Genomic DNA, 54,754 nt, shown 5'->3' with positions numbered 1-54,754 from the left:
ATGGAGCCTTCCTCGAACAGGATCAGGTCGTAGGCGACCCAGGCGAAGTACTGGCCCGGGTTGTTGGGCACCGGGTCCACGCGCCAGGCCTTGGCGCGATAGCTGTCGCAGGCGGTCAGGCGGTCGGTCCAGACCACCGTCCACGTCGCGGTGGACGACTCGCCGGCCACGGCCGCTGCCGCTTCCTCCGGCTCCACGCCTTCCTGCGGCGTGATGCGGAACAGGCAGAGGATGTCGGTGTCCTTGGGCTGGTAGTCGGGCATCCAGTAGCCCATCTGCCGGTACTTGAGGACGCCCGCCCTGTAGCGCTTCTTGGCGTCGGTGATCTGGCCTTCGACCATGGGCTCGCTCCTGGGTGCTCGGGTTCAGGGCACGATACGCAGCGGGTCGGCTCAGGTAAATTCAATCTTTCTTGCCTTGGGCTTCAGGGATTCCTGAATGAAGAACGCCACCTTCCGGCAGTTGCGTGTCTTCACCGAGGTGGCCCGCCACCTCAGCTTTGCCAAGGCCGCACGGGCGCTGCACCTGACGCCGCCCGCCGTGACCATGCAGGTCAAGGAGCTGGAAGCGCAGATCGGCCTGCCCCTTTTCGAGCGCAGCGGCCGCGAGGTGTCGCTGACCACGCCCGGCGAGCTGATGCTGGTCTACGCGCGCAAGCTGCTGGCCACGCTGAAGGACGCGGAGGATGCGGCGGCACGGCTGCAGCGCGCCGAGGTGGGCACGCTCACCATCGGCATGGTGAGCACCGCCATGTACTTCCTGCCGCGGCTGCTGGCCGAATTCCGGCGCGAGCATCCGCACGTGGCGATCAAGCTGGCCGAGGGCAACCGCGAGAAGCTGGTGCAGATGCTGCAGGCCAACGAGGTGGACCTGGCCGTGATGGGCCGGCCGCCGCGCGAGCTGGCCACGCGCGCCGAGCCCTTCGCTGCGCACCCGCACGTGTTCGTCGCCGCGCCTTCGCATCCGCTGGCGCGCGTGGAAGCGCCCATCGACGTCGAATCGCTGCGGCCGCAGGACTTCATCGTGCGCGAGGAAGGCTCAGGCACCCGCGCCGCGATGGAGAAGTTCTTTGCCGACGCCCGCCTGGAGCCGCGCGTGCTGATGGAGATGGGCAGCAACGAGACCATCAAGCAGGCCGTGATGGCCGGCATGGGCGTGAGCTTCCTGTCGCTGCACACGCTGGAGCTGGAGCTGGAGAAGGGGCTGCTGGTGGTGCTGAACGTCCAAGGCGCGCCGGTGCTGCGTACCTGGCACGTGGTGCATACCCTATCGAAGGTGCTGTCCCCGGCGGCGGAGGCTTTCCGCTACTTCGTGCTGGAGAACGGGGAGGCGCATCTGGCGGCGCACTTCGGGGAGTATCTGGAGTTGAGGCAGGGGCAGGAAAGGTAGGGCAACTCACGCAGCCTGTGCGTGGAACTTCAGGCCAAGAGCTCGGGCCACTTTGAGAATCGTTGCAAAGCTGGGGTTGCCGTTCTCGCTGAGCGCCTTGTAGAGGCTTTCCCGGCTGAGGCCCGCGTCCCGTGCGACCTGGCTCATGCCCTTGGCGCGAGCGATGTCTCCAAGGGCTCGTGCAATTCCCGCGGCGTCCTCGGGAGCTTCTTCGAGCCACGCGTCCAGGTACGCCGCCATTTCTTCCGGTGTCCGAAGTTGTTCAGCGACGTCGTATGCGACCGTCTTGGTCCACGGCGCCGCGGGTTCCTTCGCCTTTACTGCCTTGGCCATAGCTACTCCAGCGGTGAACCAGCCTGTCCACTCGCACCTGAATCCGCGCGCGGCCGGCTCGATCCTTCAGAGAGTTGATCCAGTCGCGATAGACCTCGGTCATCTCCACGCGCATGCGCAAATCGTATCCCATGGGATACATGGACGTCAAGCTGGGGCGCTGGGGGAGTTCCGATTGAAGATGAAGACGGCAAGCCGCCTGCCGTCAATGCCCGCTCAACCTCGCCAGGAGCGTCTGCCGCACCTGATCGATGTGATGCTCCATCGCCCTGCGCGCCGCCTCGCCGTCGCCACTCGCCAACGCATCGACGATCGCCCGATGCTCCTCCATCACCACCTTGCGCCGCCCCGGCATGCGGCCGAAGCGGAACATCGCGGTACGCGTGCGCAAGGTCGCAATCATTTCCTCCAGCACCGGGTTGCCGGCAGCCGCCGCGATCACCCTGTGCAAGTCCTCGTCTTCGCCAGCCGCCTCGGGCAGAGGTGCGGTCTCGGGGAGTGACAGCACGGCGTCGATCCGCGAGCGAAGGACATCGAGCTCCTCCCGCGGCACCTTGCCGGCCGCCAGCCGCGCGGCCTCGCCTTCGAGCAGCCGCCGCACATGGAGGATGTGCATGTACTCCTCGATCGGCAGGGCGCGCACGACCAGCGCGCCGCTTTGCTGGCGATGCAGCAGGCGCTGGCCTTCCAGCCGCCGAACCGCCTCGCGCAGCGGCGTGCGCGAGATGCCCAGTTGCAACGCGATCTGACGCTCCGTGACCACCTCGTTGGGCCCGAGCTGGCCGCTCAGGATCATGCCCATGAGGCTGCGGTGGGCGTGTTCCGACAAGGACACGTCCGGGGGCGGCGGTGGAGCGGTTTTGCGGGCACGGGTAGCCATCCGCCCGAGTATCTCACTCCGGATAAGAACAAGGAGAAGACCAGTGGTATACCACTTGCACGCCGAATGCATGTCGTGCCAGAATGCGCCGGCCAAACAGGGGAAACTACATGCCTCCACCCATCACCGGCACGGTCAACGTGCTGGTTCCCACCGGCGCGCTGGGCGCCGGCATCCAGGAAGCCGACGTGCTGGCCGGCCTCGCCGACGCGCACGCCATCGCCTGCGACGCGGGCTCCACCGACAGCGGCCCGGCCTACCTCGCCACCGGCCGCTGCAAGTACTCGCGCGCCGCGGTCAAGACCGACTTCGCCGTGCTGCTGCGGGCGCAGGCCAAGGCCCGCATCCCGCTGCTGATCGGCTCCTGCGGCACCTCGGGCAGCGACGCCGCGCTGGACTGGATGCGCGACGTCGCGCTGGAGGTCTGCGCCGAGCAAGGCCTCAGCCCGCGCATCGCCCTGCTCTATTCGGAGCAGGCGCCGCAACTGGTGGCCCAGCGTGCGCGCCAGGGCCGCGTGAAGCCGCTGCCGCCGATGCGCGACGCCGACCCCGCCCTCTTCGAGCAGTGCGACCACATCGTGGCGCTGATGGGGCCGGAGCCCTATGTCGCGGCGCTGGAAGCCGGCGCCGACATCGTCCTGGGTGGCCGCACCACGGACACCGCGGTGCTCGCGGCCGTGCCGCTGATGCGCGGCATGGGCGCCGGCGCGGCCTGGCATGCCGGCAAGACCGCCGAATGCGGCGGCCTGTGCGCCGTCAGCCCGCGCGAAGGCGGCGTGATGGTGCGCGTGGGCCGCGACGACTTCGTGGTCGAACCGCTGCGCGCCAGCAACCGCTGCACGCCCTACACGATCTCGTCGCATATGCTGTACGAGAACAGCGACCCGTTCCAGCTGCACGAGCCGGGCGGCGTGCTCGATGTGACCCAGGCGCGCTACGAAGCCATCGACGAGCGCCGCGTTCGCGTCACCGGCTCGCGTTTCGAGGCCAAGCCCTACACGATGAAGCTGGAAGGCGCGTCCGCCGGCCAGTACCAGACCGTCATGCTGGTGGGCATCCAGGACCCGAAGGTGCTGGCCAACCTGCCGCGCTTCCTGGGCCAGATGCACGAGGCGTTGATCCGGCGCGTGAACGAAGCGATGGGTGCTTCGGCCGGCGCTTTCGACATCTCGCTGCGCCCCTACGGCTACAACGCGGTGAGCGGCGAAGTCGATCCGCAGCAACCGCCACCGCGTGAAGTGGGCCTGCTGTTCGTCGCCACCGCGGCGACGCAGGAACTGGCCACGCAGATCGCCAAGACCTGCAACCCGTGGTTCTTCCACATGCCGCTGGACCGCGAGGCGGAGCTCCCGAGCTACGCCTTCCCGTTCTCGCCGGCGGAGATCGAGCGCGGCGCCGTGTACGAATTCCACCTGAACCACGTCGTGCAGGTGGAACATCCGCTGGAACTGGTGCGCACGGTGTTCGTGCAGGGAGGAAGCCATGCGTCTCGCTGAGGCCTGCCGCTACGTGCGGTCCAAGAACGCCGGGCCCTTCTGGATCACCGTCGACCTGTTCTTCCCGGACCGCGCGGCCTACGACCGCTATGTCGACGCAGCCGCGCTGCAGCCGGAACGCATCGCGGCGCTGTTCGGCATCGCCGCGGAAGAAGTCAAGCGCTTCCCGGTGCCGGAGCTGCAGGTGCTGAAGATCTCGTACCCGCGCCAGCGGCCGCAGGGCGGCGCGCTGGAACGCGACATGCATGGCGGGCAGCAATACGTGCGCCTGCTGGACCTGGAAGTCTGAAAGCAAGAAGCAAGGAGACAAGCATGAACCCTCCCATCACGCGCCGCGCCCTGCTGTGCGCCGGTGCCGCCCTGCCCTTCGCCGGCGTCGCCCACGCGCAGTCCGCCTGGCCCGACAAGACCATCCGCATCCTGGTCGGCACGCCGCCCGGCGACTCGTCGGACGCCAGCGTCCGACGCCTGGCGGATCGCCTGTCCGCCATCCTCGGCAAGCCCATCATCGTCGACAACCGGCCGGGTGCGCATGGCGCCATCGTCGGTGAACTGGCGAAGAACGCGCCCAAGGACGGCTACACGCTGCTGTATTCCTCGGGCGGGCAGATGGCGATCAACCCCTCGCTTTACAGCAAGCTGCCGTACGATCCGCTGAAGGACTTCACCGGCGTCGCGCAGATCAACACCGGCTTCCTGTACCTGGCCGTCAACAACGACCTGCCGGTGCGCAACGTGAAGGAGCTGGTGGCCTACGTCAAGGAAAAGGGCGGCGCCCTGAGCTACGGCTCCGGCGGCAGCGGCACCACGCAGCACCTCACCATGGAGATGCTGAAGAAGCGCACCGGCATGGACATCAAGCACGTGCCTTACCGCGGCTCGCCCATGGTGCTGCAGGACCTGATCGGCGGCCAGATCGCCTGCGCCTTCGATGCGGGAGCGTCCATCCTGCCGCAGGCGCGCAACGGCAAGGTGCGCCTGCTGGGCGTCACCAGCCCCACGCGGCTGGCGTCCACGCCGGACCTGCCCACCTTCCAGGAGCAGGGCATCCCCGACTTCGAGGCCCGCGTGTGGTCCGGCCTGTTCGCGCCGGCCGGCGTGCCGAAGGAGGTGGTCGCGCGCCTGAACGAAGCCATCAACCAGATCCTGAAGACGCCCGACTACCAGGCCTTCCTGCGCGCCAGCGGCAGCGAGCCGGCCGGCGGCAGCGCGGACGGCTTCAACAAGTTCCTCGCCGCGGAGATCGCCAAGTGGGCGGTCGTGGTGAAGGACTCCGGCGCGCAGATCGATTGAACGCCGCTTCGTACGACGACGGGCTGACGCGCGCGGAGCCTGCGAGCCGTGGCGGCATCGCGGACTTCCTGGGCGATGCGCGCCGGCTGGGCGTGGAGCTGCATGGCTTCATGGCCTGGCAGGGTTCGGCCGTGGTGGCCGAAGGCTGGTGGCACCCGTACGGCCCGCAGCGGCCGCACATGATGCATTCGGCGACCAAGAGCTTCCTCTCCGCGGCGGTGGGGCTGGCCGTGCACGAACGGCGCTTCGCGCTGGAGGACCGCGTCGTCTCCTTCTTTCCAGCGCACCTGCCGCACGGCATCGGCGAGAACCTGGCGCTCATGACGGTGGAAGACCTGCTGACGCAGACCAGCGGCCATGCACAGGGCGCGTCCGGCTCGGTATGGCGCGGCATCCGCAGCAGCTGGATCGCCGAGTTCTTCAAGATCCCCGTGGTCCATGCGCCGGGCAGCTTCTTCCGCTACACCAGCGCGACGAGCTTCCTGCTGTCGGCGATCCTGACGCGGACGACGGGCATGACGGCGCACGACTACTTGCGGCCGCGGCTGCTGGAGCCGCTGGGGATCCATGACCTCGCCTGGGACGTCGGGCCGGAGAACATCAACCCCGGCGGCAACGGCATCAGCTGCAAGCTGGCGGGCCTGTTGAAGCTGGCGGTGCTGCACCTGCAAGGCGGTGCATGGAACGGGGCGCAGCTGCTGCCACGCGACTGGGTGCGCCGCGCCACCACGCCGCAGCGTGGCAACGCGCATGGCTACCACTGGTGGATGGGGCCGCGCGGGAGCTTCTATGCCTACGGCGTGTTCGGGCAGTTCGCCATTGCGTTCCCCGAGCAGGACGCGGTGGTCGCGGTGAATGCCGCTACGCCGCCGGGCGAGGAGACCTTGCGTTCCTTGTTGTGGTCGCATTTCCCGGCAGCCTTGCAGGCGGGCGAAGAACTGTCCACCCTCACGCTCCTGCCGGACTTGCCGGCTGGCAGTTCGCCGCTGGCGCAGTCCCGGCGCTTCGAAGCCGAACCCAACGAGGATGGCATCCGCTCGCTGCACCTGCGCTTCGAGCCGGGGCGCTGCGTGCTGGAAGTGAGCGATGCACGTGGCGACCACGCGATCACGATGGGCCTGGGCGAGTGGATCGAAGGCGACACCACGATGAGCGGGGCGCCGCTGCACCACGGCTACGAGCCGGCGTCGATGCGGGTGCTGGCGCGCGCCGGCTGGCGCGACGAGCGCACGCTGGAGATGCAGTGGCAGTTCGTGGAGACGGCGTTCCGGGATACGGTGGTGTTGCACTTCGAGTCGCCGCAGGAAGTGCGCATGGAGCGCAGCGTGAACGTGAATTCGGGTTCGCTTCGGCGGCCCACCGTCCGCGGCATCGCGCCGCGCTGACAAGCTGGGGGGCGCTCCTCGCGCAACCCAGCCTACGTGCGAGCAGCCCGCGTCGTCTTCTTCGCGGCTATCGCCGCATCCAGCATCACCGCCGCCGTCGCCCGCGCAACCTTCGCCGCCTCGGTGTCGCCATCCATCTGCGCCGCCACCGCCGCGCCGTCGTACAGCAGCACCAGCTGGCGCACCAGCGGCGCCGGATCCGGGACGCCCGCTTCACCCGCGAGCCGCGTGAACAGCCCGCGGACCCAGCCGCGATAGGTGTCGCACACCGGCTGCGTGCGCTCGTTGGCCGGCAGCTCCGCGCTGGCCTTCAGGAAGGCACAACCGCGGAAGCCCGGGGTGGACAGCAGCTCCGCCATCGAGTCGAACACCGCCAGCAGCTTGTCGCGCGCTGACGCGTGCTTCGCCATGCGCGCCTCCACGCGCGTGATCCGCAGCTGGTGGCGGCCCTCGAGATAGGCACGCACCAGTTCGTCCTTGCTGCCGAAGGTGCTGTAAAGCGAAGCCTTGGCCACGCCGGCGTGCTCCAGCACGCGGTCGATTCCGACGTTGTTGATGCCCTCCCGGTAGAAGAGCTCGTCGGCCGAGGCCAGCAGGCGCTCGCGCACGGGCCGGCGCTCGGCCGGCGCGTCGGGCTGGGGCGCCAGGTCGGCGGTGGAGGAAACGGACGAACGGCGGTTCATGGGTTTGACATTAACAGACAGGTCTGTATAGTGCAACACCAGACAGACCAGTCTGTTTGGAGAAAGTTCCCCATGACCTGCGCTTCCGTCCCCCTGCCCGCCGCGGCCCGCCCCAGGAGCTACGAGCTGCCCGCCCGCTGGTGGCTGCCCTTGCTCGGCTCCGTCACCGTCTCCTTCCTCGCCGGCTCCAGCGCCCCGACACCGCTGTACCCGGTCTACCAGGGGCTGTGGCATTTCTCCGCCGCCACCGTGACGGCAGTGTTTGCTTCCTATGTCGTCGTGCTGCTGGCGGCGCTGCTGGTGTTCGGCCGCGTCAGCGACTACGTCGGCCGCAAGCCGGTGATCCTGGCCGCGCTGCTGCTGCAGCTGGTCGCGATGGCGCTGTTCGCCACGGCCGGCGGCGTGGCCATGCTGTTCGCCGGCCGCATCCTGCAAGGGCTGGGCACCGGCGCGGCGCTGGCCGCCATCGGCGCCGCCATGCTGGACGTCGACAAGCAGCGCGGCACCATCGCCAACGCCGTCGCGCCCGGGCTGGGCACCGGCTTCGGCGCGGTCCTGTCCGGCCTGCTGGTGCACTTCCTGCCCGCGCCCACGCTGCTCGTCTACGCCGTGCTGGCGCTGCTCTATGTGCTGCAGATCGCCGGCATCGCGCTGCTGCCCGAACCCGGCCAGCGCCGCCCCGGCGTGTGGTCCGCGCTGCGCCCGCAGCTAGCCCTGCCTGCCAGCGCCCGTGGCGCGCTGCGCGGCGCCAGCCCCATGCTCGTCGCGGGCTGGGCGCTCGCCGGCTTCTTCGCTTCGCTCGGGCCGGCGCTCGTGCATCGCGTGTTCGGCTTCGACGCCTCGCTGGGCGGTGGCCTCACGCTGTTCGTGATGGCGGGCAGCGCCGCGGCCACGGTGCTCGTGCTGCGCAACGCCGAGGCGGACCGCCTGTTGCGCATCGGCGCCATCGCGCTGGCCGCCGGTAGCGCCGGCGTGCTGGTCTCCGTCGAAGCGCACAGCGTCGCCGGCTTCCTGTTCTTCGCCGTGCTGTCCGGCATCGGTTTCGGCGCCGGCTTCCAGGGCGGCATGCGCAGCACGCTCGCCGCAGCCGCTCCCGCCGAACGCGCCGGCCTGCTGGCGGTGGTGTTCCTGATCGCCTATGTTGCCATGGGCCTGCCAGCGCTGCTCGCGGGCTTTGCCGTGGTGCAAACCGGCAACCTCGTCGCCACCGGCCTCGCCTTCGGCGGCGCCGTGCTGGCCCTCTCGCTGCTGGCCCTGCGCCTGCGCGCTCCCGCTTTCCGCCAAGGATGAACATCATGCGTATCGCCGACTCCGTCGTCTTCGTCACCGGCGCCAACCGCGGCCTCGGTCTCGCCTTCGCCCAGGCCGCGCTCGCGCGCGGTGCGCGCAAGGTCTATGCAGCGGTGCGCGACCCGTTGCGACTCGCCGTGCCCGGGCTGGTACCGATCCGGCTGGACGTGACGCGGCCGGACGAAGTGGCCGCCGCCGCGCGGGAAGCGCGCGACGTCACCTTGCTGGTCAACAACGCCGGCGTCGCGCGGTTCGGCGGCTTCCTCGCCGCCGATGCCGAGGCCTCCGTGCGCGACCAGCTCGAGGTCAACTTCTTCGGCATGCTGCGCACCGCGCAGGCCTTCGCACCGGTGCTGGCCGCCAACGGCGGCGGCGCCATGCTCAACGTGCTGTCCATCGCCAGCTGGATCAACCGGCCGCAGCTGGGCGCATATGGCGCGACCAAGAGCGCGGCCTGGGCCTTGACCAACGGCCTGCGGCACGAGCTGCGCGCGCAGGGCACGCAAGTGACCGGCCTGCACATGGGCTTCGTCGATACCGACCTCGCGCGCGACGTGCCGGGGCCGAAGACGCGGCCGGAGGACATCGTGCGGATCGCCTTCGATGGCCTCGAAGCGGGCGCCGACGAAGTGCTCGGCGACGAGCGCACGCAGGCGGTCAAGGCCAGCCTGGCGAGCGCGACGGCCGCGTACCTGCAGGCCTGATCCTCGTTTGGTGCGCAGCGAAGCTGCGCACCCTACAGAAGGCGGGAACGACGAGGGTCAGCCGCCCAGCGCGATGATCGCCGCCGTCAGCACGCAACCGAGCACCACCATCCCCAGCCCCGTTTTCCAGCCGCCGCTGCCGGTGTGGCGGCCCAGCGCGAGGCCGCAGATGAACAGCATGACCATCGTCAGTACGCGCGAGACCAGCAAGGCCGGCGGCGTGGCCTCGATCAGGATGAAGGGCAGCGCCACGGGGAAGGTGCCCAGGACCACCAGGATAAAGATCGCCACCGCGCCGCGATAGTCGCGCCCCGTGAGCGCCGGCTTCTCCGGCAGCTGCTGCACCTGCGCCAGCCGTGCGCGGATGGCCTCGAGTTCCTTGTCGCTCACCAGCCCGCGCAACACGGCGGACAGCTCCGCGCGCAGCAGTTCCACGCCGCGCGCCGGATCGCGCTCGTCCCGCACCGCGCCCGCCAGCGTGATGCGGCGCCCGCGGTTCGTCAGCGTGCGCACCAGGAACATCACCGCATCGGCAAGGCCCCAGGCCAGGTTGCAGCCGAGCGCGGTCCAGAACAGCACCTTGTGCGGGTTCTGGCTGGTCGGCGCGCTGGTCGCGGCGGAAACGGCGCCCACGAAGGTGAGCGCCATGAAGAGGCCGAAGCAGAGTTCGGAGACCCGATCGACGGGATCGAGTACGGGCTCACGCGCGTCTCCGGCCTCGTGTTGCTGGAGTTCCAGGGCGGTCATGCTCGGCATTGTCGGCCGCGCACCCGCCGCGGGCATTGCCCCTTGCCCGGGGACTAGGCCAGCGAGTACCAGGCGATGCCGGCGTCCACGCGCTTCTTCACCTCGCCGCGCTCCATCAGGTAGTTGAGGCAGGCGATGGCCTCGCCCGTGGCCATGCCCAGCACCGCGACGTCCGATTCCTTGATGACCGTGCGGAACAGGGCGGGGAACACGTCCACCACGCGCTTCGGCTCGCGCAGCAGCTCGCGCAGCCGCGCCAGCGCGGCGTCCTGGCCTTCGCGCAGCTGCTCGATGCGGAAGTGCAGGCCGTGGAACACGTCGTTGTGCGCGGGCAGCACCAGCACGTCGTCGGGCACGCGCGACTTGATCGTGTCGAAGGACGCGTACCAGTCGCCCATCGGGTTGGCGTCGGGCTCGATGGCGTGCACCGAGACGTTGGATGAGATCTTTGGCAGCACCTGGTCACCCGAGATGAGCACTTTCAACTCCGGGCAGTACAGGCAGGAATGCTCGGGCGAATGGCCGCTGCCGGCTACCACTTCCCACTCGTGCTCGCCGATGCGGAAGCGGTCGTGGTCGCGGATGCGGTGGTAGCTGTCCGGCAAGGCATGGATGCTCTTGCCGAAGTTGCCGAAGCGCGCGCGGTAGCCGTCCACCGCCGCCGCGCTCCAGCCGGCTTCCTGCAGGAACCGGATCGCGTCCGAGGGCGCTTCGCGCCCGGTGTCGCCGACCAGCACGCGGCAGGCCAGGTATTCCAGGCGCGACATCCACAGCCGCACGCCGAACTTGCGCGCCAGCCAGCCGGCCATGCCGATGTGGTCCGGGTGCATGTGGGTGACGATGATGCGCTTGAGCGGCCGGTCCAGCGGCGGCTTCGCCATCAGCGCTTCCCAGGCAACGACGGTCTCTTCGGTGCGCACGCCGGTATCGACCAGCGTCCAGCCGTCGCCGTCCTCCAGCGCCCAGACGTTGATGTGGTCCAGCCGGAAGGGCATGGGCAGGCGGATCCAGTGGACGCCGGGGGCGACGGTGACGAGATGGCCCTTCTCGGGCGCGGCGAGCGGATAGGAAAGCGATGCATGCAGCATGGCCCAAGTGTGCCGGAAGACGCGGCGGCCCGCCCGCCACTGAGCGACACTCGCTGCCATGGCCGTTCCCGCGTACCCCGATCTCGCCCCCCTGCTCGCCCGCCTGGGCGCCCTGTTCGACGCCGCCACCGCCGCCCTGGCCGGCGCCTGCAGCGAGGGCGGCAAGCTCTCGGCCGCGGCGCTCGACCGGCAGCAGGGTGCGTGCTTTGCGCTGGCCTGGGCCCGCGCCGACCTCGAGGCGGCGCGCGCGCTCGCCGCGCCGGACAGCTGGACGCCCTTGCAGCAGGCCTTGGCCGCTGCCTTCGTGGCCGAAGCGATCCCTGCCGTGCTGGCGCGGCTGGAAACGATCCACCTCGACCTCGGTGTGGAACTGCAAGCCTTGCATGCATTGGCGACCGCGCCCGAGCTGGCCGTGCTGCGCCGTGGCGCCGCTTCGTCGCAGGCGCTGGCCTCCCTGGGCGCGCGCGTGATCGCCGGCCCGGCCGAAGCGCTCGCGCTGCCCAGCGCTGACGAAGGCGTGGCGATGGCGCGCGAAGCCTTCGCGCGCTTCGCCAGCGAGGCCGTGGCGCCGCTCGCGCAGCCGATCCACCGCGAAGACCGCGACATTCCGGAAACGCTGCTGCAGCCGCTGCGCGAAATGGGCGTCTTCGGCCTGTCGATCCCGCAGGAGTACGGCGGCAGCGCCAGCGGCGGCGCGCACGACAACGCGCTGATGCTGGCGGTGACCGAGGTGCTGTCCGAAGCTTCGCTGGGCGCAGCCGGCAGCTTGATCACGCGGCCCGAGATCCTGGCGCGTGCGCTGCTCGCCGGCGGCACGCCGGAGCAGCAGCAGCAATGGCTGCCGCGCATCGCCAGCGGCGAGCAGCTGTGCGCGATCTCCATCACCGAGCCGGACCACGGCTCCGACGTCGCCGGCCTCACCTTGTCCGCGACGCCGGTGCAAGGCGGCTGGCGGCTGCAGGGCGCGAAAACCTGGTGCACCTTCGCCGGCAAGGCGCAGCTGCTGATGGTGGTGGCGCGCACCGACCGCGACCGCCGTCTCGGCCATCGGGGCCTCAGCGTTTTCCTGGTGGAGAAGCCGGCCTTCGACGGCCACGAGTTCCATTGCGAATCGCCCGGCGGCGGCACGCTGACGGGCCGCGCGATCCCGACCCTGGGTTATCGCGGCATGCATTCCTTCGACCTCGCCTTCGACGATTTCTTCGTGCCGGCCGCCAGCCTGGTCGGCGGCGAAGCGGGCCTGGGCAAGGGCTTCTACTTCACGATGGCCGGCATGACCGGCGGCCGGCTGCAGACCGCGGGCCGCGCGTGCGGCGTGATGCGCGCCGCCATCAGCGCCGCCGCCGCGTATGCGCGCGACCGCCGCGTGTTCGGCGCGCCGCTGGCGAGCTATCCGCTCACCGAGATCAAGCTCGCGCACATGGCCGCGCGCTATCTCGCCTGCCGCGAGCTCGCCGAAACCACGGCGCGTGCCGGCGACGGCGCGACGCTGTCGCTCGATGCCAGCCTGGCCAAGCTGCTGGCCTGCCGCTCGGCGGAGCTGCTGACGCGCGAGGCGCAGCAGCTGCACGGTGGCCTCGGCTACGCGGAGGAAGCGCTTGTGAGCCGGCTCTTCGTCGACGCGCGCGTGCTCTCCATCTTCGAAGGCGCGGAAGAGACGCTGGCGCTGAAGGTCATCGCCCGCGGGCTGCTGGAAGGAGCGGCCGCATGACCTACCCGCTGCTGCAAGGGCTGCGCGTCGTCGAAAGCTCCGCCTTCATCGCCGCGCCGCTGGCCGGCCTGACGCTGGCGCAGTACGGCGCCGACGTGGTCCGCATCGACATGATCGGCGGCGGCCTCGACTATGCGCGCCTGCCGCGCATGCCGCAGGGCCGCAGCCTCTACTGGACCGGCCTCAACAAGGGCAAGCGCTCGGTGGCCGTCGACCTGCGCAAGCCCGAAGGCCGCGAGCTGGTGCAGGCGCTCGTCACCGCGCCGGGCCCGGGCGGCGGCGTGCTGCTCACCAACATCGCCACCGCGTGGCTGGACCACGGCCTGCTGGCGCAGCGCCGGCCCGACCTCGTGAGCTGCATCATCCAGGGCAACGCCGACGGCAGCACCGCGCTGGACTACACCGTCAACAGCGCCGCCGGTTATCCCGCGATCACCGGCGACGGCTCGCCGGACGCGCCGGTCAACCACGCGCTGCCGGCCTGGGACCTGGCCTGCGCGTACCAGGCCGCCTTTGCCGTGCTCGCAGCGGTGATGCAGCGCCGGCACACGGGCCAGGGCGCGCTGCTGAAGATCGCGCTGGCGGACGTCGCCTTCAGCACGCTGTCGCACCTGGGCCTGCTGGCCGAGGCCGAAGTGCTGCAGCAGGACCGCAAGGCGATCGGCAACCACATCTACGGCGCCTTCGGTCGCGACTTCGCCTGCGCCGATGGCCGCCGCTTGATGGTGGCCGCGATCTCGCTGGGGCAATGGGACGCGCTGCTGCGCACCTGCGACGCCTTGCCGGCCGTGACCGAACTCGAAGCCAGCCTGGGCCTGGACTTCCGCGACGAGGCGCAGCGTTACCAGGCCCGCGACGCCATCGCCGCGGTGCTGGAGCCCTGGTTCGCGGCGCGCCCGCGGGCGCAGGCCGAGACCTTGCTGGAGCGCCAGGGCGCGTGCTGGGGCCGCTACAGCACGGTGCGTGAACTGCTGCACGCCGATGCGCGCGTGAGTCCGGCCAACCCGATGTTCGAGACGCTGGACACGCCCGGCGTCGGCGCGCACCTGGCCGCGGGCGCGACGGTGCGCATCGCCGGCGAGCCGCGCCAGCCCACACCGCCCGCGCCGTTGCTGGGCGCGCACACGGACGAAGTGCTCCATGAAGTCCTGGGCCTGGACGGCGGCGCCATCGGGCGCTTGCACGACGCGGGCATCGTGGCCGGGCCGGAGCGAGATCCGACGACTCAGGGTTGACGCTATCCCCCTCGCCGCAGGGGGGCTCGCGCCTGCCCGCGGCCGATACGGTCGACCCATCGAGAAACAATTGGAGACAAGTCGATGGGACTCCCCCTCAAGCGCCGCACGCTGCTGGCGGCCGGCTGCGCCGCGGCCTTCCTGCCCCCCGCCCGCGCCGCCGCCACCGTGCGCATCGGCCAGGTGCTGCCACTCACCGGGCCGCTGGCCAGCGTGGTGAAGCCGGTGGCCGAAGGCCAGAAGGCGCTGCTGAATGCGGTGAATGCGCAAGGCGGCGTCAACGGCGCGGCCATCGAACTCGTCACGCTCGACGACACCACGCGCCCGGACCAGACCGTGGACCTCACCCGCAACCTGCTGGCCGACACCAGCGTGGCCGCGCTCTTCGGCTACGCCTTCGTGCCGGGGCTGGTGAAAGCGATCCCGCTGGTGGACGAGAGGCGCATGCCGCTGATCGGCGTCTACAACGGCGCCGACATCCTGCGCGGCCAGGACCACCCCACGCTGTTCACCACCACGGCCAGCCTGCGCGACGAGATCGCCGCGATGGTGCAGAACCTCGCGACCCTGAACATGTGCAAGCTCGCGGTGGCCTACCAGGACAACGAACTGGGCCGCTTCATGCTGCCGCACGTGCAGGCGGTGGCGGAGGAGCGCAAGGCACAGGTCATCGCCACCGTGCCGCTGAAGCCGGACGGCTCCAACGCGAAGGAGGCCGCGGCCGCCGTGAACCAGGCCGACCCGCAAGGCATCCTGCTGCTGGCGGCCGGCGCGGCGGTGCTGGGCTTCATGCGCGCCCGCACCGCCGACGCGCGCGTACCGGTGTACGCGCTGTCGCTGGCGGGGACGACCTCGCTGGTCGAACAACTCGGGAGCGCCGCGCGCGGCATGGCCTTCACGCAGATCGTGCCTTACCCACTGCGGCAGACGACGCCCCTGTCGCGCCACTTCGGCGCCGCCATGCAGGCCGCGAAGCTGGCGCCGACCTACGACCGCATGTGGGGCTACCTCAACGCCAGCATCCTGGTGGAAGTGCTGCGGCGCACCGGCGGCAAGCCTTCGCCGGCTACCATGCTGGCGGCCGTGGAGAAGATGAGCGACGTCGACATCGGCGGCTACCGCGTGAACTACGGGCCGCAGAAGCGGCACGGCTCCAGCTTCGTCGAGATCACGATGGTCGATGGGAGCGGGAAGTTCGTGCGCTGACCGGCTGGCTCAGCGCCCATTGCGAGAACAGCAGCTGGTTGCCTTCGCGATCCAGCAGGCTGAACTCCCAGGCGCCCCAGGGCATCAGCTGCGGCCGGTCTTCCATCAGCGCGCTGCGGGCCACCCGCGCCAGCGCGCCGTAGACCCGGAACACGCAGGCGCTGGGGCCGTCCAGCGGCACGCGGCAGCGCATGGGCTCGCCCTGTGCGCTGCGCTGCCACAGCTGCAGCCGCACGGCGCCATGCTGGATGAGGGCGACCACGCCGCGCACTTCCTGCAGCACGCGAAAGCGCAGCACGTCGCGATAGTGGGGCAGCAGCAGCGACAGGTTCGCTGCCGCCACGACGGGAATGGGAAGGACCGGCACGGCAACAAGCTCCCAGCACGGAGTGGCATCGTTCGCTTGCTGCTGCTCCGGAGGGCCGGCTGCCGTGGCTTGCTGGTGTTCCGATTATATGAGAACGATTCTCATCTAGCCGCAATTCCCCTCTCAGGCGCGCGTCATCGCCCGCGAGAGTTCGGTCTGCGGCAGGTTCGCGCCGGCCCCGCGCAAAGTCTCCACCAACTGGCGCGTATCGAGGTCGTTGGCCGGCTGGCCGGTGGCGATGGACTGCGCCGCCGCTGTGCCCACGGCCTGGCCCATCATGTAGGCCGCCGACTGCGCGCGGATCGAGCCGTGCACCTTGGTGTCGCTCGAATGGCAGCGGCCCGCCACCCACAGGTTCTCGGAGCCGCGCGGCACCAGGATGCTGTAGGGGATGCCCACATACTCGCCGCGGCCCAGGTTGTCCTTGCCGTGGAAGTCCTTCATGAAACGCTCGAATTCGGCCTTGCTGGTGTCGGTGGGATGCACGTCGGTGGGCCGGTTGTAGACCGCCACCTGGTCCGGGAACTGGCGCTTGGCGCGGAAGTCGTCTATCCCAAGCTCGAACTCGCCGACGATGCGGCGCGAGTCGCGCACGCCCATCACGGGTGCCGTCGTCTGCAGCTCCAGGTCGGCGCAACCCGGCACGTACCGGCGATAGAACTCGGTGTACTCCTGCGCCAGCTTGCGCCCCAGCACCATGCCGTCGGACAGGGACCGGATCGACAATGGATTCAGGTTGAACACGTGGCCCGCGTTGAGCGTCGCCGTGCGCGCGCCGACCTTGTTCATGCCGGGGAAGAAGCGGTCCTCCTGCGTGAAGAAGCCATCGTCGATCGCTTTCGGCACCAGTTCGTTCTTGACCCGGTTCTTCACGGCGTCGATGCCGCGCCAATCGTCGCCGTAAGCCGGGTCGTCCCAGTCCATGCCGGCGACCAGCGAGCACAGCGTGCTGGGCGAGACGGTCTCGGTGTCGCGCAGCACCACCTTGCATTCGGCGCCGGCCAGTGCGGCCAGCGCTGCATCGCCCGTCGCATCGACGAAAGCCCTGGCCGGCACGTAGCGCAGGCCCTCGACGTTGCTCAGGACCACGCCGTTGACGCGCTTGCCGGTGACGTCGGCCTCGACGACGCGGGTGAAGAAGCGCACCTCCACGCCGGCCTGCACCACGAAGTCGTCCAGGATGCGCTTCAGGTGCTCCGGCTGGAACGGCACCCAGCGATTGAGCTGCGCATGCAGGAAGTCGGGCACGACGTGCGGGCCGAAGGCCTTCTGCGCCCACATGGTTTCCAGCAACTCCTTCATGAAACCGCCCACCAGCATGCGCGTGCCGTCGGATACCGGGCCGAAGGAGGCCACGAGGCCGCTGGTTCCCATGCCGCCGAGGCAGCCCGTGGCTTCGGCCAGCAGCACTTTCAGGCCAAGGCGCGCCGCGCAGACGGCGGCGGCGGTACCGGCGGGGCCGCCGCCCGCGACCACCAGGTCGTAGGGCGCGTCGGCGGGGATGGTGCGATTGAGCTTGTAGTCGTTCACGATGGTGTTCAGTTCATGCGGTTGCCGAGTGGCTTGGTGACGGCGGCGAAGCGCTTCATCTCGCTCTGGATGAAGGCCTCGAATTCGGCGGGGCCCAGCGGCGCCAGCTCGATGCCCTGGTCGGCCAGCGTCCTGGCCATGTCGGGCGCGCCCAGCACGGCCAGGAGGTCTTCGCTGATCTGCAACACCCGTTCGCGCGGCAAGCCGGCGGGCCCGCAGAAGCCGGCCCAGTTCACGGCTTCGTAGCCAGGCAGCGTCTCGGCGATCGCCGGCCACTGCGGGAACAGCGGGCTGCGCTGAGCGCTGGTCACGCCCAGCACCTTCAGCTGGCCGGCCTTGATGAAGCCCTCGGCCGAACTCACCACCGAGAAGCCCAGCGGCAACTGGCCGCCGATGATGTCGGTGTACATCTTGGCCGCGCCGTTGTAGGGCACGTGCTGCATCTGTATGCCCGCCATGTGGTTCAGCATCTCGCCGGCCAGCTGCGCCGAGGTGCCGATGCCGTTGGAGCCGAAGGCGATCTTGTTGGGCGGCTCCTTCTTCACCAGCGCGATCAGGCTCTTGATGTCGTTGGCCGGAAACTTCGTCGAGGCCACCAGCGCCACCGTGTAGTAGCCGATGCGCGCCAGCGGCTGCAGGTCCTTCACCTCGTAGGGCAGGTCCTTGCGCTGCACGGCGTTGATGCTCAGCGAACTCCCCAGCAGGCCGAAGGTGTAGCCATCGGGCTGCGCATGCACGACGGCCTGCGTGCCAACCACCACGCCGCCGCCAGGACGGTTGTCCATCACCACCGGTTGCTTCCAGCGCGCTTCGAGGCGCTCGCCCAGCATGCGGGCCAGGCGGTCGGCGGCGCCACCGGGTGGCTGCGGCAGCACGATGCGCACGGAACGGGACGGAAAGCCCTGGGCCCGCGCGATGGCGGGGGCCAGCAGCGCCAGCGCCGCGCCCAGCAGCGCGCGGCGGCGGCTGGGTTCCTGGGGGGAATGCATTGCGTGTCTCCTTGCAGGTGATGGGCTTTGGTGAGCCCGTTTTCCCAATGGTGCGGACGGCACGCCGGGCGGTCAAATGAAAAGAATTCGACAGCCCATAACCTCGGGTTAAGCTGCCGCCATGAACCTGCGGCAGATGGAAGTGTTCCGGGCGGTGATGCTCACCGGCGGCGTCGGCGGCGCGGCGGAGTTGCTGCACGTCTCGCAGCCGGCCGTCAGCAAGGTGCTGGCACAGGCGCAGAAGCAGGCGGGCTTCGCGCTGTTCGAACGCGTGAAGGGCCGGCTGGTGCCCACGCCCGAAGGCCAGCACCTGCATGCGGAGATCGAGGCGGTGTGGCGCGGCGTCGAGCGCATCCGCGACGTCTCGCGCCAGCTGGCGGCGCCGCGCACCGGCACGCTGCGCCTGGCCGTGTCGGCCAGCGTGGCGCCGTATCTCGTGCCACGCGCGATCGCGCTGCTGACCGAGGGCTTCCCGGAGCTGAAGAGCCAGACGGAGATCCTGATCGCGCCGATCATGGTCAATGCGCTGCTGGACCACTCGGCCGACCTGGGCGTGGCGATGCAGCCCAACGAGCATCCGAACCTGGTGGCCGTGCAAAGCTACCGCTGCGGCTTCGCCTGCGCAATGCGTGAGGACCATCCGCTGGCGGCGAAACGTGCGCTGAAACCGGCCGACCTGCGCGGCGAGCGGATCATCACCTCGCCGCCGGGCACGCCCTACGGCCAGGCCCTGCGCCGCGCCTACGGGCCCGGCCACGAGTCGCTGCGGCTGGACCTGCAGGTGCGCTCGTCCACGTCGGCCTGCTGGCAGGCGCAAGCCGGCGGCGGCATCGCCGTGGTCGACCGCGCCGCCGTGGCCGGCGAGAGCTTTCGCGGCCTCGCCGTGCGCAGCTTCCAGACCCGCGAGAAGCTGCAGGTGAGCATCCTGCGCAACCGCTACCGGCCGCTGTCGGCCCTGCAGAAGGCCTTCTGCACATCTTTCGACCGGGTGTGGAAAGAGGCGATGGCGGAGTGAGCATCAATCGCGGCCGGTTTTTGCATCAATCGCCGCACCCGTGCCGCCTAGCATGGCAAGCACCATGACCTCCCAGCTTCCCACTCCGCGCCATTGGGGCGCCGTCCTCACTGCCATGGTCACGCCGTTCGCGGCGGATGGCCGCCTCGACCTCGATGCGGCGCGCAAACTGGCGAAATGGCTGGCGGCCCATGGCAGCGACGGGCTGGTCGTGGCGGCGACGACCGGAGAGGCCACGGTGCTCACCGATGACGAGCGGCTGGACCTGGTGCGCGCCGTCTGCGAGGCGGTGACCGTGCCCGTGGTCGCGGGCATGGGCAGCAACGACACGGCGCACAGCATCGAGCTGACCCGGCAGGCGCAAGGCCTGGGCGCGGCCGGCGTGATGGCGGTGAGCCCGTACTACAGCCGGCCGCCGCAGGCCGGCATCGAGGCGCACTATCGCGCCGTCGCGGCGGCGACCCGGCTGCCGGTGATGCTCTACGACGTCCCGCTGCGCACCGGCCGGCGCATCGCGCGCGACGTGCTGCTGCGGCTGTTCCGCGATGTACCCAACATCGTCGCGCTGAAGGACGCCACCGGCGACCCGCCAGCCGCCGCCGCGCTGCTGGCGCAGGCGGACTTCGACCTCTATTCGGGCGACGACGCCTGCACGCTGCCGCTGCTGGCCGTGGGCGCCGTCGGCGTCGTGGGCACGACCACGCATTGGACCGCGTCGCTGTTCGCGCGAATGGTCGAGGCGATGCAGCGCGGCGAGCTCGCGCAGGCGCGCGCGATCAACGCGCAACTGCTGCCGTCGTTCGACTACGTCAACAACGACGATTGCGTCTATCCGATGGCGATCAAGGCCTTGATGCCGGTGCTGAATGTCGACGCGGGTACTTGCCGCCTGCCCTTGCCGGCGGCGCCGGCCGGGACGAAAGAGCGCGCTCGCGTCGTCTGCCGCGAGCTCGGCCTGGTGTAAGGCTCACTCCGTCCAGCGGGTGTGGAACTTCCCCGGCCGATCCACCCGCTGGTAGGTGTGCGCCCCGAAGTAATCCCGCTGCGCCTGCAGCAGGTTCGCCGGCAGCCGCGGCGCGCGGTAGGCGTCGTAGTACGCCAGCGCGCTCATGAAGGCCGGCACCGCCACGCCGTGCAGCGCCGCCGTCGCCACCACCTCGCGCAGGTCCTGCTGGCATTGCGCCATCACGCCCGCGAAGTGCGCATCGACCAGCAGGTTCTGCAAGTCGGGCGCGTGCGCGTAGGCACGGCGGATGTCTTCCAGCAACCGCGCCCGGATGATGCAGCCCGCGCGCCAGACGGCCGCGATGGTGGCGAAAGGCAGGTGCCACTGGTACTCGCGGTCGGCCCCGGCCAGTAGCTGGAAGCCCTGCGCATAGGCGCAGATCTTGGCCGCCAGCAGCGCGTTGTGGATCTTCGCCACGAAGGCTTCGCGCTCCACCGCCGCAAGCTTGCCCGGCCCGCGCAGGATGTCCGCGGCCGCCACGCGCTCGTCCTTCACCGCGCTCACCGTGCGCGCGAACACCGCGTCCGCGATGGTCGGCGCCGTGATGCCCAGCTCCAGCGCGATCTGGCTGGCCCACTTGCCGGTGCCCTTCTGCTCCGCGGTGTCGAGGATCAGGTCCACCAGCGGCTTGCCGCTTTCGCGGTCGGTGTGCGCCAGGATGTCGGCCGTGATGCCGACCAGGTAGCTCGAAAGAGGCCCTTCGTTCCACTGCGCGAACACCGGGCTCATCTCGCCCGGCGTCATGCCCAGCAGCTCCTGCATCAGCCAGAAGGCCTCGCAGATGGTCTGCATGTCGGCGTACTCGATGCCGTTGTGCACGGTCTTGACGAAATGGCCGGCGCCGCCCGGCCCCATCCATTCGCAGCACGGCGCGCCGTCCTCGGCCCGTGCGGCGATCGCCTGCAGCACGGGCTGCACCAGCGGCCAGGCCTGCGGGTCGCCGCCGGGCATGAGGGCCGGGCCATGCAGCGCGCCCTCCTCGCCGCCGCTCACGCCGGTGCCCACGTACAGGATGCCGGTTCCCTGCAGGTCCAGGATGCGCCGCTGCGTGTCGCCGAAGCGCGTGTTGCCGCCATCCATGACGACGTCGCCCGCATAGAGCAGCGGCCGCAGGTCCGCCAGCACGGCGTCGACGGCCGCGCCGGCCGGCACCATCACCAGCAAGCGGCGCGGCAACTTGAGGCAGCCCACCAGTTCGGCCAGCGAACGGGCCGTGAAGGCGCGCTTGCCCGCGGTGCGCTGCGAAAAACTGTCCCGGCGCGTGGCCTCGAGGTCGAAGCCGGCGACGGCGAAGCCGTGGCTCTCCAGGTTGAGGGCAAGGTTCTCGCCCATCACGCCGAGTCCGACGATGCCGATGTCCGCAGTCTGTGAAATGTCCATGGCCGATTGTCCGCCAGCCGCGCCGGCGGCGGGTTGACGCCGGCCAGATATGAAGGTAAACTTCACAGTTCAACTTCGCATGTCGACCAAGTCCAACCACGATCTCGCCGTCGAGCTTCATGACCTCATGAACCGGCTCAAGCGGCGCCTGCGCGAGCATTCCGGCAGCGCCGACCTGCCGCCCTCCCACGTGGCCGTGCTGCGGCGGCTGGAGCGCGAGGGTGCCCAGACCGTGACGGCGCTCGCCCGCGCCGGCGGCGTGCGCTCGCAGAGCATGGGCGCCACCGTGGCCGCGCTGCAGGCGGCGGGCCACATCAGCGGCGCGCCGGACCCGCAGGACGGACGGCAGACGCTGCTGTCCCTGACACCCGCATGCCGCAAGTGGCTGCGCGACACGCGCGCGACGCGCCAGGACTGGCTGCAGCGCGCCATCGAGTCCCAGCTGTCGCCACGCGAACAGCAGGACCTGGCCAAGGCCCTGGCGCTGCTGCAGCGCGTGGTCGAGGCCCAACCGCAGGTGCAGGAGAACTGAATTTGCCCAATGGCACCTTCCGGTCGCTGCGCGGCTTCAACTATCGGGTCTGGTGGGGCGGCGCCCTGGTCTCCAACATCGGCACCTGGATGCAGCGCACGGCGCAGGACTGGATCGTCCTCACCGAGCTGACGCACCACGACGCCGCCGCCGTGGGCATCGTCATGGGCCTGCAGTTCGGCCCGCAGTTCGTGCTGCTGCCCTTCACGGGCTACGTGGCCGACCGCTTCGACAAGCGCAAGCTGCTGATGGCGACGCAATCGGCGCAGGGCCTGCTGGCGCTGGGCCTGGGCCTGCTCACGCTGGCCGGCTGGGTGCACCTGTGGCACGTCTACGTGTTCGCGCTGCTGCTCGGTTGCGTCAGTGCCTTCGATGCGCCGGCGCGCCAGACCTTCGTCAGCCAGCTGGTGGGCGACGAGCACCTGTCCAACGCGGTCGCGCTCAATTCCACGTCCTTCAATGCGGCCCGCATGATCGGGCCGGCCGTGGCCGGGCTGATGATCGCCGGCGTCGGCACCGGCGTGGTGTTCGTCCTCAATGCGCTGTCCTTCGGCGCCGTGCTGTGTTCGCTGCGCATGCTGCGGCCGCACGAGTTCCATGAACGCGCCTCCGGCCCGGCCCGCCGCGGCGGGCTGGTGGACGGCTTCCGCCACGCGTGGGAACAGCCGGACCTGCGCACGGTGCTGGTGATGTTCTTCCTGATCGGCACCTTCGGCATCAATTTCCCGATCTACATCTCCGCCATGTCGGTCTCGGTGTTCCACGTCGGCGCCGGCCAGTTCGGCCTGCTGACGTCGGCGATGGCCATCGGCTCGGTGACGGGCGCGCTGCTGTCCGCGCAGCGCGAGAAACCGCGCATGGCCTGGCTGCTGAGCGGCGCGCTGGCCTTCGGCACGGCGCTGACGGCGGCGGCGGTGATGCCAAGCTACGCTTTGTTCGCCGTGGCGCTGTTCTTCGTCGGCCTGTCCACGCAGACCTTCACCACCACGGCCCACGGCGCAGCCCAGCTCTGGAGCGACCCGTCGCTGCGCGGCCGCGTCATCGCGATCGTGATGGCGGTGTCGGTGGGCGGCACGCCGCTGGGCGCCCCGCTGCTGGGCATGATCGCCAACCACTTCGGCCCGCGCTGGTCGCTGGTGGCGGGCGGAGCGTCGGGCTTCCTGGCGCTGCTGGTGGGCCTGCATGGCCGGGCCCGGTATTCGCGTTTGCAGACGCGTTGAGGCACGCGGCCGTGGCCGGATAATTCCCGGCCATGAGCGCATCGACCCCGGAAATCCTCTGGCAACCGTCCCCTGAGCAGGCCGCCGCCAGCCGCCTGGCTGCCTACCAGCAGTGGCTGCAGCAGAAGCACGGCCTCACCTTCGCCGACTACGAAGCCCTGTGGCAATGGTCGGTGGACCAGCTCGAGGACTTCTGGACCAGCATCTGGAACTTCTTCGACGTGCAGGCCGACGGCAGCCCGCAGCCGGTGCTGGGCGCGCAGCAGATGCCCGGCGCGCAGTGGTTCCCGAACGCGCGGCTGAACTACGCCGAGCACATCTTCCGCAATGCCACGGATACGCGCCCGGCGCTGATCGCCCGCAACGAAGACGGCATCCGTGAAATCTCCTGGGCGCAGCTGCGGCGCGATGTCGGCGCGCTCGCGCACCGGCTGCGCGCACTGGGCGTGCAGGCGGGCGACCGCGTCGCCTCCTACCTGCCGAACCAGGCCGAAACCGTCACGGCCTTCCTCGCCTGCGCCAGCCTCGGCGCCACTTGGTCCAGCTGCGCGCCCGACATGGGACCGACCGTGGTGCTGGACCGCCTGCGCCAGATCGAACCGAAGCTGCTGCTGGCGACCGACAGCTACCGCTACAACGGCAAGGTGCACGACCGCCTCGCCACCGTGCACGAGCTGCTGCGCGAGCTGCCCAGCGTGCGCGCCGTGCTGCACGTGGCCGGCCCGCTGGCGGCGCAGCGCGCGGTCGACTGGCGCGACCGCCTGCCGTGGAGCGAGGCCGTCGCTCAGGAGGCGGAGCTCACGTTCAAGCGGCTGCCCTTCGACCATCCGCTGTGGATCGTCTATTCGTCCGGCACCACCGGCCTGCCCAAGGCCATGGTGCATGGGCACGGCGGCATCGTGATCACGCACCTGAAGACGATGGCGCTGCAGCACGACCTGCGGCCCGGCGACCGCATGCTGTTCCTGGGCGGCACCGGCTGGATCGTGTGGAACCTGCTGGTGGGCGGCCTGCTGGTGGGCGGCACCATCGTGCTGTACGACGGCAACCCGGCCTGGCCCGATGCGCAGGCGATCTGGCGCTTCCTGGACCAGCAGGAGGTGACCTTGTTCGGCTGCGGCGCGGCCTTCCTGATCAACTGCATGAAGGACGGCGTGCGGCCGCGCGACTTCGCGCCCCTGCCCAGGCTACGCGCGATCAACGCCACCGGCTCGCCGCTGCCGGTGGAAGCGTTCAAGTGGGTCTACGACGCAGTGAAGACTGACGTCTGGCTCGCCTCCATCAGCGGCGGCACCGACATCGCTTCCGGCTTCGTCGCCTGCGCGCCGACCTTGCCGACGACCGCCGGCGAGATCCAGTGCCGCGAGCTGGGGGTGGCCGCCTATGCCTACAACGAAGCCGGGCAGCCGGTGATCGATGAAGTGGGCGAGCTGGTGGTGACGAAGCCGATGCCGTCGATGCCGCTGTACTTCTGGAACGATGCCGGCGGCCAGCGCTACCTGGAAAGCTACTTCGACACCTTCCCGGGCCTGTGGCGGCACGGCGACTGGATCCGCTTCACGCCGCGCGGCACGGCCATCATCTACGGCCGCTCGGACAGCACCATCAACCGGTTCGGCATCCGCATGGGCACGGCGGAAATCTACCGCGTGGTGGAGGAACTGCCCGAAGTACGCGACAGCCTGGTGGTGGACCTCGAGTACCTCGGCCGGCCGTCCTACATGGCGCTGTTCGTGGTGTTGCATTCGGGGCTGGTGCTGGACGACGCGCTGAAAAGTCGCATCGCCAACGCCATCCGCACCAAGGCTTCGGCGCGCCACGTGCCGAACGAGGTCTATCGGGTCGCCGAGGTGCCGCGCACGCTGACCGGCAAGAAGATGGAGGTGCCGGTCCGCAAGCTGCTGCTGGGCGCATCGCCGGAGAAGGTGGCGAGCCCGGATGCGATGGCCAATCCGGGCAGCCTGGCCTTCTTCGTCGATCTGGCGAAACAGCTGAATCCATGAACAAAATTCTGCTGGGCAAGGAATATTCGCAACAAAATCCGGCCGCCATTGCCAACAATGGCGGATATGGACAGCAGTGCGCCGCCGCCATTTGCGGCCTTCGACGAACCCAGCCCTTACGCCGCCACACCCCTGCGGCGCGCCATCACCGCCGCGACGCGGCCGCCTGAGCAGCAGGCGCTTGCCGGCTTGCTGGAGCAGGCGCGGCTGCCGCCGGAACTGGCGCAAGCCACGCATGCGCTCGCCGTGCGACTTGCGCAGAACGTGCGCGATCGCAAGGCTTCGGCCGGCCGCGCGGGCCTGGTGCAGAACCTGTTGCAGGAATACGCGCTGTCTTCGCAGGAAGGCATCGCGCTCATGTGCCTGGCCGAGGCGCTGCTGCGCATCCCCGACCCCGCCACGCGCGACGCGCTGATCCGCGACAAGATCGCGCAAGGCCAGTGGCAGGCGCACCTGGGGCGCAGTCCCTCGCTGTTCGTCAATGCCGCCACCTGGGGCCTGCTGCTCACGGGCAAGCTGGTCGCCACGCACAGTGAAAGCGGGCTCACCGCCGCCATGGCGCGCCTGGTCGGCCGCGGCGGCGAACCGCTGATCCGCAAGGGCGTGGACATGGCGATGCGCATGATGGGCGAGCAGTTCGTCACCGGCGAGACGATCCACCAGGCGCTGGAGAACGGGCGCGAACGCGAAGCCCAGGGCTTCCGCTACTCCTTCGACATGCTGGGCGAGGCGGCGCTGACCGCGCGCGACGCCGAGCGCTACCTGCATGCCTACGAAGAGGCGATCCACGCGATCGGGAAGGCGTCCGCGGGGCGCGGCATCATCGACGGCCCGGGCATCTCGATCAAGCTGTCGGCGCTGCACCCGCGCTATTCGCGCTCGCAGTACGACCGCGTGATGGGCGAGCTGTACCCGCTGCTGGTGCGGCTGGCGGCGCTGGCCAAGCGCTACGACATCGGCCTGAACATCGACGCCGAGGAGGCCGACCGGCTGGAGCTGTCACTGGACCTGCTGGAGCGGCTGGCCTTCGAGCCGCAGCTGCAAGGCTGGAACGGCCTGGGCTTCGTGGTGCAGGCGTACCAGAAGCGTTGTCCCTTCGTGATCGACTACCTGATCGATCTCGCCCGCCGCAGCGGGCGGCGGCTGATGGTGCGGCTGGTGAAGGGCGCGTACTGGGATTCGGAAATCAAGCGGGCGCAAATCGACGGCCTGGACGGCTACCCGGTCTACACGCGCAAGCCGTACACGGACGTCGCCTACATCGCCTGCGCGCGCAAGCTGCTGGCGGCGACCGATGCCGTGTATCCGCAGTTCGCCACGCACAACGCGCACACGCTGGCCGCGATCTACCAGCTGGCGGGGCCGGACCGCTGGCAGCCGGGGCAGTACGAGTTCCAGTGCCTGCACGGCATGGGCGAGCCGCTGTACGAGCAGGTGGTGGGCGAAGGCAAGCTCGCCAGGCCTTGCCGCATCTATGCGCCGGTGGGGACGCACGAGACCTTGCTGGCCTACCTGGTGCGCAGGTTGCTGGAGAACGGGGCGAATACTTCGTTCGTGAATCGCATCGCGGATACCTCGCTGGCGATCGACGAACTGGTGCGGGATCCGGTGGAGCAGGTGGCGCAGTTGGGGGGATTGCCGCATCCGGCGATTCCGTTGCCGCGCGATCTGTATGGGGAGCGCAGGAAGAATTCGCGGGGGATGGACCTGGCGAGCGAGGCGCAACTGGCGGAGCTGGGGACGGTGTTGCTGGAGTCACTGCGCGAACCCAGCCTGCGGAAGACCGGCGAAGTAATCCGGAATCCGGCCGACCATGGGGACATCGTGGGCCGGGTGGAAGAAGCCACGCCGGAAGACGTGCAACTCGCGCTCACCGCGGCCAGCGAGCATGCGCACGATTGGGCTGCAGTGGCGCCAGCAGAGCGCGCCCGCCTGCTGCGCGGCGCCGCCGACCGGCTGGAACAGGCGATGCCGCGCCTGATGAACCTCATCATCCGCGAAGCCGGCAAGACCGCATCCAACGCCATTGCCGAAGTGCGCGAGGCCGTCGACTTCCTGCGCTACTACGCCGCACAGGTGGAGGCCGAGTTCGACAACGCCACGCACCAGGCTCTCGGCCCCGTGGTGTGCATCAGTCCCTGGAACTTCCCGCTGGCCATCTTCACCGGCCAGGTGGCGGCGGCGCTGGCCGCCGGCAACACCGTGCTGGCCAAGCCGGCGGAGCAGACGCCCCTGATCGCGGCCGAAGCGGTGCGCGCCCTGTGGGAGGCCGGCGTGCCGCGCCATGCGCTGCAACTGCTGCCCGGCGGCGGCGAGACCGTCGGCGCGCCTCTCGTTGCCGATGCGCGCGTGCAGGGCGTGCTCTTCACCGGTTCCACCGAAGTCGCGCGCCTGCTCCAGCGCAGCGTGGCGGGCCGCACCGACGCGCGCGGCCGCCCCATCCCGCTGGTCGCCGAGACCGGCGGCCAGAACGCGATGATCGTCGACTCCTCCGCGCTGCCCGAGCAAGTGGTGGCCGACGTGCTGGTGTCCGCCTTCGACAGCGCCGGCCAGCGCTGCTCCGCCTTGCGCGTGCTGTGCGTGCAGGAGGACGCGGCCGACCGCCTGCTGGAGATGCTGCTTGGCGCGATGGCCGAACTGCGCGTCGGCCGGCCGGACCGGCTGGCCGTCGACGTCGGCCCGGTCATCGACGCCGAGGCGCAGGCCAACATCCGCCGCCACATCGAGCAGATGCGCGCGCGCGGGCGGCGCGTGCACCAGGTCGCCGGCCGCGCGCTGCATCCGCTGGATGGCGGCACCTATGTGCTGCCCACGCTGATCGAGCTGGAAAGCCTCGCCGAACTGGAACGCGAAGTGTTCGGCCCGGTGCTGCACTTCGTGCGCTACCGGCGCGAAGACCTCGACGGCCTCATCGCGCAGATCAACGCCACGGGCTACGGCCTGACCCTGGGCCTGCACACGCGCATCGACGAGACCATCGCCCGCGTGCTGGCCGGTGCGCATGCGGGCAATGTCTACGTGAACCGCAACATCGTCGGTGCGGTGGTCGGCGTGCAGCCCTTCGGCGGCGAAGGCCTGTCGGGCACCGGGCCCAAGGCGGGCGGTCCCCTCTACCTGTACCGGCTGCTCGCGCGGCACCCGCGTGGCGTGGCCGAGCGCTGGCTGGACGAGCCCCAGACACTGTCCGGCCCCACGGGAGAGCGCAACACCTGGCGGCTGGTGCCGCGTTCGGCCGTCCTCTGCCTCGCGGTGAACGACGACGACCGGCTCGCGCAACTCGACGCAGTGCGCGCCGCCGGCAGCCACGCCATCTGGCCGGCCGAGGCGCGGCTGCTGCTGCAGCGCCTGCCGGCCGACGCCCAGGCCAGCGTCTCGCTGGCCCAGGACTGGCGGCGGCCCGAAGTCGCCTTCGATGCGGTCCTGCTGCATGGCGGTGTTGGCGAACTCGCCGAAGTGCAGCGCGAACTCGCGCAGCGCCCGGGCCCCATCGTGGCGGTGGAACGCCTGGAGCCCGGCACGCGCGAGGTGCCGCTGGAGCGCCTGGTGGTGGAACGCTCGCTGAGCGTCAACACCGCCGCGGCCGGCGGCAATGCGTCGCTGATGACGATAGGCTGAAACGCCGGGCCTACGCCCAAGGGGCAGGAACTTTGGTGCGCTGGCAGAATCGCACTCGCCAAAGCCGCCACGGCTGTGGCTGCAGGAGGAACCGGCGATGGCATTCAGTGTCGAGGCGCGCGCCCGGGTGATCTTCGGCGTCCTGCTGCTGGCAGTGGCCGCGGCCGCCCTCGCCTGGTACCTGCTGGCCGCAGCGCGCTATCGCACCTACGAGATCCGCTCGCCGGATTCCGTCTCCGGCCTCATCACCGGCGCGCCGGTCGAATTCCATGGCGTCGAGGTCGGCCAGGTGCGCTCGGTGCGGCTGCTCGGCCCGCGCCAGGTGCGCATCCTCGCGGACATCCGCGACGACGCGCCCGTCAGCTCCGCCACCGTCGCCACCATCACGGGCCGCGGCCTCGCCGCGCGCGGCTTCACCGGCTACGTCTATATCAGCCTGGAAGACCGCGGCGCGGCCGGCCAGCCGCTGCAGCCCGCCAGCGGCAGCAGCTGGCCGCAGATCGCGGCGTTGCCTTCGCAGACCACCAGCCTGGATACGGCCATGCAGCAGCTGAACCAGAGCGTGCAGTCCGCCTCGGCGCTGCTGCAGGGCGTGCTGGACCCGGGCACCGTCGCTTCGCTCAAGCAATCGCTGGCCAGCCTGGATGAAGTGAGCCGCACGCTGTCGGCCCACAGCGCCCGCCTCGGGACCATCCTCGCCAATGCGGAGAAGGCCAGCGGCCAGGTGGGCCCGCTGCTGCAATCGAGCCAGGAGAGCGTGGTGCTGCTGCGCCAGCAGCTGCTGCCGCAGGCGCAGTCCACGCTGCGCGACCTCGACGCGCTCTCGGCTTCGATGGGCACCATCCTCGTCACCACGCAGCAGGCCAGCACGCGCGTCGAGCCGCTGCTGCAATCGAGCAACGACGCCGTGCGCGCCTTGCAGAACCAGGTGTTGCCGCAGGCGCAGCGCGCGCTGGTGCGGCTGGACCACTTGTCCACTTCGCTCGACGACGCCACCACGCGCATCAAGCGCGATCCGTCCGTGCTGCTGCGCGGCGGCGCCGAAGCGCCCGGCCCCGGCGAGGGGCCATGACGCCGCGGCGCGCGCTGCTCCTGGCCTGCCTCGCCGTCCCGGGCTGCGCCATCGTCGCGCCGCCCGAGCGCGCGACGGCGACCTCGCTGCTGGACGAACAGCCCACCGACCTGCCCCAGGGACGGCGACGCGCGCAGCCCTTGCTGGTGTACGAGCCGCAGACGCGGCCCATGTACGACACGACGCAGATGGCCTACACGGTGCGCGCGCACCAGGTCGCCTACTTCAGCCGAAACCTGTGGGGCGAGACGCCTTCGCAGATGCTGCATCCGTTGCTGCTGCGCTCGCTGGAGCGGACGCAGGCCTTTGCAGCGGTGCTCGCGCCGCCCTACACGGGCGGTGGCGCGCTGGCGCTGCACACGGAGGTGGCGGAGCTGGTGCAGGACTTCACGGACGATGCCGTGCCGGTGCTGCGCCTCGCGCTGCGCGTTCGATTGGTCGACGAGACGAGCGGCAAGATCCTGGGCACGCGCGACATCGCGCAGCAAGTGCGCATGCAGCAGAAGGCGCCGTCGGCCGGTGTGCTTGCGGCGAACCAGGCCGTGGCGTTGGCGTTGCGGGAGGTGGCGGCGTTCGTGCTCGAGACGGCGCCGTGATTGCGGTCACGGCAACATGCGGCGCAGGCTCGCATCCCTGATCACGAAGTGATGCCGCAAGGCGGCCACCACATGCACGGCAACCAGCGCTACGAGCGTCCACGCCAGCCACGCATGCAGCTCGATGAAAAACGGAAACAACGCCTCGTTCTCCGCCACGACGTCCGGCACCTCGAACCAGCCGAAGAAGGACAGCGGATAGCCGCCCATCGAGGACATGATCCATCCGGTCAGCGGCACCGCGAGCATCAGCGCATACAGCAGCAGGTGCATCACGTGCGCGGCGACTTGCTGCCAGATCGGCGCACCCTCCACGCCACGCGGCAACATGTCGACCAGCCGCCACGCCAGCCGCAGCGCCACCAGCGCAAGCGCCAGCATGCCGAAGGCCTTGTGCACGACGATCAAGGTGATCTTCTCGCGGTCGTAGCCGGCATCGGGCAGCGACACCATGTACAGGCCGAGCGCGGCCAGGCCGATGATCAACAGCGCCATGCCCCAGTGCAGCAGCATCGGCAGCACGCCATAGCGCGATTCGCTATTCCGCAGGGAGGTCAGGGCTTCCACGCAAACGATGATACGCGCGGCCCTCATTCCCAACTAAGTGAGCGCTAAGGGCCAGCTAAAGACGGCTTTCTACATTACATCCACGGACGACGAAACGCCGCCCGATAGACCCAAAAAGGAAACCGTCATGAATGCCAAGATCGCTGTCAGCACCCTCGTCCTCGCCTCCGCTTTCGCCGGTGCGGCGTTCGCCGAGTCGCCCCTGATCCCGAACGACCCGTTCGTGTCCACCAAGTCGCGCGCCGATGTCAACGCCGACCTGTCCGCGTACAAGAAGACGGGCGTGAACCCCTGGTCCACCTCGTACAACCCGCTGGCCAAGTTCCAGAGCGAGAAGACCCGCTCCGACGTGACCGCCGATTACCTGGCGTCGCGCGGTGAAGTCAAGGCGCTGACGGGCGAGGACAGCGGCTCGCAATACCTGGCGCAGCATCGCGTGCCGGGCCGCCAGGCGAGCACCAACCTCGCTGCGAAGTAAGCGGAGTGTGGCGCCCGCACGACTGCGGGCGCCCGCGTCCTGCCGCAACTCCCGACATGAGCCAGGGGCCACCCCCTTAACGCCGCGCCTGCGCTGCTGTACAAGAACGGCAGCCATCGCGGCGTTTGCCCGTGGCAGCAAGGGGGTTGCGATGACCCAAGCGGAACGCGAAAGGCGCCACCACGCCAGCCTGGAGCACATCAACCACGTGCGCCTCGTCGTCGGCCGGGGCGACCGGCTGCGCATCGACCACGAAGGCACGCTGCTCGAACGCGCGCGCCTGCTCTCCGAAGAAATGGCCTCCCACCTGGCCACCGAGCGCGGGCTCGCGGCCTTCGACCGGCTGCTGCGCATCGCGGAGGAAGCCGGCGCGCCGCAGGCGGCCGACATCGTCGCCTTCGTCGCCGCCGTCACCGAGGGCGAGCCCTTGCAGATGGCGACCTTGCGCGGCGTGGATGCGGCCGTAGGCGAAGACATGCTGGCCGTGCTCGACGCCTTCCGCTACGCGCGCGTCAGCCTCGCCTCACAAGTGGAAGGCGGCGCGGCACGCGTGTGCCGCCTGCTGCGCCAGCGTTGAATCAGGCCTTGTTGAAGCGCTTCCTGGCGTCAGCCAGGCAGTTGTCGCGCTCCAGGCCCAGCAACTCGCAGCGGGCCTTTTCGGCGGCGAAGCGCGCCGCCGGCGTTTCCGGCGCCTTGGGCTTCTTCGCCTCCTGCACGCGGACTTTCAGCTCCTTGCTGCTTTCCACCCGCTCGATCTTCGCCTGCCGCACCGCGGCGTCCCGCTGGACCTTGGCGTGTTCCAGGCAGGCGGTGCGCGCGGTGTCGCTCCTGGCGTCCTTGCAGCGCGCCTTGGCCACGTCGTAGTCGGCCGCGGCCTTGTCTTCCTTCGCTTCCCGCTCGGCGACGATGCGCCGCTGCGCGGCCTTCAGCGCGTCCTTGCCCACGCCGACGCCGGCGCCCGTGGCAAAAGCGCCTCCCGTCAGGGCCAGGCTCAGGGCCAGGCCCCAGCCCAGCCAGCGACGATTCCTTTTCCGATGCTGCATGAGCTCCATGGTGCAGCGCACACACGGCACCGGGCCGCCAGCCCAACTTGTCATTTGCTGTCGGAAGACGACGACAAAGGATCAGCCATGCGGCCTTTTCCGCAGCGGCGCCAGCAGGTCCTTCAGGCCGTTGTGGTCGATCTCGTGCATCAGCGCCAGCAGCCGCCCCAGCTCGCCCGGCGGGAAGCCTTCGCGCGCGAACCAGTTCAGGTAGTTGCCCGGCAGGTCGGCGATGAGCCGGCCCTTGTACTTGCCATAGGGCATTTCCACTTCGACCAGGCGTTGCAGGGGCTCCGTCATTCCGGCATTTTCGATCACTGCGCACGGCCCGAAATCTCCGCCCCCTGCGTGGGTTCCCCCTGCCATGTTAAGGTGCACAACCTCGGGTTTTCCCTAGCCCGTCTTTTTCTCCCCCGCCTCCATGCCCGAGACCCAGGAACTCCGTCCCTTCGCCTCCGAAGGCGCCTTCTTCCGCGCCGTGCTGGCGCTCGCCATCGGCGGCTTCTCCATCGGCACGGGCGAGTTCGTGATCATGGGCCTGCTGCCCGAGGTGGCGCGCGACATCGGCGCCACCATCCCGCAGGCCGGCCACGTGATCAGCGCCTATGCGCTGGGCGTGGTGCTGGGCGCGCCCGCACTGGCCGTGCTGTGCGCGGGCTGGCCGCGGCGGGCACTGCTGATCACCTTGATGGGCATCTATGCGCTGGGCAACTTCGCCTCCGCGATGGCGCCCGGCTATCTCACGCTGAACCTGCTGCGCTTCTTCACCGGGCTGCCGCACGGCACCTATTTCGGCGTCGCGGCACTGGTGGCGGCAGCGCTGGCGCCGCCTGGGCGCCGCGCCCGTGCCGTCGGCCTGGTGATGCTGGGCCTGACCGGCGCGACGCTCGTTGGCGTGCCGATCGCAGCCACGCTGGGCCAGGTCTTCGGCTGGCGTGCGGCTTTCGTGTTCGTCGGCCTGATCGCGGTGGCGGCCATGGTTGCGGTGCACCGCTGGGTGCCGCACATGGACGCGCCGGCCGGCGCCAGTCCGCTGCGCGAACTGCAAGCCCTGCGCAACCGGCAGGTCTGGCTGACGCTGGGCATTGCCGCCATCGGCTTCGGCGGCATGTTCTCGGTCTTCAGCTACATCAAGCCGACGCTGACGGAAGTGGCGGGCGTGCCCTTGTCTGGCGTGCCCTTCGTGCTGGCGCTGTTCGGCCTGGGCATGGTCAGCGGCAACCTGGTCGGCTCGCGTCTCGCGGACAAGGCGCTGATGCCCACCATCGGCAAGGTGCTGGTGTGGGCCATGATCGTGCTGGGCGGCTTCACGCTGGCCGCGCACCACTGGATCACCGCCTCGATCGCGACCTTCCTGATCGGCACCATCGTCGCCATCGGGCCGGCGCTGCAGATCCGGCTGATGGACGTGGCCGGCGAAGCGCAGACGCTCGCCGCCGCGCTGAACCACTCGGCCTTCAACTGCGCCAATGCGCTCGGCGCCTGGCTGGGTGGCGTCGCCATCGATGCGGGCCTGGGCTGGACTTCGACCGGCTGGGTCGGCGCGCTGCTGGGCGTGGCGGGCATGGGCATCTACTGGCTGGCGCTGCAGGACCAGCGGCGCGAAGCCGCGCGGCCCGTGCAAGCGCTCCAGTAAGACGCGCTACGCTCCGGCGGCGAGCGAAGCTTTCACTTCGGCCGTGTGCTCGCCCAGCAGGGGCGGCGCCCGGCGGATGCTGGCCGGGTTGGCCGACAGCCGGATCGGGTTGCGCAGCACTTCCACGCTGCCCGCGGTCGGATGCGCCACGCGTTCGACCATCTGCTGCACCACCGGATCGGCGAACACTTCCTCGAAATCGCGCACCGGCGCGAACAGCACACCCGCTGCTTCCAGGCGCTCGCTCCAGGCGGCGAGCGGCGCGCCCGCGAAAGCCGCGGCCAACCTTTGATCCAGCACGTCGCGATGCCGCATGCGCTCGCCGTTGCTGGCGAAGCGCTCATCCGCCAGCATGTCCTCGCAGCCCGTGGCCTGCGCCAGCGCGCGCCAGAACTTCTCCGTGTGGGCCACCACCATCACGTGGCGGCCGTCGGCCGTGGCATAGGTGTTCCAGGGCGAGAGCTGGTAGTGCGCGTTGCCCAGGCGTTCCGGCGTCTTGCCGGTGGAGAAGAAGTAGCCTTCGCGCGGCACCATCGAGAACACCGTCGCGTCGAGCATCGACACGTCCACGCGCTGGCCTTGCCCGCTGTCGCGGCGCGCATAGAGCGCGCCCAGGATGCCGATGGCGCCGAACAGCGGCGGGACGAAATCCGAGATGAGCATGCCGGTCTTCAGCGGGCCGCTGGCCGGCGTGCCGGTCAGCTGCATCACGCCCGACATCGCCTGGATCACCGGGTCCAGCGCCGGCCGGTCGCGGTAGGGGCCGTCCTGGCCGAAGCCGCTGAGCGCGCAGTAGACCAGCCCCGGGTTCGCGGCGTGCAAGGCTTCGTAGCCGATGCCGAGCCGCTCCATGGTGCCGGGCCGGAAGTTCTCCACTAGCACGTCGCTGTGCGCGGCCAGCGCCTGCAAGGTGGCGCGGCCCTGCTCCTTCTTCAGGTCCAGCACGACGCTGCGCTTGTTGCGGTTGACGCTGAGGAAGTAGTCGCTCTCGCCGGAAGGCCGGTTCCGGCCGATCTGCCGGCTGGAGTCGCCCTCGGGCGGTTCCACCTTGAGCACTTCCGCCCCCAGGTCGCCCAGCATCATCGTGCAAAGCGGCCCGGCCACCATCTGCGTCAGGTCCAGCACGCGGATGCCGTGGAGGACGCCGCGCGCCGGCTCCGCCGGCCAGTTCGCGACGAGCTCGCGCTTGACCACCTTGCCGCTCGCATTGGTGGGCAGCGCATCGCGCCGCAGCCACCAGCGCGTGGGCACCTCGAAGCGCGCCAGGTGCTTCCGTGCATGTTCGGTGAGCTCCTGCACGGTTGCGGCCGCGCCCTCGCGCAGCACGATCGCTGCGCCCACCTCTTCGCCGAGGTCCGCATGCGGCAGCGGCACGACGGCCGCCTCCAGCACCGCGGGATGCGTACGCAGGCAGCGCTCCACGTGCTGGCTGGCGATGTTCTCGCCGCCGCGGATGATGGTGTCCTTGCTGCGGCCGACGACGTAGAGGAAACCTTCGCCGTCGAAGCGGCCCAGGTCGCCGGAGGCGATCCAGCCTTCCGCGTCGCACACAGTCTCCGACTCGCCCAGGTAGCCGAGCGTGGCGGTCGGCGTGCGGGCAATGATCTCGCCCACGCCTTCCGCGTTGGCGCCGCGGATGCGCACCTCCACCGAGGCCAGCGGCCTGCCCACGCAGTTGGGCCGGCCCTCGAGGTCCGCGCCCGAGCCCGCGGCCAGCACGCCGCCGGCTTCGGTCAGGCCGTACATGCTGCCGACGCGCTTCGCAGTCTTCGGGAAAGCGGCCGCGATCTCCGCGCGCAGTTCGTGCGGAATCGCGGCGCCCCCCATGGGAATGCTGGAAAGGCTGCCGGTGTCGTAGCGGCCGAAGTCCTCGTGCCGGATCACCCGCGCCACCATCGTCGGCACCGCGCCCCAGGCGCGCACCTGCTCCGCTTCGATGAGGCGCAGCACCTGCACGGGCTCGAAGCGGCCTTCGGTGACCACCAGCTTGCCGCCCGAAAGCAGGGTCATGAAGGAGATCTGCACGCCGGCCAGGTGGAACAGCGGCATCGTCATCAGGCTGACCGTGCCCGGATGCCCGGGCGACAGCTCCGAAGGCAGCCGCCCCTGCAGCGCCAGCAGGTTCTGGATGTTGGCGATCACGCCGCGGTGCGACATCAGCACGCCCTTGGCCTGGCCGGTGGTGCCGGAGCTGAAGACGACCAGGGCGGGCGCATCCTCGTCCACCGGATCGACCTGCAGCGGCAGGGACTCGCCGGCTTCCACCAGCGGCCGCAATTCGGCGAAAGCAAGCCTGGCGAGGCCCGCGGGCAGCGCGCGCTCGGCACCGCGGTCGGTGATCACCAGCACCGGCGCGGACTGCGCGAGCGCATGCGCGGTCTCCTCATCGCTCCACCAAGCGTTGCCGAGGACCGCGGTCGCCCCGCAGCATTGCAGGGCCCAGAAGGCCACCAGCCACTCGACCTGGTTGTAGCCCAGCAGCATGACGCGATCGCCGGGCCGGATGCCCCGCCTGCGCAACACATCGGCGACACGCGCGACCGCCCGGGCGTGGTCGTCTCCGCTCAGGCGGCGCTCCCCCTGCACGAGGAAAGGCCGCGCGGCCCAGCGCTGCGCGTCCAGCAGCAGCTCGCCCAGCGAGCGCGGACGTTGCGCATACACGCGGCAGGGATGGCCGTTCACCACGCCGTCGACCACCTCGCGCGACCAGCGCGCGCTCATTGCCCAGCCTCCCGGCCGCCTGCCAGTGCGGCAAAGCGCGGTAGCCGCTGCTCCCGCTGCGCCGCCACGCCTTCGCGGAAATCCGGCGACTGCATGAACTCGCCGATCAGGCGCTTGGAATCCTCGACGCAGGCGCCCACGTCGGCGGCCATCAGCTCGCCGTAGACCTGGCGCTTCGTGCGCTCCATGGCGCGCGGCGAACCGTTGCGAGCGATGTTGCGGGCGATCTCGGCGATACGCGCCGCGAACTCGTCCTGCGCGAACACCGCGTTCAGGAAACCCATCGCGCGCGCTTCTTCCGCCAGGAACACGCGCCCGGTCAGCAGGACATCCATGGCATGCGTCACCCCCATCAGCCGCGGCAGCAACCAGGCCATGCCGTATTCCGCCGGCAGCCCGATGCGCGGAGCGACCGTGGTGAACTTGGCGCCTGCCACTGCATAGCGCAGGTCGCAGAAGCCGGCGATGGCGACGGCGATGCCGGCGCAGGCGCCGTTGATCGCGGCGAGCACCGGCTTGCGCAAGCCCCATTGCCAGACCAGGTCGTGGTCGAACTCCGGGCGCACGCCGTAGCCGGGCTGCGCGAAGCGTTCGCCGCGCACCGTGGCCAGGTAGTCCTTGTCGCCTTCCGCATAGAAATCGAGCGCGCCGAAATCGGCGCCCACGCAGAACTGGCGGCCGCCGCCCGTGAGGACGATGACGCGCACCTGCGGGTCGGCGTCGGCCTGCGCCATGAGGAAGCGGAATTCCTCGTTCATGCGCGCGGTCCACGAATTGCCGCGGCCCGGGCGGTTGAACTGCACGGTGGCGACGCCATCGGCATCGACCCCATAGGTGGTGACCTTGAGTTCCATGGCGCTCACTTCTCCGCCTTCACGCCCAGCGACGCCAGCAGCTTGCGCGAGGCCTCGGCGTCACGCTGGATCTGCTGCGCGAACTCGCGCGGCGCGGCCGGGGCGGCCTCTGCGCCTACCTTGTCCATCAGCTCCTTCATGCGCGGGCCGGCCTCGGCCTTGGCGATCTCGGCATGCAGGCGTTCGACGATCTCGGGCGGCGTGCCCTTGGGCGCGAGGAAGCCGTACCAGACGATCGCTTCCAGGTTGGGTTGCTTCAACAGCTCCGCCAGCGTGGGGATGTCGGGCATGACGGGCGAACGCTTCGCCGAGCCGATCGCCAGCCCGCGCACCTGCCCGGCCTTCATCTGCGGCAGCGCCGCGGGGAAAGAGGGCATGTACAGCGGCAACTGCCCGCCGATCACGTCCGTCATCGCCTGCCCCGTGCTCTTGTACGGAACGGCGGCGATGTCGACGCCCAGCTCGCGCTTGATCACCTCCATGTGCAGGTGGCTGGGCGTGCCGATGCCGGACGACGCGTAATCGAGCTTGCCCGGGTTCGCCTTGGCATAGGCCGCCACGTCCGCCAGGCTGCGGAAGCGCGAGTTCGCCCCCGTGATCAGCACCATGGGGATCTGGGCGACCTTGGCCACCGGCGCAAAGTCGTTGACCGGGTCGTAGCCCGCGCCGGACTGCAGGTAGGGCGCGACGGCGAAGGGCGCGTGCGCCGTGAACATCAGCGTGTAGCCGTCCGCCGGCGCGTGAGCCACGGCCAGGGCGCCGACCGTGCCGCCCGCGCCTTCGCGGTTCTCCACGACGACCGCGGTCTTCAGCTGCTCGGCCAGGCGCTCGGCGAAGCCTCGGGCCATGACGTCCAGGCCGGTGCCGGCGCCGAAGGGCACGATCACCCTCACGGTCTTGCCGGCCGGCCAGCCGCCCTGCGCCAGCGCCGCGCCTGCCAGGCCCAGGGCGGCGGTGGCCACCGCCAGGGCGCGAATGATCTTTCTCACGGGTGTCTCCTGCGTTGCGGGCCCGAGCTCGGGCCGATGCGCGGAATTCTAGGAAGCGTTTTGAAAAGCGTATAGCATTCGCATATGGAAACGGAATCGACCGGACGCGAACCGCCCCGCGCACCCACCCGGGCCATGCAGGCCATCGAGGCGCTGGCCCAGGCGCGCGCCCCCGTGTCGCTGGCCACCTTGAGCACGCAGCTGGAGTTGCCCAAGACCAGCCTGATGCACCTGCTGCGGGCCCTGGAGGCCGCGGGCTACGTGCGCCGCTTCGGCAATGGCTACAAGCTGGGCTCCGCCAGCTTCCGGCTGGCGGCGGCCATCGGCAGCGCCAACAGCTTCGAGGACCTGGCGGCCGACGTGCTGCAGGCCTTGCGGGACAGCACGCAGGAGACGGCGCTGCTGGGCACCTTCACCGAAGACCGCCAGTGCGCGCTCTACACGGACCGCCGGCCCAGCCCGCAAGCAGTGCGCTTCGCGCCGGAGGTCGGCGAGCAGCGGCCGCTGTATTCCACCGGCGTCGGCAAGCTGTTGCTGGCCTATTCGGAACCGGCCTTCCTGAACCAGTACCTGCGTGGCGTGAAGCTGCAGGCCCATGCCGCGCGCACCTTGCGGACCAAGGCCGCCCTGCGCGAGAACCTGGAGCGCATCCGCGCCGAGGGCGTGTCCGTGTCCATCGACGAGATGGCCGACGGCGGCTCCGCCCTGGCCGCGCCGGTGTTCGGGGCCGATGGCAAGCTGCGCGCGGCGCTGGTGCTGGCCGTGCCGACAGCGCGCTTCCTCGTGCATCGCGCGCACCTGGAGGCGCAGCTGCGCGCCGGCGCCCGCGACCTCTCGGGGACTGTGGTGGCCAGCCAAGCCTAGGTCCTTTAGCATGGCGGCCGGACCTGCCAACAGGAGTCCGCCATGCAGCAAGCCGGGGGCGTGCGCTACGCCCAGGTCGATCCCGCCTACTTCGCCCGCCGCGGCCTGCGCCGCTATGCCGGCATCTGGTCGCTGTGGGCGCTGGGCGTCGGCGCGGTGATCTCGGGCCATTTCTCCGGCTGGAACCTGGGGCTCGCCAACGGCTGGGGCAGCATGCTGCTGGCCACCATCGCCATCGCGGTGATGTACCTGGGCCTGACTTTCTCGCTGGCTGAACTCTCGCCGGCCTTGCCGCACACCGGCGCCGCCTATTCCTTCGCCCGCACCGCGATGGGCCCCTGGGGCGGCTTCCTCACGGGACTCGCCGAGAACGTGGAGTACGTGCTGACGCCGGCGGTCATCGTGTACTTCATCGGCAGCTACATGGGCGGCATCTTCGAGACGCCGGTCGCCTGGCAGCCGCTGTGGTGGCTGGCCTTCTACGTCGTGTTCGTCGGCCTCAACATCGCGGGCGTCGAACTGTCGTTCAAGGTGACGCTGGTGGTGACCCTGCTCGCGCTGGCCTGCCTCGCCGTCTTCTGGGCGAGCGCCCTGCCCCGCATAGCCTTCGCGCGCTGGGCGCTGGACGTCGGGCCGGGCGGCGTGAAGCTGGATGCGGGACACGGCCCTTTCCTGCCGCAAGGCTTGGGCGGCGTGCTGGCGGCGTTGCCCTTTGCCGTCTGGTTGTTCCTGGCCATCGAGCAACTGCCGCTAGCCGCCGAGGAGTCGGTGGATCCGCGGCGCGACATGGCGCCCGGCATCCTGTCCGGCATCGCCACATTGATCGCCTCGGCCTCGCTGATCCTCTGGTTGAATCCCTCGGTGCCGGGCGTCGGCGCGCACGCGCTGGCGAAATCGGGCGAGCCACTGCTCGATGGCTTCAAGGCGCTGTACGGCGCGGGCATCGCGAAAGGGCTGGCGCTGGTCGCCGTGCTGGGCCTGGTGGCGAGCTTCCACACCATCATCTTCGCCAAGGGCCGGCAGATCTATTCGCTGAGCCGCGCGGGCTACTTCCCCTCGGTGCTATCGCTCACGCACGGCCGCTGGCAGACGCCGCACCTGGCGATGATCGTGGGCTCGGTGGTGGCGCTGGCCGTGATGTACGCGCTGTGGTTGTCGCTGGGCGCCGAGCGTGGCGCGGCGGTGATCGGCGGGACCCTGCTGAACATGGCGGTGTTCGGCGCCATGTTCTCGTACATCATGCAGGCCGTGTCGTTCATCCTGCTGCGGAAGAACCGGCCGGAGATCGAGCGGCCCTTCCGCAGCCCGCTGGGCGTGCCGGGGGCCGTGGTGACGGTGGTGATCGCGGTCGTGACCTTGTATTACCAGTTGAGTGATGCCACGTATCGCGCTGGCGTGTTGTGGGTCGCGCTCTGGTATGCGGTGGCAGTGGCGTACTTCGCGGTGCATGGGCGCAAGAGATTGATCTTGTCGCCCGAGGAGGAGTTCGCGTTGCGGCGCGCGGCGTGATGGCGTGATGGCGTGATGGCGTAGGGTGCGCAGCTTGCTGCGCACCGCCTGACCATGAACCTCGCGCGGTGCGCAGCGGAGCTGCGCACCCTACGTGTTGGGTACGAGGATGCCGTGGAAGCCGAGCGGCATCGGGCGGTCCATGACCGCTTGCGCGACCGGTCCGTCAGCCAGGCGACGCGCATCGAACACGGACAACAGCATCGAGCGATGCTTCAGATCCAAAGCCGTGCCGATCACCCACGCCTCGCCTGCGCGCGTTCCGGGCACGAACACGTGCTCCTCCACCATCACATCCGCCCCATAGCGATAGCGATCCGCCTTGCCGCTGGTGACGTCCAGCCGCAGCACGCTGTCGAAGCCCGGGCGGCCGGCGCGCGCATCGACGCGCTCCGCCAGCAGCACCTGCGAGTAGCGGCGCCCGACCACGCGCGGATCCACCCGCGGGAACTCCGAGACGTGCGGCAGCAGTTCCTGCCGCGCCCGGCCGCTCGCCAGGTCCAGTTGCACCACCACCACCGAGACATCGGTACGCGTCTGCGCCTTTCCCTGCATCAACTCCTTGAGGCCGGTGGTCGCATGCCAGGCATCGTCGGAACGCACGTAATCCAGGCGGATCACGCCGCGGTCCTCGCAGGCGTTCCCGATGTGGAACACGAAGCCCGCCGGCAGCGTGAACCACTGCGGCTCTTCCAGCTTGTCCTTGTCCAGCACCAGCACGCGCATGCCCAACTGCGGCTTCCACACGTGGCTGTCCAGGAAGGTCTCGCCGGCCTCGGAGCGCGCGCGGTCGAACACCAGCGGCGGCAGCAGGAAGACGAGATACTTCTGCGTCACCGCGAAGTCGTGCACCAGGCTCATCTCCGGCACCTTCAAGGTGACCGCGTTCTGCAGGGCGCCGCGCGCATCGATCCGGTAGACCGACAGCAGGCCGGCCATGCTGCTGACGCCGAAGTTCCACAGCGTGCCGTCCGGCTCCACCTTCGGGTGCGCGGAGAAAGGCATGCCGGCGTACTCGGGCGACCAGGTCTTCAGCTCGCCGGTGTCCAGGGTCCTCGGGTCCATGCGCGTCGCCGAGCCGCCCTCCCACAGCGCATAGAACTCGCCGCCATGCTGCAGCACGCTAGTGTTGGCGGCATTGATCGCATCCGGCGAGTGCATCGGCTCCGCGCCCGGCGGATGGGTGCCGAAGGCCGCGCGCACCGGCCGGCCCGCGGCGCTGTCGGCCAGGAACTTCTGCGTGCGCACGAAGCGGCCCATGTGCGAGACGCCGTCGGGACCGATGGTGTACTTCTGCACCATGCCGTCGCCGTCGAACAGGTGGTGGTAGCGCTGGCCGCCGATCTCGTGGCGGGCCGGCCCGTTGCGGAAGTAGGCGCCATAGAGCGCGCTCGGGATCTTGCCGCGCAGCTTCAGCGGCATCGGCGCGGCGTCCTGCTGCAGGCCCGCGTAGCCCAGGGTCCAGGGCTGGCTGGCGCGGCTCGCTTCGAAGGCGGCGGCGTAAGCGTCCGGCACTTCGGAGGCGTGCGCACCGAAGGCCAGCGTGCCGGCGGCGGCGAAGAGGAAATTGCGGCGGTCCATGGCGGGTCTCCCTCTCAACGCAGGTGGATGGTGATGGTGGTGTCGGCGCGCACGTCGATGGCCGCGTCCGCGAAGGTCGGCGGGCCCATGCGGCCGACGGCGTCGCGGCTGAAGCCATAGCGCTCCAGCGGAATGCCGGCCGGGTTGGTGTCCAGCTTGCCGTTGCCGTTCTCGTCGTGGAAGACCGACAGCGCGTACTGCCCGGACTGCAGGTTGCGGTAGACCAGCACGGCCTTGGGGCCGGCCTGTTGGCGCTCGCCCTGCACCGGCGCCTTCATCCAGTTGTCGGCGCCATACAGGGCGCCCATCACCATGCCCTGGTCGGAGCGCGCATCGACCACTTCGACGGTGAGGTCGAACGCATGGGCGCCGGCGGCGATGGCGCCCAGCGCGCCGGCGGCCAGCAGTTGGCGGAAGGTGGATTGCATCTCGTGGCTCCTTGTCGGTCGTCGGGATGGGCGCACTGTAGGAAGCGCGCCGCCGGAGCCCCAGCGGGATGCGACGGAATGCGGAAAGCGCGGCGCGAAATGCAGGCGGCCGCGCGTGGAGTGCGCCGGTACCGAGTCGCGCCGCTCGGTGAAATCCCTGAGCGGGCTACGCAAAAAAGTACAGGGAAGCCGGGTTCGAGTATCGGCGTCGCGCCGCCGGAAGCCTATCGTCTGCTTGCCTCACCTACCGGCATTCAAGGAGACGAACATGAGACTGCAAACGACCCTGGCGCTGGCGGCAGCCTTTGCCCTGGCAGGCGCCGCCCATGCGGACACCGAACTCGTCATCGCCACCGTGAACAACGGCCACATGATCGAGATGCAGAAGCTCACGAAGTACTTCGAGCAGGCCAACCCCGGCGTCAAGGTCAAGTGGGTGACCCTGGAGGAAGGCGTGCTGCGCCAGCGCGTCACCACCGACATCGCCACCAAGGGCGGCCAGTTCGACATCATGACCATCGGCATGTACGAGACGCCGATCTGGGGCAAGAAGGGCTGGCTGCAGGAGCTGAAGCCCGACGCCGCCTACGATGTCGACGACCTGCTGCCCGCCATGCGCAACGGCCTGTCGGTGGACGGCAAGCTCTACGCCGCGCCCTTCTACGGCGAGAGCTCGATGCTGATGTACCGCAAGGACCTGGCCGACAAGGCCGGCGTGCAGCTCGGCGACCACCCGACCTGGACGCAGGTGAAGGACCTGGCCGCCAAGATCCACGACCCGAAGAACGGCGTGTACGGCATCTGCCTGCGCGGCAAGCCGGGCTGGGGCGACAACATGGCCTTCATCACCACCTTGGCCAACACCTATGGCGGCCAGTGGTTCGACGCCGGCTGGAAGCCGCAGCTGGAATCCAAGCCCTGGAAGGACGCGACCAACTTCTACGTCGACCTGCTGAAGAACTACGGGCCGCCCGGCTCCTCGGCCAACAGCTTCAACGAGATCCTGGCGCTGTTCAACGCCGGCAAGTGCGGCATGTGGGTGGACGCGACCATCGCGGCCAGCTTCGTCAGCGACCCGAAGCAATCCAAGGTGGCCGACAAGGTGGCTTTCGCGCAGGCGCCGACCGCCGTCACGCCCAAGGGCGCGAACTGGCTGTGGGCCTGGGCGCTGGCCATTCCCTCCGGCTCGAAGAAGGTGCCGGAGGCGCAGAAGTTCATCAGCTGGGCGACCTCCAAGGACTACATCGCGCTGGTGGGCAAGACCAATGGCTGGGCCACGGTGCCGACCGGGACGCGCAAGAGCACGTACGAGAACGCCGACTTCCTGAAGGCCGCGAAGTTCGCGCCCGCGGAGAAGGCCGCCATCGACAGCGCCAACCCGAACGACAGCACCCTGCCCAAGAGCCCGTATGTCGGCGTGCAGTTCGCCGCCATTCCCGAGTTCCAGGCGATCGGCATCGCGGTGGGGCAGCAGATGAGCGCGGCGCTGGCCGGCAAGACATCCGTCGACGCGGCGCTGAAGGCCTCGCAGACCGCGGCCGACCGCGAGATGAAGAAGGCCGGCTACTACAAGTAAGGGGTTCGCCATGAACCGCTTCCTGCCCCGGGCGCTGATGGCGCCGGCGGTGGCCGCGCTCTTCCTCTGGATGATCGTGCCGCTGGCGATGACCATCTACTTCTCGTTGATCCGGTTCAACCTGATGCAGCCGGAGGTGCGCGGCTTCGCGGGGCTGGGCAACTTCGAGTACTTCGTCACCGACCCGTCCTTCATGACGGCGGTGGTGAACACGGTGGTGCTGCTCGCCAGCGTGATCGCCATCACGGTGGCCGGCGGCATCGCGGTGGCGCTGCTGGTGGATGCGCCCTTCCCCGGACGCAGCCTGGTGCGGCTGCTGCTGATCGCGCCCTTCTTCGTCATGCCCACGGTCAACGCGCTGCTGTGGAAGCACATGATGATGAACCCGATCTACGGCGTGCTGGCGCAGGTCTGGCAGTTCTTCGGCCTGCAGCGGGTCGACTGGCTGACCGACCTGCCGCTCTTCAGCATCATCCTGATGGTGGCCTGGCAATGGCTGCCCTTCGCCACCTTGATCTTCATCACCTCGCTGCAGTCGATGAACCGCGAGCAGCTGGAGGCCGCCACCATGGACGGTGCCAACTACCTGCAGAAGCTGCGCTTCATGGTCATCCCGCACCTGGGCCGCTCGATCGCGGTGGTGATCATGATCGAGATGATCTTCCTCATGAGCGTGTTCGCGGAGATCTTCACCACCACCGGCGGCGGCCCCGGCGACGCCAGCACCAACGTGGCTTTCCTGATCTTCAAGCAGGCGCTGCTCAATTTCGATGCCGGCGTGGCTTCGGCGGGTGCGCTGTTCGCGGTGCTGCTGGCCAACGTCGCGGCGGTGTTCCTGATCCGCATGATCGGCAAGAACCTGGATTGACGCCATGAACGAGCCCGTCCCCCTGCACCTGGACGAAGCGCCGCTCGCGCTGCCCGTCGCCAGGAAGCGCGCCGCACTGCCCTGGACCATCCGCTACAACCTCGCGCTGGCGGTGCGCACCGCCGCCGCCTGGCTGGTCACGCTGCTGCTGTTCTTCCCGCTCGGGTGGATGGCGCTGACGGCCTTCAAGACCGAGCTGCAGGCCATCCAGGTGCCGCCGTTGTTCTTCTTCCGGCCGACGCTGGAGAACTTCGTCGAGGTGCAGCAGCGCAGCGACTACCTGCTCTATGCGAAGAACTCGGTCATCACCAGCGTGTGCTCCACGCTGATCGGGCTGGCCATCGCCGCGCCGGCGGCCTATTCGATGGCCTTCTTCCGCACGAAGAAGACGCGCGACATCCTGATGTGGATGCTGTCGACGAAGATGATGCCGGCCGTGGGCGCGCTGGTGCCGATCTACGTGCTGGCGCAATCGGCCAACCTGCTGGACACGCGCACCGGCCTGATCGTCGTCTTCACCCTGAGCAACCTGCCGATCATGGTGTGGATGCTCTACTCGCACTTCAAGGACATCCCGGCCGAGATCCTGGAAGCGGCGCGCATGGACGGCGCCACGCTGTGGCAGGAAGCGCGCATGGTGCTGCTGCCCCTGGCGATGGGCGGCTTCGCCTCCACCGGCCTCCTGTGCCTGGTGCTGGCGTGGAACGAGGCGTTCTGGGCCTTGAACCTGAGCTCCGCCAAGTCCGGCACTCTGGCGACCCTGATCGCATCCTATTCGAGCCCGGAAGGGCTGTTCTGGGCCAAGCTGTCGGCGGCTTCGCTGATGGCCATCGCGCCCATCGTCGTCTTCGGCTGGCTCACGCAGAAGCAGCTGGTGCAAGGCCTCACCTTCGGCGCCGTCAAGTAGCGCCCCAACCGGAAGATCCCCATGGCATTCCTGGCACTTCACGGAATCACCAAGACCTTCAACGAGACGCGCGTCATCCAGGGCGTGGACCTGGCCATCGAGCGGGGCGAGTTCATCGTCTTCGTCGGCCCTTCGGGCTGCGGCAAGTCGACGCTGCTGCGGCTGATCGCCGGCCTCGAGTCCATCAGCGACGGCACGCTGGAACTCGATGGCCGCGACATCACGCAGGTGCCGTCCGCCAAGCGCGACCTGGCGATGGTGTTCCAGAGCTATGCGCTCTATCCGCACATGACGGTGGAAGAGAACATGAGCTTCGCGCTGCGGCTGGCGAAGGCCGACCCGGCACAGGTGCGCGACAAGGTGGCGCGCGCGGCGCAGATCCTCAACCTCACGCCTTATCTCAAGCGGACGCCGCGCGAGCTCTCGGGCGGCCAGCGCCAGCGGGTGGCGATCGGGCGGGCCATCGTGCGCTCGCCCAAGGTCTTCCTGTTCGACGAACCACTGTCCAACCTGGATGCGGCCTTGCGCGGGCAGACGCGGGTGGAGATCGCGCGGCTGCACCGCGAGCTGGGCGCCACCACCATCTACGTCACGCACGACCAGGTGGAAGCCATGACGCTCGCCGACCGCGTGGTGGTGCTGCGCGACGGCCGCATCGAGCAGGTGGGCACGCCGCTGGAGCTGTACGACCGGCCGGCCAGCCAGTTCGTCGCGCAGTTCATCGGCACGCCGCAGATGAACGTGGTGCCGGCGCGCGGCCTGCCGCAACTGGGCGGCCTCGGCCCGCGGCTGCCGGGCGACGGCGCGGTGGGCTTGCGGCCCGAGCACGTCGCGCTGAAGCCGCGCGGCCAGGGCCAGTTCGACGGCCGAGTGGAACTGGTGGAAGCGCTGGGCGCGGAGACGCTGATCTATCTGAGCACCACCGCGGGCACGCAGCTGACCGCGCGCCAGAACACGCGCACCGAGCTGCACGCGGGCGACACGGTAGGCGTGGAGCTGGACCTGGCCTCGGCGCACCTGTTCGACGGCAAGGGGCACGCTATCGCGGTGCCGGCAGCGTAGGAGCGTCGACGTGCACGAACCCTTGCGCATGCTGCACCTGGGCCTGGGCGCCTTCCACCGCGCCCACCAGGCCGTCTATTTGCAGCGATTGCACGACGCCGGCGACCAGCGCTGGATCCTCGCGGGCGGCAACCTGCGGCCCGACATGATGGAAACGATCGCAGCGCTGCAGGCGCAGGGTGGCGCCTACACGCTGGAGACGGTGTCTCCGGAGGGCGAGCGCGCTTACCAGCGCATCACTGCCATTCGCGAGGTGGTGGCATGGGATGCCGCGCTGTCCGGACTGGTCCAGCGCGGCGCCGATCCGGCGACGCGCATCGTCTCCTTCACGGTGACGGAGTCGGGCTACTCGCTGGATGGCGCGGGCCGCCTGGACGAAGCTGCGCCGGAGATCGTGGCCGACCTCGCACAGGCGCGCGCCGGCCGCGCGGGCAGCACGATCTACGGCGCGCTGGCCGCGATCCTGCGCGCCCGCATGGCGGCCAACGCGGGCGGCCTCACCCTGCTCAATTGCGACAACCTGCGCCACAACGGCGACCGCGCCCGCGCCGGACTGGTCCGTTTCCTGGAGCTGGCCGGCGAAGGCCGCTTGCTGGACTGGATGCAGACCTCCACGACCAGCCCCAACTGCATGGTGGACCGCATCACGCCACGGCCGACGCCGGAAGTGGCGCAGCGCGTGAGGGCGGCGACCGGCGTGCAGGATCCGGCCGCGATCATGGCGGAGACCTTCCTGCAATGGGTCGTCGAGGACCGCTTCGCCGCCGGTCGCCCCGACTGGGAGCGCGTCGGTGTGGAGATGGTGGCGTCGGTGGATGCGCACGAGGAAGCGAAGATCCGCATCCTCAATGCCACGCACAGCTGCATCGCCTGGGCCGGCACCTTGGCAGGCTATCGCTTTATCCACGAAGGCACGGCCGATGCGCGCATCCGCCGCTTCGCCTACGACTACGTCACCGAGGACGTGATCCCGGTGCTGAGCCCCAGCACGATCAAGCTCGCGGCCTACCGCGACGTGGTGCTGCAGCGCTTCGGCAATGCGGCGCTGAACGACACCAACCAGCGGGTCGCGATGGACGGCTTCGCCAAGATCCCGGGCTTCATCGCGCCGACCGTGCGCGAGCGGCTGCAGCGCGGGCAGGACATCGGCGCCGTCGCGATGCTGCCGGCGCTGTTCCTGGCCTGCCTGCAGCGCTGGCATCGCGGCGAGCTGCCCTACGCCTACCAGGACCAGGCGATGGATCCGGCGGTGGCGCACGCCATCTGCGCCGACGTCGACCCGTGCGCGGCGCTGGCAGCGGAGCCGACCTTGTGGGGCGAGCTGGCCGGCGACGAGCGCCTGACCGAAGCGCTGCGGCGGGCGTGGTCGCGGGTGGCGGCCTTCGAGCGCGAGGTGTCGTGATGTTTGCGTGCGGGACCTCGCCGGTGTAGCGTCCCGCCATGGCCACCCGCCGCCCCCTGCCCCGCCAGCGCCAGCCGCAGCTGGAGCAGCCCTACTCCCGCAGCCCCGAGCTGGGCTACGAACCGCCGGAGACAGCGGGCTTCATCCGCTGCCTGGCGCACGGCTTTCCCAACCCGCTGGTGCGCTGGCACTGCCACGAGGAATACGAGCTGCACCTGATCGTGGCTTCCTCGGGCAAGGCCTTCGTCGGCGACTACATCGGCCAGTTCCAGCCCGGCCACCTGGTGCTCACCGGCCCGCGGCTGCCGCACAACTGGATCTCCACCGACGTGCCGGACGGCGGCATCGCGGTGCGCGACCTCGTCATCCAGTTCCCGCACGCGCCGCTGGAACAGGCCGCGGCCGGCATCCCCGAGCTGGGCGAGGTGCTGCCCTTGCTGCAGCGGGCGCGGCACGGCATCGAGTTCTTCGGCCTGGCGGAACACGCCGAAGCCTGCTGGCACCAGGTGAAGGCCAGCCGCGGGCTGGTGCGCATCGGCACTTTCGTGGCCTTCCTCGGCACCTTGGCGCGCTGCACGGACTACCGGCTGTTGTCGCAGGCGCAGTTGCAAAGCGCGGACACCGACCTGCAGCTGGGGCAGATCGACGCGATCGTCAGCCGCCTGATGGACGACCTCGCGCATCCGCTGTCGGCGGCCGACCTGGCGCAGGAACTGGGCATGAGCGAAAGCCGCTTCTCGCGCTTCTTCCGCCGCGCCACCGGCAACACCTTCACCGACTTCGTGAACCACGTGCGCATCAACCGCGCCTGCCAGCTGCTGATGGAGTCGGACCGCTACATCACCGACATCTGCTACGAAGTCGGCTTCGGCAACGTCGCCAACTTCAACCGCCGCTTCCTCGACATCAAGGGCGTGACGCCAAGCGAGTTCCGGCGGCAAGTGGACCATCGCTTCGGCTCATAGGAACTGCCGGAACTGCCGGAACTGCCGGAACTGCCGGAACTGCCGGAACTTCGGGAACTTCCGGACGCAAAGGTCGCAAAGGTTGCGCAAAGGACGCAAAAAAATTCAAAGGGCTTTTTTGCGTCCTTTGCGTACTTTTTGCGACCTTTGCGTCCCGAAGTTCAAGCCGCCACCGCCTGCGCGCCCTCCACCGGCACGCTCCCATCCGGCCGCGCATAGGTCCCGACCAGGATGCCGCTCGCCAAGCCGCGCTCGCGGATCGCCGCCAGCACGTCGTCGCGGCCCGGCTTGCCTTCGAAGGCTTCGCCCGGGCCCAGCGCGAAGAGCTGGAAGGCGTAGCGGTGTTCGCCATGGCCCGGTGGCGGGTCGGGGGGCAGCCAGCCGGCGCGCAGGTAGGAGTTGCGGCCTTCGTGCACGTGCCGGCCTTCACCAGCCGGGCCCTTGATCGCGCCTTCCGGCAGGCCGCCGTCACCCGCCGGCAGGTCGACAACGATGGCGTGCACCAGCGGCTCGGAGGTGGGCGCGTCCGCGTCTTCCACCACCAGCACCAGGCTGGCCGCGTTGGCCGGCACGCCCTGCCATTGCAGCGGCGGCGATTCGCCGTCGCCGTCGGCCGTGTAGCGCGCCGGGATGGGCCCGTGGTCGGTGAAGGCCAGGCTGGAGATCTGCAGCGTCCCATGGCCGCCGCGCAGCCCGCAGCGGTTGAAGGCCAGCTTGTCCAGGCCGGCGCGGCGGTCCCGCAAGGCGTGGCCCACGACTTCGGGCAGTTTCTCCAGCATTGTCTGTTCGCTCCTTGCCCCCAGATGTACCGGGAGCGCCCTGCCCGGGCTGTCGGACGGCACGCCGAGCCGTAAGCGCCACGGGCGGGCAACTACTGCTGACCTGGACGCCGCCCGGAGTTACCATGCGCCGCGTCGAACCCCGGACCTTGCCTTGCCTGAAACAGCCAACAACGCGCACCCGAAAAGCCGGCTCTCCAGCACCATCCTCCCCGGCGTGGGAGTCCTGGTGGTGGTGTTCCTGGCTGCCATGATGTGGCTGACGGACTTCATCACCCTGCAGGGCGAACGCACCATCTACACGGTCACCTGCGAAGGCGGCCAGTGGGAAGGCGCCCGATGCACCGGCCGCCTGGCCGCCGGCCCGCGCTTCCGCTTCCGCGCCCTGCGCGTGCACGAGGAAGTGCTGTTCTGGACGGCAGGCAACCGCGAGGCGTCCGGCAAGTTCAGCAACTGCCAGATCCATGACGGCCGCAACTGGACCTGCCCGGCCAGCGCCACGGCCGCCGGCACCATCACGCTGCAGATGGAACACGGCCGCGCCATCCACGACGCCACCGGCAAGGCCCTGCCCTTCAAGGCGGTGGAGAAGTGGCGCTGGCTGTTGCTGCGGACGGGGCTCTGGGCCGGCAGCAACGCCGATTATTGAACCGGTTCAATCGACCCGGAACGGTTCCAGCGGCGAGCTGGCCCGCAAGGTCTCCAGCAAGGCCCGCGCCTTCTGCTCGTCGTAGGCGCCCTGCGCCTTGGCGAGCACCTGGCCGTCACGGCTTAGCACGACGACCTGCGCATGCTCGGTGTCGGGCAACGCCATCGCCTGCGCGAGCTGGCCGGCGTTGGCGGCCACCGACAGCAGCCGCTCCGGCCGCGCGCCCGGCAGCAAGGTGCCCGGAGGCAGCGGTGCGGTCGGCAAGACCAAGGGCCGGGCCGTGGCCTGCCGGGTGACCTCGTCCGGCGGCAGCACGCGCACTTTCAGCCACGGGATGCTCGCGTCCTGCGCCAGCAGGCCGTCGATCCATGTGCGCGCTTCCGCTTTCTGCTCGTGCCGGAAGATCAGCAGCGCCAGTGTGCGCTCGGCCGGCAGCTCCTGCGGCAGCGTCAGCTGGCGCTGGTCGCGCGCTTTCGCCGCCAGCGGCGGCAGCTGGCCCATGACCGCCCGCTCGCTCGGCGCCAGCAGCGTGAGCCCCACCGCCACCGCGCCCGCGGCCAGCCAGATGCCGGCCGATCCCCATGAAGTGAACCTCACCATGGTCGCCCCCCGTTTTCAGCCCGGGAGAGGCGTTCCCTCCCGGCCGCTTGCATTCCGCAATTTCGATGCCATTGTGCGCTGCGCAATTTCAGAGAGCACGCGCGATGTAAACACCCTCGCGGCCGACGATGGCTTCGCGCGCCGGCATCAGGATGGTGCAGTCCTCGGGCGCGCGGATCTCCTGCGCGCCATCGGTGGCGATGAGTTCGCCGGCGGCGAAGGTCTCGAAGCCCTTCACCGGCCGCGTGAAGCGGAACTCCGGCGTGCGGATCACATACGTCTGCAGCAACTGGTAACGCCGCTGCGGCGTCTTCGCGAACGGCCGCGGCGCGATCTGGCCGAAGTAAGCCAGGAAATCGAGCGTGACCTCCACCGCCAGGTCGGAGGTCGCCTGGCGGAAATGCTGGCCGCACTCGGCCACCAGCGCCACGCCGGCATTGGAATCCGCGCGGCCATGGCGGCCGTGCTGGATGACCGGCGTGCCTGAACCCAGGCCCTCGGGCATGACCAGGTGCACCGAAGGCCGGCCGATCGCCAGCGCCAGTTCGGCGTTGCGCGCGAAGTTGGGGTAGACCCAGAAGGGCTCGACCTCCTGCGACGTCGAGTGCAGGTCCAGGATGTGGTCGGCCGCGTCCACCACCGGGCGCAGTTCGCGGGCACGGCGCAGCTCCGGGCTGTCCTCGCTGCCTTCCAGCTGTTCGGCCGACCAGATGCGGTTGAGGTTGTGCACCAGCTGGCGGCTGGCAAAGGGTTTGCCCGGATCGAAGGACTCGTAGGCGGCGACGTTGGCGAAGCTCACCGTCAGGATTCCGACAGCTGGGCGCACGCCCTGGTCCAGCAAATGCGTGGCTGCGACCATGCCACACAGCTCGTTGCCGTGGGTCAGCGCGTTCACCAGCACGTGCGGCCCGGGCTTGCCGGAGTCGAAACGATGCACGTAGGGAATGCCGGTGTTCCCTGCGCGGTAAGCGCTCAGGTCACGCGGCAGGACTTCCAGGGGCGGTTGGGTGCTCATCCCCGCATTCTGGCAAACGCTATTGCTCCGTGTGCGGACCCATCGCCAGAATGGCCGAAGAACAAAAGGACGCATGCATGACCTGGTCCATCCTGGCCCGCGACGCATCGGGGCGGCTCGGGGCCGCCATCGCCAGCCGCTTCTTCGCGGTGGGGGCACTGTGCGTGCACACCTGCCGGGGCGTGGGCGTGCTGTCGACGCAGGCGCTGATGAACCCGCTGTACGGGCCGGAAGGCCTGGCCCGCCTCGCCGCGGGCGAGTCGCCGGAGCAAGTGGTCGCTGCGCTGACCGGCGCCGACGCCGGCCGCGACCAGCGCCAGCTGCACGTGCTGCCCGCCCATGGCGCACCGGCTGCGTGGACCGGCGCGTCCTGCATAGACTGGTGTGGCCACCGCGCCGGCGCCGACTACAGCATCGCCGGCAACATGCTGGCCGGCGCGCCGGTGCTGGAAGCGACGGCGCATGCCTTCGAGGAAACCCGCGGCCTGCCGCTGCCGGAGCGCCTGCTGGCCGCGCTGGCGGCCGGTGAAGCAGCGGGTGGCGACAAGCGCGGCAAGCAGGCCGCGGCGCTTCGCATCCATGCCGACGAGGACTATCCGCAACTGGACATCCGCGTCGACGACCACGAGGAGCCGGTGCGCGAACTGCATCGGCTCTATGAAACGAGCCGCCAGCGCTACCAGCCTTTCATGGCCTGCCTGGCCGGCCGCCACGACCCGGTCGGCATCACCGACCGGACGAAGATCGAAGAGCGCATCGCCGCCTTCGAGCGCGAGGGCCGCAACTGATGGCATTGCTGGAGGTGCGCGGCCTGCGCACGGAATTCACCACCGACCAGGGCCGCTTCCCCGCGGTCGACGGCGTGGACCTCACGGTGGAAGCAGGCAAGACGCTGGCGCTGGTCGGCGAATCGGGTTGCGGCAAGAGCGTGACGGCGTTGTCCATCATGGGCCTGGTGCAGCCCGCGGCCGGCTCCATCCGCTTCGAAGGGCGGGAGCTGGTGGGCGCCGACAAGCGCGAGCTGCTGGACCTGCGCGGCAACGGCCTGGCGATGATCTTCCAGGAGCCGATGACCTCGCTGAACCCGGCGTTCACCGTGGGCGACCAGATCGTCGAAGGCCTGCTGCGCCATCGCCAGCTCTCGCGCGCGGATGCGCAGGCGCGCGCGATCGAGGTGCTGCGGCAGGTACGCATCCCGGCGCCGGAGCAGCGCTTCCACGAATATCCGCACAAGCTTTCGGGCGGCATGCGCCAGCGCGTGATGATCGCGATGGCGCTGGCATGCCGTCCGCGCCTGCTGATCGCCGACGAACCGACGACGGCGCTGGACGTCACCATCCAGGCGCAGATCCTGGACCTGATGCGCACCTTGCAGACCGAGACCGGCACGGCCGTCATCCTGATCACGCACGACCTCGGCGTGGTGGCCGAAGTGGCCGACGAAGTGGCGGTGATGTACAGCGGCCGCATCGTGGAGCAGGCGCCGGTGCGCGCGA

The 54,754-nt window shown here is 69.7% G+C and carries 53 protein-coding genes (2 of these 53 cut by a window edge); 32 read left to right on the top strand and 21 right to left on the bottom strand.

Going from position 1 to position 54,754, the window contains the following annotated elements:
* Nucleotides 1–341, bottom strand: partial view of a ribulose-bisphosphate carboxylase large subunit gene (locus tag HHL11_RS11535; RefSeq protein ID WP_169418517.1) — the start only. 1,114 nt of this gene lie to the left of the window's left edge; the window shows 341 of its 1,455 coding nt (coding positions 1–341); it begins with the start codon at nucleotides 339–341; its stop codon lies beyond the left edge, outside the window.
* Nucleotides 342–438: 97 nt separating this feature from the next.
* Between HHL11_RS11535 and HHL11_RS11530 the strand changes: the two genes are divergently transcribed.
* The gene (locus tag HHL11_RS11530; protein WP_169418516.1) at nucleotides 439–1,389 is read left to right on the top strand and encodes a LysR family transcriptional regulator; all 951 of its coding nucleotides are present in this window, start codon (nucleotides 439–441) and stop codon (nucleotides 1,387–1,389) included.
* A 6-nt stretch (nucleotides 1,390–1,395) separates the two neighbouring features.
* On the opposite strand, the gene HHL11_RS11525 is transcribed toward HHL11_RS11530, so the two are convergent.
* Together HHL11_RS11525 and HHL11_RS11520 are read right to left on the bottom strand one after the other, a co-directional pair.
* Nucleotides 1,396–1,722 carry an addiction module antidote protein gene (locus HHL11_RS11525; protein WP_169418515.1) on the bottom strand — a complete coding sequence of 109 codons (327 nt, stop codon included), beginning with the start codon at nucleotides 1,720–1,722 and terminating at the stop codon, nucleotides 1,396–1,398.
* 205 nt (nucleotides 1,723–1,927) lie between these two features.
* Complete coding sequence (locus HHL11_RS11520) at nucleotides 1,928–2,602, bottom strand: GntR family transcriptional regulator (RefSeq protein WP_281068662.1); 675 nt, start codon at nucleotides 2,600–2,602, stop codon at nucleotides 1,928–1,930.
* Between the two features lie 110 nt (nucleotides 2,603–2,712).
* Here HHL11_RS11520 and HHL11_RS11515 point away from each other — a divergent pair, with 110 nt between their 5' ends.
* Genes HHL11_RS11515 through HHL11_RS11500 form a run of 4 tightly spaced genes read left to right on the top strand, consistent with a single transcriptional unit; the run spans nucleotide 2,713 to nucleotide 6,776 of the window.
* Nucleotides 2,713–4,098, top strand: a complete 1,386-nt coding sequence (locus HHL11_RS11515) for an acyclic terpene utilization AtuA family protein (protein WP_169418513.1) — start codon at nucleotides 2,713–2,715, stop codon at nucleotides 4,096–4,098.
* Nucleotides 4,085–4,387, top strand: a complete 303-nt coding sequence (locus HHL11_RS11510) for a DUF4387 domain-containing protein (protein WP_169418512.1) — start codon at nucleotides 4,085–4,087, stop codon at nucleotides 4,385–4,387. Before HHL11_RS11515 ends, HHL11_RS11510 begins: the two co-directional genes overlap by 14 nt.
* A gap of 23 nt (nucleotides 4,388–4,410) precedes the next feature.
* Nucleotides 4,411–5,391 (top strand): Bug family tripartite tricarboxylate transporter substrate binding protein, encoded by a 981-nt coding sequence (locus tag HHL11_RS11505; RefSeq protein WP_169418511.1) that lies wholly within the window; start codon nucleotides 4,411–4,413, stop codon nucleotides 5,389–5,391.
* Nucleotides 5,388–6,776: a serine hydrolase domain-containing protein gene (locus HHL11_RS11500; protein ID WP_169418510.1), complete on the top strand. Its 1,389-nt coding sequence runs from the start codon at nucleotides 5,388–5,390 to the stop codon at nucleotides 6,774–6,776. The genes HHL11_RS11505 and HHL11_RS11500 overlap by 4 nt, the downstream gene beginning before the upstream one ends.
* 32 nt (nucleotides 6,777–6,808) lie before the next feature.
* On the opposite strand, the gene HHL11_RS11495 is transcribed toward HHL11_RS11500, so the two are convergent.
* Nucleotides 6,809–7,459 carry a TetR/AcrR family transcriptional regulator gene (locus tag HHL11_RS11495; RefSeq protein ID WP_169418509.1) on the bottom strand — a complete coding sequence of 217 codons (651 nt, stop codon included), beginning with the start codon at nucleotides 7,457–7,459 and terminating at the stop codon, nucleotides 6,809–6,811.
* 72 nt (nucleotides 7,460–7,531) lie between these two features.
* Here HHL11_RS11495 and HHL11_RS11490 point away from each other — a divergent pair, with 72 nt between their 5' ends.
* Nucleotides 7,532–8,749: an MFS transporter gene (locus tag HHL11_RS11490; protein WP_169418508.1), complete on the top strand. Its 1,218-nt coding sequence runs from the start codon at nucleotides 7,532–7,534 to the stop codon at nucleotides 8,747–8,749.
* A gap of 5 nt (nucleotides 8,750–8,754) precedes the next feature.
* Nucleotides 8,755–9,453, top strand: coding sequence for an SDR family oxidoreductase (locus tag HHL11_RS11485; RefSeq protein WP_169418507.1), 699 nt, complete (start codon nucleotides 8,755–8,757; stop codon nucleotides 9,451–9,453).
* Between the two features lie 57 nt (nucleotides 9,454–9,510).
* Here the strand turns inward: HHL11_RS11485 and HHL11_RS11480 are convergent, their stop codons facing one another.
* Together HHL11_RS11480 and HHL11_RS11475 are read right to left on the bottom strand one after the other, a co-directional pair.
* The gene (locus HHL11_RS11480) at nucleotides 9,511–10,200 is read right to left on the bottom strand and encodes a VIT1/CCC1 transporter family protein (RefSeq protein ID WP_169418506.1); all 690 of its coding nucleotides are present in this window, start codon (nucleotides 10,198–10,200) and stop codon (nucleotides 9,511–9,513) included.
* Nucleotides 10,201–10,253: 53 nt separating this feature from the next.
* Entirely contained in the window at nucleotides 10,254–11,288 is a 1,035-nt protein-coding gene (locus HHL11_RS11475; protein ID WP_169418505.1) for an MBL fold metallo-hydrolase, read from the bottom strand.
* Nucleotides 11,289–11,346: 58 nt separating this feature from the next.
* Here HHL11_RS11475 and HHL11_RS11470 point away from each other — a divergent pair, with 58 nt between their 5' ends.
* The 3 genes from HHL11_RS11470 (at nucleotide 11,347) to HHL11_RS11460 (ending at nucleotide 15,440) form a co-directional block, all read left to right on the top strand.
* The gene (locus tag HHL11_RS11470) at nucleotides 11,347–12,999 is read left to right on the top strand and encodes an acyl-CoA dehydrogenase family protein (RefSeq protein ID WP_169418504.1); all 1,653 of its coding nucleotides are present in this window, start codon (nucleotides 11,347–11,349) and stop codon (nucleotides 12,997–12,999) included.
* A complete protein-coding gene (locus tag HHL11_RS11465) occupies nucleotides 12,996–14,234 on the top strand; it encodes a CoA transferase (RefSeq protein WP_169418503.1) in 1,239 nt (412 codons plus the stop codon). The genes HHL11_RS11470 and HHL11_RS11465 overlap by 4 nt, the downstream gene beginning before the upstream one ends.
* An 84-nt stretch (nucleotides 14,235–14,318) precedes the next feature.
* Nucleotides 14,319–15,440 (top strand): ABC transporter substrate-binding protein, encoded by a 1,122-nt coding sequence (locus tag HHL11_RS11460; protein ID WP_169418502.1) that lies wholly within the window; start codon nucleotides 14,319–14,321, stop codon nucleotides 15,438–15,440.
* On the opposite strand, the gene HHL11_RS11455 is transcribed toward HHL11_RS11460, so the two are convergent.
* From HHL11_RS11455 to HHL11_RS11445, 3 genes are all read right to left on the bottom strand, one after another.
* Nucleotides 15,403–15,807 (bottom strand): VOC family protein, encoded by a 405-nt coding sequence (locus HHL11_RS11455; RefSeq protein ID WP_169418501.1) that lies wholly within the window; start codon nucleotides 15,805–15,807, stop codon nucleotides 15,403–15,405. The two genes, HHL11_RS11460 and HHL11_RS11455, sit on opposite strands and share 38 nt — an antisense overlap.
* 123 nt (nucleotides 15,808–15,930) lie before the next feature.
* Entirely contained in the window at nucleotides 15,931–17,337 is a 1,407-nt protein-coding gene (locus HHL11_RS11450; RefSeq protein ID WP_342593203.1) for an FAD-dependent oxidoreductase, read from the bottom strand.
* A gap of 8 nt (nucleotides 17,338–17,345) precedes the next feature.
* The gene (locus tag HHL11_RS11445; protein ID WP_169418500.1) at nucleotides 17,346–18,326 is read right to left on the bottom strand and encodes a tripartite tricarboxylate transporter substrate binding protein; all 981 of its coding nucleotides are present in this window, start codon (nucleotides 18,324–18,326) and stop codon (nucleotides 17,346–17,348) included.
* A gap of 121 nt (nucleotides 18,327–18,447) precedes the next feature.
* Between HHL11_RS11445 and HHL11_RS11440 the strand changes: the two genes are divergently transcribed.
* Together HHL11_RS11440 and dapA are read left to right on the top strand one after the other, a co-directional pair.
* A complete protein-coding gene (locus HHL11_RS11440; RefSeq protein WP_169418499.1) occupies nucleotides 18,448–19,341 on the top strand; it encodes a LysR family transcriptional regulator in 894 nt (297 codons plus the stop codon).
* Between the two features lie 64 nt (nucleotides 19,342–19,405).
* On the top strand, nucleotides 19,406–20,305 hold the full coding sequence (dapA, locus tag HHL11_RS11435; protein WP_205964254.1) for a 4-hydroxy-tetrahydrodipicolinate synthase: 900 nt from the start codon (nucleotides 19,406–19,408) through the stop codon (nucleotides 20,303–20,305).
* Between the two features lie 3 nt (nucleotides 20,306–20,308).
* On the opposite strand, the gene gndA is transcribed toward dapA, so the two are convergent.
* Nucleotides 20,309–21,727: an NADP-dependent phosphogluconate dehydrogenase gene (gene gndA, locus HHL11_RS11430; RefSeq protein ID WP_205964253.1), complete on the bottom strand. Its 1,419-nt coding sequence runs from the start codon at nucleotides 21,725–21,727 to the stop codon at nucleotides 20,309–20,311.
* A gap of 79 nt (nucleotides 21,728–21,806) precedes the next feature.
* Here gndA and HHL11_RS11425 point away from each other — a divergent pair, with 79 nt between their 5' ends.
* The 6 genes from HHL11_RS11425 to HHL11_RS11400 all read left to right on the top strand — a co-directional run bounded on the left by HHL11_RS11425 (nucleotide 21,807) and on the right by HHL11_RS11400 (nucleotide 30,765).
* The gene (locus tag HHL11_RS11425) at nucleotides 21,807–22,259 is read left to right on the top strand and encodes a MarR family winged helix-turn-helix transcriptional regulator (protein WP_169418498.1); all 453 of its coding nucleotides are present in this window, start codon (nucleotides 21,807–21,809) and stop codon (nucleotides 22,257–22,259) included.
* A 2-nt stretch (nucleotides 22,260–22,261) separates the two neighbouring features.
* Complete coding sequence (locus tag HHL11_RS11420) at nucleotides 22,262–23,479, top strand: MFS transporter (RefSeq protein ID WP_425355192.1); 1,218 nt, start codon at nucleotides 22,262–22,264, stop codon at nucleotides 23,477–23,479.
* Nucleotides 23,480–23,511: 32 nt separating this feature from the next.
* Complete coding sequence (locus HHL11_RS11415; RefSeq protein ID WP_169418497.1) at nucleotides 23,512–25,482, top strand: acetoacetate--CoA ligase; 1,971 nt, start codon at nucleotides 23,512–23,514, stop codon at nucleotides 25,480–25,482.
* 66 nt (nucleotides 25,483–25,548) lie between these two features.
* Nucleotides 25,549–29,097, top strand: a complete 3,549-nt coding sequence (putA, locus tag HHL11_RS11410) for a trifunctional transcriptional regulator/proline dehydrogenase/L-glutamate gamma-semialdehyde dehydrogenase (protein WP_205964252.1) — start codon at nucleotides 25,549–25,551, stop codon at nucleotides 29,095–29,097.
* 97 nt (nucleotides 29,098–29,194) lie between these two features.
* Nucleotides 29,195–30,169, top strand: coding sequence for an MlaD family protein (locus HHL11_RS11405; protein WP_169418495.1), 975 nt, complete (start codon nucleotides 29,195–29,197; stop codon nucleotides 30,167–30,169).
* Entirely contained in the window at nucleotides 30,166–30,765 is a 600-nt protein-coding gene (locus tag HHL11_RS11400; RefSeq protein ID WP_169418494.1) for an ABC-type transport auxiliary lipoprotein family protein, read from the top strand. The genes HHL11_RS11405 and HHL11_RS11400 overlap by 4 nt, the downstream gene beginning before the upstream one ends.
* A gap of 6 nt (nucleotides 30,766–30,771) precedes the next feature.
* Here HHL11_RS11400 and HHL11_RS11395 read toward each other — a convergent pair whose 3' ends face one another.
* Nucleotides 30,772–31,332: a cytochrome b gene (locus HHL11_RS11395; RefSeq protein ID WP_342593202.1), complete on the bottom strand. Its 561-nt coding sequence runs from the start codon at nucleotides 31,330–31,332 to the stop codon at nucleotides 30,772–30,774.
* Between the two features lie 127 nt (nucleotides 31,333–31,459).
* On the opposite strand from HHL11_RS11395, the gene HHL11_RS11390 reads away from it, so the two are divergent.
* Nucleotides 31,460–31,810 carry a DUF4148 domain-containing protein gene (locus tag HHL11_RS11390; RefSeq protein WP_169418493.1) on the top strand — a complete coding sequence of 117 codons (351 nt, stop codon included), beginning with the start codon at nucleotides 31,460–31,462 and terminating at the stop codon, nucleotides 31,808–31,810.
* Between the two features lie 151 nt (nucleotides 31,811–31,961).
* Nucleotides 31,962–32,387: a DUF7673 family protein gene (locus tag HHL11_RS11385; RefSeq protein ID WP_169418492.1), complete on the top strand. Its 426-nt coding sequence runs from the start codon at nucleotides 31,962–31,964 to the stop codon at nucleotides 32,385–32,387.
* Nucleotide 32,388: 1 nt separating this feature from the next.
* Here the strand turns inward: HHL11_RS11385 and HHL11_RS11380 are convergent, their stop codons facing one another.
* Nucleotides 32,389–32,853, bottom strand: a complete 465-nt coding sequence (locus HHL11_RS11380; RefSeq protein ID WP_169418491.1) for a hypothetical protein — start codon at nucleotides 32,851–32,853, stop codon at nucleotides 32,389–32,391.
* A gap of 81 nt (nucleotides 32,854–32,934) precedes the next feature.
* Complete coding sequence (locus HHL11_RS11375) at nucleotides 32,935–33,153, bottom strand: DUF3820 family protein (protein WP_169418490.1); 219 nt, start codon at nucleotides 33,151–33,153, stop codon at nucleotides 32,935–32,937.
* Nucleotides 33,154–33,274: 121 nt separating this feature from the next.
* Between HHL11_RS11375 and HHL11_RS11370 the strand changes: the two genes are divergently transcribed.
* Nucleotides 33,275–34,489, top strand: coding sequence for an MFS transporter (locus HHL11_RS11370; RefSeq protein WP_169418489.1), 1,215 nt, complete (start codon nucleotides 33,275–33,277; stop codon nucleotides 34,487–34,489).
* A gap of 6 nt (nucleotides 34,490–34,495) precedes the next feature.
* On the opposite strand, the gene HHL11_RS34355 is transcribed toward HHL11_RS11370, so the two are convergent.
* The 3 genes from HHL11_RS34355 to HHL11_RS11355 are packed head-to-tail and all read right to left on the bottom strand — an operon-like array spanning nucleotide 34,496 to nucleotide 39,053.
* Nucleotides 34,496–37,210 (bottom strand): CoA transferase, encoded by a 2,715-nt coding sequence (locus HHL11_RS34355; RefSeq protein WP_169418488.1) that lies wholly within the window; start codon nucleotides 37,208–37,210, stop codon nucleotides 34,496–34,498.
* Nucleotides 37,207–38,064: an enoyl-CoA hydratase-related protein gene (locus HHL11_RS11360; RefSeq protein WP_169418487.1), complete on the bottom strand. Its 858-nt coding sequence runs from the start codon at nucleotides 38,062–38,064 to the stop codon at nucleotides 37,207–37,209. Before HHL11_RS11360 ends, HHL11_RS34355 begins: the two co-directional genes overlap by 4 nt.
* 5 nt (nucleotides 38,065–38,069) lie before the next feature.
* A complete protein-coding gene (locus HHL11_RS11355) occupies nucleotides 38,070–39,053 on the bottom strand; it encodes a tripartite tricarboxylate transporter substrate-binding protein (protein ID WP_169418486.1) in 984 nt (327 codons plus the stop codon).
* Between the two features lie 84 nt (nucleotides 39,054–39,137).
* Here HHL11_RS11355 and HHL11_RS11350 point away from each other — a divergent pair, with 84 nt between their 5' ends.
* Nucleotides 39,138–39,917 carry an IclR family transcriptional regulator gene (locus HHL11_RS11350; protein WP_169418485.1) on the top strand — a complete coding sequence of 260 codons (780 nt, stop codon included), beginning with the start codon at nucleotides 39,138–39,140 and terminating at the stop codon, nucleotides 39,915–39,917.
* A gap of 42 nt (nucleotides 39,918–39,959) precedes the next feature.
* On the top strand, nucleotides 39,960–41,426 hold the full coding sequence (locus HHL11_RS11345; RefSeq protein ID WP_169418484.1) for an amino acid permease: 1,467 nt from the start codon (nucleotides 39,960–39,962) through the stop codon (nucleotides 41,424–41,426).
* A 90-nt stretch (nucleotides 41,427–41,516) separates the two neighbouring features.
* Here the strand turns inward: HHL11_RS11345 and HHL11_RS11340 are convergent, their stop codons facing one another.
* A complete protein-coding gene (locus HHL11_RS11340; protein ID WP_169418483.1) occupies nucleotides 41,517–43,007 on the bottom strand; it encodes a carotenoid oxygenase family protein in 1,491 nt (496 codons plus the stop codon).
* A gap of 14 nt (nucleotides 43,008–43,021) precedes the next feature.
* Nucleotides 43,022–43,435 carry a DUF2141 domain-containing protein gene (locus HHL11_RS11335; protein WP_169418482.1) on the bottom strand — a complete coding sequence of 138 codons (414 nt, stop codon included), beginning with the start codon at nucleotides 43,433–43,435 and terminating at the stop codon, nucleotides 43,022–43,024.
* A 268-nt stretch (nucleotides 43,436–43,703) separates the two neighbouring features.
* Between HHL11_RS11335 and HHL11_RS11330 the strand changes: the two genes are divergently transcribed.
* From HHL11_RS11330 to HHL11_RS11305, 6 genes are read left to right on the top strand one after another with little or no spacing between them, the layout of a single operon-like run.
* A complete protein-coding gene (locus tag HHL11_RS11330) occupies nucleotides 43,704–45,011 on the top strand; it encodes an ABC transporter substrate-binding protein (RefSeq protein ID WP_169418481.1) in 1,308 nt (435 codons plus the stop codon).
* 10 nt (nucleotides 45,012–45,021) lie between these two features.
* Nucleotides 45,022–45,879, top strand: a complete 858-nt coding sequence (locus HHL11_RS11325; RefSeq protein WP_169418480.1) for a carbohydrate ABC transporter permease — start codon at nucleotides 45,022–45,024, stop codon at nucleotides 45,877–45,879.
* A gap of 4 nt (nucleotides 45,880–45,883) precedes the next feature.
* Nucleotides 45,884–46,786 carry a carbohydrate ABC transporter permease gene (locus HHL11_RS11320; RefSeq protein WP_169418479.1) on the top strand — a complete coding sequence of 301 codons (903 nt, stop codon included), beginning with the start codon at nucleotides 45,884–45,886 and terminating at the stop codon, nucleotides 46,784–46,786.
* Nucleotides 46,787–46,807: 21 nt separating this feature from the next.
* Entirely contained in the window at nucleotides 46,808–47,848 is a 1,041-nt protein-coding gene (locus HHL11_RS11315) for an ABC transporter ATP-binding protein (protein WP_169418478.1), read from the top strand.
* 28 nt (nucleotides 47,849–47,876) lie between these two features.
* Nucleotides 47,877–49,250: a D-arabinitol 4-dehydrogenase gene (dalD, locus tag HHL11_RS11310; protein WP_169420010.1), complete on the top strand. Its 1,374-nt coding sequence runs from the start codon at nucleotides 47,877–47,879 to the stop codon at nucleotides 49,248–49,250.
* Nucleotides 49,251–49,288: 38 nt separating this feature from the next.
* Nucleotides 49,289–50,215, top strand: coding sequence for an AraC family transcriptional regulator (locus tag HHL11_RS11305; RefSeq protein WP_169418477.1), 927 nt, complete (start codon nucleotides 49,289–49,291; stop codon nucleotides 50,213–50,215).
* Between the two features lie 161 nt (nucleotides 50,216–50,376).
* On the opposite strand, the gene HHL11_RS11300 is transcribed toward HHL11_RS11305, so the two are convergent.
* Nucleotides 50,377–50,994, bottom strand: coding sequence for a YbhB/YbcL family Raf kinase inhibitor-like protein (locus tag HHL11_RS11300; protein WP_169418476.1), 618 nt, complete (start codon nucleotides 50,992–50,994; stop codon nucleotides 50,377–50,379).
* 154 nt (nucleotides 50,995–51,148) lie between these two features.
* On the opposite strand from HHL11_RS11300, the gene HHL11_RS11295 reads away from it, so the two are divergent.
* Complete coding sequence (locus HHL11_RS11295; protein WP_169418475.1) at nucleotides 51,149–51,643, top strand: hypothetical protein; 495 nt, start codon at nucleotides 51,149–51,151, stop codon at nucleotides 51,641–51,643.
* A 6-nt stretch (nucleotides 51,644–51,649) separates the two neighbouring features.
* Here the strand turns inward: HHL11_RS11295 and HHL11_RS11290 are convergent, their stop codons facing one another.
* Both HHL11_RS11290 and HHL11_RS11285 read right to left on the bottom strand, forming a co-directional pair.
* Entirely contained in the window at nucleotides 51,650–52,240 is a 591-nt protein-coding gene (locus tag HHL11_RS11290) for a hypothetical protein (RefSeq protein WP_169418474.1), read from the bottom strand.
* Nucleotides 52,241–52,331: 91 nt separating this feature from the next.
* Nucleotides 52,332–53,258 (bottom strand): M14 family metallopeptidase, encoded by a 927-nt coding sequence (locus HHL11_RS11285; RefSeq protein WP_169418473.1) that lies wholly within the window; start codon nucleotides 53,256–53,258, stop codon nucleotides 52,332–52,334.
* Between the two features lie 77 nt (nucleotides 53,259–53,335).
* On the opposite strand from HHL11_RS11285, the gene HHL11_RS11280 reads away from it, so the two are divergent.
* Together HHL11_RS11280 and HHL11_RS11275 are read left to right on the top strand one after the other, a co-directional pair.
* Entirely contained in the window at nucleotides 53,336–54,046 is a 711-nt protein-coding gene (locus HHL11_RS11280) for a DUF1028 domain-containing protein (protein WP_169418472.1), read from the top strand.
* On the top strand, nucleotides 54,046–54,754 hold the 5' portion of the coding sequence (locus tag HHL11_RS11275; protein WP_169418471.1) for an oligopeptide/dipeptide ABC transporter ATP-binding protein. 278 nt of this gene lie beyond the right edge of the window; 709 of the gene's 987 nt are visible here — the first part of the coding sequence; the start codon lies at nucleotides 54,046–54,048; its stop codon lies off the right edge, out of view. Before HHL11_RS11280 ends, HHL11_RS11275 begins: the two co-directional genes overlap by 1 nt.

Origin of the sequence: Ramlibacter agri (genome assembly GCF_012927085.1) — a bacterium.
Taxonomy (GTDB): Bacteria; Pseudomonadota; Gammaproteobacteria; order Burkholderiales; family Burkholderiaceae_C; genus Ramlibacter; species Ramlibacter agri.
Note: the sequence above shows the minus strand (reverse complement) of the source record. Positions and strands in the feature narration are given on the sequence as shown.

Coding starts and splice junctions, on each gene's coding strand:
- HHL11_RS11415 (WP_169418497.1), top strand. CDS start 23,512: ATGAGCGCATCGACCCCGGAAATCCTCTGGCAACCGTCCCCTGAGCAG.
- HHL11_RS11300 (WP_169418476.1), bottom strand. CDS start 50,994: ATGCTGGAGAAACTGCCCGAAGTCGTGGGCCACGCCTTGCGGGACCGC.
- HHL11_RS11505 (WP_169418511.1), top strand. CDS start 4,411: ATGAACCCTCCCATCACGCGCCGCGCCCTGCTGTGCGCCGGTGCCGCC.
- HHL11_RS11370 (WP_169418489.1), top strand. CDS start 33,275: ATGCCCGAGACCCAGGAACTCCGTCCCTTCGCCTCCGAAGGCGCCTTC.
- HHL11_RS11400 (WP_169418494.1), top strand. CDS start 30,166: ATGACGCCGCGGCGCGCGCTGCTCCTGGCCTGCCTCGCCGTCCCGGGC.
- HHL11_RS11480 (WP_169418506.1), bottom strand. CDS start 10,200: ATGACCGCCCTGGAACTCCAGCAACACGAGGCCGGAGACGCGCGTGAG.
- HHL11_RS11460 (WP_169418502.1), top strand. CDS start 14,319: ATGGGACTCCCCCTCAAGCGCCGCACGCTGCTGGCGGCCGGCTGCGCC.
- putA (WP_205964252.1), top strand. CDS start 25,549: ATGGACAGCAGTGCGCCGCCGCCATTTGCGGCCTTCGACGAACCCAGC.
- dapA (WP_205964254.1), top strand. CDS start 19,406: ATGACCTCCCAGCTTCCCACTCCGCGCCATTGGGGCGCCGTCCTCACT.
- HHL11_RS11350 (WP_169418485.1), top strand. CDS start 39,138: ATGGAAACGGAATCGACCGGACGCGAACCGCCCCGCGCACCCACCCGG.
- HHL11_RS11330 (WP_169418481.1), top strand. CDS start 43,704: ATGAGACTGCAAACGACCCTGGCGCTGGCGGCAGCCTTTGCCCTGGCA.
- gndA (WP_205964253.1), bottom strand. CDS start 21,727: ATGGACATTTCACAGACTGCGGACATCGGCATCGTCGGACTCGGCGTG.
- HHL11_RS11530 (WP_169418516.1), top strand. CDS start 439: ATGAAGAACGCCACCTTCCGGCAGTTGCGTGTCTTCACCGAGGTGGCC.
- HHL11_RS11425 (WP_169418498.1), top strand. CDS start 21,807: ATGTCGACCAAGTCCAACCACGATCTCGCCGTCGAGCTTCATGACCTC.
- HHL11_RS11280 (WP_169418472.1), top strand. CDS start 53,336: ATGACCTGGTCCATCCTGGCCCGCGACGCATCGGGGCGGCTCGGGGCC.
- HHL11_RS11285 (WP_169418473.1), bottom strand. CDS start 53,258: ATGAGCACCCAACCGCCCCTGGAAGTCCTGCCGCGTGACCTGAGCGCT.
- HHL11_RS11440 (WP_169418499.1), top strand. CDS start 18,448: ATGAACCTGCGGCAGATGGAAGTGTTCCGGGCGGTGATGCTCACCGGC.
- HHL11_RS11380 (WP_169418491.1), bottom strand. CDS start 32,853: ATGCAGCATCGGAAAAGGAATCGTCGCTGGCTGGGCTGGGGCCTGGCC.
- HHL11_RS11345 (WP_169418484.1), top strand. CDS start 39,960: ATGCAGCAAGCCGGGGGCGTGCGCTACGCCCAGGTCGATCCCGCCTAC.
- HHL11_RS11360 (WP_169418487.1), bottom strand. CDS start 38,064: ATGGAACTCAAGGTCACCACCTATGGGGTCGATGCCGATGGCGTCGCC.
- HHL11_RS11335 (WP_169418482.1), bottom strand. CDS start 43,435: ATGCAATCCACCTTCCGCCAACTGCTGGCCGCCGGCGCGCTGGGCGCC.
- HHL11_RS11315 (WP_169418478.1), top strand. CDS start 46,808: ATGGCATTCCTGGCACTTCACGGAATCACCAAGACCTTCAACGAGACG.
- HHL11_RS11490 (WP_169418508.1), top strand. CDS start 7,532: ATGACCTGCGCTTCCGTCCCCCTGCCCGCCGCGGCCCGCCCCAGGAGC.
- HHL11_RS11325 (WP_169418480.1), top strand. CDS start 45,022: ATGAACCGCTTCCTGCCCCGGGCGCTGATGGCGCCGGCGGTGGCCGCG.
- dalD (WP_169420010.1), top strand. CDS start 47,877: ATGCTGCACCTGGGCCTGGGCGCCTTCCACCGCGCCCACCAGGCCGTC.
- HHL11_RS11495 (WP_169418509.1), bottom strand. CDS start 7,459: ATGAACCGCCGTTCGTCCGTTTCCTCCACCGCCGACCTGGCGCCCCAG.
- HHL11_RS11445 (WP_169418500.1), bottom strand. CDS start 18,326: ATGCATTCCCCCCAGGAACCCAGCCGCCGCCGCGCGCTGCTGGGCGCG.
- HHL11_RS11320 (WP_169418479.1), top strand. CDS start 45,884: ATGAACGAGCCCGTCCCCCTGCACCTGGACGAAGCGCCGCTCGCGCTG.
- HHL11_RS11475 (WP_169418505.1), bottom strand. CDS start 11,288: ATGCTGCATGCATCGCTTTCCTATCCGCTCGCCGCGCCCGAGAAGGGC.
- HHL11_RS34355 (WP_169418488.1), bottom strand. CDS start 37,210: ATGAGCGCGCGCTGGTCGCGCGAGGTGGTCGACGGCGTGGTGAACGGC.
- HHL11_RS11510 (WP_169418512.1), top strand. CDS start 4,085: ATGCGTCTCGCTGAGGCCTGCCGCTACGTGCGGTCCAAGAACGCCGGG.
- HHL11_RS11375 (WP_169418490.1), bottom strand. CDS start 33,153: ATGACGGAGCCCCTGCAACGCCTGGTCGAAGTGGAAATGCCCTATGGC.
- HHL11_RS11515 (WP_169418513.1), top strand. CDS start 2,713: ATGCCTCCACCCATCACCGGCACGGTCAACGTGCTGGTTCCCACCGGC.
- HHL11_RS11390 (WP_169418493.1), top strand. CDS start 31,460: ATGAATGCCAAGATCGCTGTCAGCACCCTCGTCCTCGCCTCCGCTTTC.
- HHL11_RS11305 (WP_169418477.1), top strand. CDS start 49,289: ATGGCCACCCGCCGCCCCCTGCCCCGCCAGCGCCAGCCGCAGCTGGAG.
- HHL11_RS11525 (WP_169418515.1), bottom strand. CDS start 1,722: ATGGCCAAGGCAGTAAAGGCGAAGGAACCCGCGGCGCCGTGGACCAAG.
- HHL11_RS11340 (WP_169418483.1), bottom strand. CDS start 43,007: ATGGACCGCCGCAATTTCCTCTTCGCCGCCGCCGGCACGCTGGCCTTC.
- HHL11_RS11465 (WP_169418503.1), top strand. CDS start 12,996: ATGACCTACCCGCTGCTGCAAGGGCTGCGCGTCGTCGAAAGCTCCGCC.
- HHL11_RS11405 (WP_169418495.1), top strand. CDS start 29,195: ATGGCATTCAGTGTCGAGGCGCGCGCCCGGGTGATCTTCGGCGTCCTG.
- HHL11_RS11485 (WP_169418507.1), top strand. CDS start 8,755: ATGCGTATCGCCGACTCCGTCGTCTTCGTCACCGGCGCCAACCGCGGC.
- HHL11_RS11520 (WP_281068662.1), bottom strand. CDS start 2,602: ATGGCTACCCGTGCCCGCAAAACCGCTCCACCGCCGCCCCCGGACGTG.
- HHL11_RS11470 (WP_169418504.1), top strand. CDS start 11,347: ATGGCCGTTCCCGCGTACCCCGATCTCGCCCCCCTGCTCGCCCGCCTG.
- HHL11_RS11385 (WP_169418492.1), top strand. CDS start 31,962: ATGACCCAAGCGGAACGCGAAAGGCGCCACCACGCCAGCCTGGAGCAC.